This is a genomic window from Pradoshia sp. Z6_59 (genome assembly GCF_058267515.1).
Genome location: NZ_JBZCPP010000003.1, coordinates 1 through 57671, shown reverse-complemented (window position 1 = coordinate 57671; position 57671 = coordinate 1). Strand labels below are relative to the sequence as shown.

The following is a 57671-nucleotide window of genomic DNA, read 5'->3' as shown; positions in this document are numbered from 1 at the left end:
TTCAGATAATGCATCAGGATTTTGTTCAGTAGCCTCTTTTAATTTAGTGTATTCTTCATATAATTTCATATATTTCTTTACTAATTTCTCTTCGTTTTTAGAATAAGCTACTACTTTATCTTTTAAATCATTCACATTTTTTTCAATCGTTTCTACCGGAGCAGAATCAAACCCTGCTGATGCTGCTATAGTTGCTGTAGCTATTAACGTGCTACCAACAACCCCAAGTATTATACTAATCAAGACCTTGTTCATTTTTGCTCCCTATATCTCTAGATTTTAAAATAAGGACTAATAAAATTAGTCCTTATTTATAAAAAGTATCTATATATTATTTCACTTTTGTTATTGTTTTTACTTCATTATTATTTGTAGTTACCGTAATCATAACTTTAGCTACATTATCCTTATTTAGAGTCGTCGTATATGTGTTTCCAGCATATAATAGATTTGAATAATTAGCATTATTTTCAAGGCCTTTACCATATTTGTTACCTTGAGAGTCATTTAAATATCCAGCCCAAGTTTTATTTTTTGTTTGTATTGTATTGTCATTAGCATCCATAAATTTTACTACAATATTTCCTTTAGCTAAAGGCGCAATATTGATATCCTCTTTCAAGTTTATAGAAACTTGAGTATGCCCTTGATAGAAATGAGCTTCTGCTGTTGCTATTTTTTCTTCTGCAACTGTATCTCCATCTAATCCTGGTAAAGAATCTGCATCTGTTATTGTATGTGAGTTAGCTACCTTAACAGCATTATCTGACTGTATTTCTAAGCCTTCTATTGCTGCATTAGCTAAATTCAATTGATCTTCCAGTCTTTTTATCTCTGCTTGTAGCTCTGCTTTTTCCGAATCAGATGCTTCTCCATTATTTTTCAATTGTGCCTCTAAGTCAGCTATTTTAGTTTGTGCCTCTTTTCTTAAATCATTATATTTTTCAACTAATGATTTTTCATTTTGAGCAAATTCAACTATCTTCGATTTTAGAGCTTCAATATTATTCATTACCTTTTCTGCGGCACCGGAATTAAATACTAAAGTACCAGCTATAACGGTTGCACCTATTAACCCTGCACCTGTTAATTTACTCAATTTCATTTTATTATCTCCCTTTTTAAAATGTAATATTATTACTGTAGGAGATTATAACACCTGGAATACTAGTATACAATTTAACAATTTATTAAAAATTTAAGTGCAATATATAATTTTCATTTATATCAAAAAAACTAAAAATTTATATTGTTTTCTAATCATACTTATAAATTTTCATCAATATCCACTACTAAATGGATAAACAAAACTGTCCGTGATAAGCCTTGTTAGTAACACTAGCACATGGCATAACTTCAGCGTAATCGACAGTAAACTTAACTTTGCATAAAATAAAAAAACTCGGTAGAAACCGAGCTTTTTTCGTTAAACCATTATTGGTGCTATAATAATGAATGTCTAAATAAAATAAAAACCACCAAAATATGTATTTGGTGGAGACGGTGGGAGTCGAACCCACGTCCAAAGATAACGGCACTTATGCATCTACGAGTGTAGTCGATATATTGGCGATTCGCTGTGCCTTATGCCTATCGACAGGCGTCCGGACAGCTAGTCTGGTTATTCTCTTCCTTCTCCCTCAGACGGTGAGATCCGGCGTAGTCCACTAAAGTTGAGTCCCTTACCCTACCACATGGACGATGGAGGGAGGAACAGCTTATCGACTGTTATTAAGCAGCGAAAGCTAAGTTGTTGTTTTGTTTGCCAGTTATAGGCTGTGACGTTTTAACGAGGCCGATCCCCTCGACTCGCAACATAAGCTCGAACTACCCCTGTCGAATCCGTAACGTCCCCATGATAAGAATGTGGATCGCACGAAATGAAGAAGCGTACTTTGAGCGTTGCTTCTATTCAATTGTGGTACATAAGTAATTATAACATAATAAGTGTGAAATTCAATTGTAAGAACTTGGTGAGAGTACCAGCCAAAGCTTAACGCTGACGTTCTTTGAACGCTCTTTCGATTTCACGCTTTGCTTCTTTTCTCTTCAAGTCTTCACGTTTATCATAATTCTTTTTACCCTTACCTAAACCGATCAAAACTTTTGCAAAGCCGTTCTTTAAATACAGCTTCAATGGAACAAGTGCATATCCCTGCTCTTTTGTTGAACCAATTAATTTACTGATTTCCTTATTATGCAAAAGTAGCTTACGCACACGTAACGGGTCATGATTATAGCGGTTACCCTGCTCATATGGGCTAATGTGCATTCCCATTAAGAAGACTTCCCCATTAATAATCCTTGCATATGAATCCTTTAAGTTCACACGACCATTTCGAATCGATTTAATCTCAGTTCCCTGCAAAACAATTCCTGCTTCATAGGTTTCCTCGATAAAGTAATCATGGTACGCTTTTTTATTTTGGCCGATTACCTTTCCTGAACCTTTTGGCATATAATTGCCCCCTCTCTCTTTATATGGGTTAGGTGAATAAAAGAGCCTAATATCAGGCTCTCCTTTTATCATACTACAGCAATAGCTTCTATTTCTACAAGTCCGTCTTTTGGAAGCCGCGCTACTTCTACCGCACTCCTTGCCGGAAAGCTGCCGGTAAAGTAGGTTGCGTATACTTCATTAACTGCTGCAAAATCATTCATATCATTCAGGAAGACAGTTGTCTTCACAATTTGGTCCAAATTAAGACCTTCTTCGTTTAAAATAGCCTGAATATTTTTGAATGCTTGGTGAGTTTGTTCCTTCACACCTTCTTTTAATTCGCCCGTTTCAGGATCTAATCCTAGCTGACCTGATGTATAAATAAATCCATTCACTCGAATGGCTTGAGAATATGGCCCGATTGCGGCCGGCGCTTTAGCAGTTTGAATCGTAATCTTACTCACTTTAGTATTCCTCCATTTCGCTAAAATCCATACCTTTAGTATTCGATTGAAATGTCCTCTTATCCTTCCATCAGGAATGAGAATGCGGACTTAAAGAAAAAGGAAGGATGCAACAATTACGCATTCTTCCTTACTTTTTTATGCTTCAATTGAATTCATTTCAACCATTTTACCATTGTATACATCTTTGTTCAATTCACCCGTCATACGGCCGGTTACCAAACCTGCTGTTGCAGAACCGCTGACATTAAGAGCTGTTCTTCCCATATCAATTAATGGTTCTACAGAGATTAGTAAGGCTGCTATACCAATTGGCAGGTTCATACTGGATAATACGATTAATGCGGCAAAGGTAGCTCCTCCACCGACACCAGCTACACCAAATGAACTGATAGCTACAATGATGACTAATTGAATAAGGAAAACGGGATCTAGCGGATCCGGTGCAATCATTACAGCCAGCATAGCCGGATATATTCCTGCACATCCATTTTGACCAATAGACGCTCCTAATGAAGAAGCAAAGTTAGCAATTCCTTCAGAGTTACCAAATTGTTTGGTTTGAGTCTCTATATTAATAGGAATAGCCGCTGCACTGGAACGGGATGTAAAAGCAAACGTAAGTAATGGACCCATTTTCTTAACATATTGCATTGGATTTAAACCGCTAAAGAATAATATAACTAAATGGATCAGGAACATCACGATCAATGCTACATACGAAGCAATAACAAATGTAGATAATTCTATGATTCCCTGTACATTTGTATTGGCAATGGTTGTAGCCATTAATGCTAAAATACCATACGGTGTTAAACGAAGAATCAACGTAACGATTCGCATGACGATTTTATATAAGGCATTAATGATTTTCTCAAATGTTTCAAATTCTGCAGGTGCCTTTCTTCTAACACCGATTGCCGCTATTCCAACAAATGCTGCAAAAATAACGGTTGCGATTGTAGAAGTAGGTCGTTGGCCAGTCAAATCAAGAAACGGATTTGTTGGGATGACCTGCAAAATACGTTCCGGAAAGCTTTGGTTCTCTACTTGAACCATTGTTTCTTCTAATTGAGCAGAACGCGCTTCCTCTGCTTCACCAGATTCAAGATGATCCGCTGATAAGTCAAACGTTAGGGCACTGCCAATTCCAACAGCAGCTGCTATAGCTGTTGTTAAAACTAGAACTCCAATAATCGAGAAGCTGATTTTACCAACTCCAGCCTGCCCTTTTAAGCGAATGATAGCTGATATAATTGACACAACAATCAAAGGCATAACAATCATTTTCAAAAAGCTGACATACCCAGTTCCAACAATACTGTACCAGTTTTTCGTATCCGCTACTACAGCACTATCCGGATCAAACGCTAATTGAAGGAATACACCTAAAAGAATTCCTAATCCAAGACCTGTAAATACTCGTTTTGAAAAGGAAACATGTTTCTTTTGCATATAGAAAAGTACACCGACTAATGCTAACAAAATAAGTATATTTATAATAACTAAGGTCGTATCCATTTTCAATTTCTCCCCCTTTAATTCATACTAAATACATATGCATTATATAGATTGTACTGGTTAATGTACAGTATTATGACTAGACAAGCTGTTTTTCCTATAACCAACTATTCTTTTTTATCTATATACCTCGGCCTAGTAAATATAACCGCAAATCTTTCTCAAAGAAAAGAGAGCCAACATAAGTCAGCTCTCCTCTGCTTCTTATCGTTTTTTCTTCTTACCGGATTTACGCTTGGCAGCCGGTGCGTTTTCATAAAACTTCTTTTTCTTTCTCGGGCCTTTTTTATCGGAGCTTTCTCCAGGTTTACCTTTGCCCTGGCCTTTTGGACCGCGTTTGTCTCCATTTCCTCCCAGTGGTCTGGAAGAATCCTTGCGGCGGTTTTTACCCGGTTCTGCTTTAAATATACGTTTTTCACCGGAAACCCGTTCACGATTGTCTTTCATCCCAACAATTTCAAAGTCTATGGTACGCTCATCTTTATTTACATTAATGACCTTTACGGTGATCTCGTCTCCGATTCGGAAAACCTTAGCTGTACGTTCACCAATCATCGCATATTGACGGTCGTCAAAATGATAATAATCATCTGTCATATAGCTGACATGGACAAGTCCTTCGATTGTGTTGGATAGCTCAACAAACATACCGAAGTTTGTGACAGAGCTGATAATACCATCAAACTCCTCGCCCACTTTATCTTCCATGTACTCAGCTTTCTTCAGATCATCCGTTTCACGCTCAGCATCTACTGCCCGTCTTTCCATTGAGGAAGTATGCTGGGCGATCTCACCAAGTCTTTCATTCCATTTTTCCTGCGTCTCTTTGCTTAAATCTCCATTTATTAAATACGTACGAATTAAGCGGTGGACAATTAAGTCCGGATAACGGCGGATAGGTGATGTAAAGTGAGTATAATAATCTGTCGACAATCCAAAGTGTCCCAAGCTTTCAGGATCATATTTTGCTTGCTTCATGGAGCGAAGCATGACTGTCGATACAACCATTTCCTCCGGTTTGCCCTGCACCGCTTCAATAATCTCCTGTAAAGCACGAGGATGAATAGAATTGGCTGTACCACGAACGATATAACCAAAGTTCACGATAAAGTCGAAGAACTTTCTCAGCTTCTCTTCATTTGGATCTTCATGGATCCGGTAAAGGAAAGGCACGTCCATCCAATGGAAATGCTCAGCTACTGTTTCGTTGGCTGCAAGCATAAATTCTTCAATTAATTTTTCTGCAACAGATCGTGTACGAAGAACAACATCGGTTGGTTCTCCATTCTCATCAACAAGAATTTTTGCTTCTTTAAAATCAAAGTCAATGGCTCCTCTGCGCATCCGTTTTTCGCGAAGAATTTCAGCCAATTTCTCCATTTCCTCAAACATCGGAACAAGCGGTTCATAGCGCTCAATTAATTCTTCTTTCTTATCAACAAGAATCTCATTCACATCTGAATACGTCATACGCTCCGTTGTTTTAATTACACTCTGGAAAATCTCATGGGAAACAACAGTTCCTTCAGAATCAATTTCCATTTCACATGATAATGTTAAACGGTCAACGCGTGGATTCAATGAACAAATGCCGTTTGATAGACGATGCGGGATCATTGGGATAACTCGATCCACGAGATAGATACTTGTTGCACGCTCTGCCGCTTCCTTATCAATTGGCGATCCTTCGGTTACATAATGAGAAACATCGGCAATATGTACACCCAATTTATAATTTCCATTATCAAGTCTCGTTACTGTAACAGCATCATCAAGGTCCTTCGCATCCGCACCATCAATCGTGACAATCGTTTCATTTCTAAGGTCACGACGATTGGCCAGATCTTTTTCATCTATGACTTCAGGTGTTTGATTAGCTTGTTCGAGTGCATCTTCCGGGAATTCTCCTGGCAAACCAAACTTATGAATAATGGATAAAATATCAACACCCGGGTCATTTTTATGCCCTAAGATCGTGATAACTTCACCTTCTGCCGACATTCTGCCTTCTGGGTAATTTGTTATTTTAACAACTACTTTATGACCTTCAACGGCACCGTTCTTCGCCTCATTAGGGATAAAGATATCATTAGCCATCTTTTTATCATCCGGGATTACAAAACCAATCCCTCTTGTTTCCGTGTATGTTCCTACGACATTCTGGACACCGCGTTCAATGATTTTAACAATGGTACCTTCCCGTCTTTGGCCTGATGACTGCGAAGAGACACGGACCATAACAATATCTCCATGCATCGCATTATTTAACTCATGCGGAGGAATAAAAATATCATCCATGCCTTTCTCTTCAGGTAGCACAAAAGCAAATCCCTTAGCATGACCGGATACCTTTCCTTTTACAAGGTTCATACGTTCTGGCAGTCCATAACGATCAGAACGAGTTCTCACGATTTGGCCATGCTCCTCCATATACACAAGAGCCTTCACAAAATCCTTGAAATCCCCGGAGTCTTCTACCCCCATTGCTTCTTCTAATTCTTGTACGGTCATGGGTTTGTAAGCTTCTTCTTTCATATAAGAATACAGCTTTTCTACATGTTGACGAATCATGTCATCCATCACAAACCCCTCCTTTCTTTCCTTTATCATTGATCTATCTATTAATTTGCCCAATCAAGACTCTCTAAAAACGCAAAGACATCCTGATGAAGCTGATCACGTTCTTTATCCAGTGTTATCACATGGCCTGATTCCTCATACCATTTTAATGTTTTTTGTTCAGTATTTGCAGAATTATAGATAATATTAGCGCTGTCTGTATTGATCATATGATCGTGGCGTGCCTGAGCCACAAAAAGCGGAACATCCACTTGATTCACGTGATCTCTTACATTGCCAATCAATTCTTGCAAGGCTTGCAGGGTATTCATTGGACGAAAACGATTCATTTCTTCCTCAATTTGTTCCTGGCTTTTACCTTCACGCTTTTTATACTGACGGGCATACTCAAGTACCCCATCATACATAACTTTTTCACTTTTTATATACATAGGTGAACACATGGTTACGATACCCTTAACAGGTACAGTGTAACCTAATTTCAAGGAAAATACCCCTCCTAATGAAAGGCCTGCTACCGCAATTTCCTTATGGCCCATTGCCCGCAATCGATCATAGGCTTTCATACAGTCCTTCCACCAATCAGTTGGTCCGGATTCTACCAATTCCTCCGGAGGTACTCCGTGCCCTTTATATTGCGGTGCGTGGCATGTATATCCCCTGCTTTCAAGATATCGGCCTAGCATCCTCACATCAGCGCTATTCCCTGTAAAACCGTGAAGCAATAAGACTGCTCGGTTTCCTCCCTCAAATGTAAATGGTTTTGGCTGAGTCAATTTCATATAAAAAATCTCCCTTTGTTAAAACTTATACTATGTACTATTAGTTTACGATGTTAGAGGAACAAAACGCCATTAATAAGAACGATTTACACATCAAAAAAGCCTGGCAAAGCTGCCAGGCAATGTTTGTTTTCGCACTATTACTTTGCAAAGAAAGAAACCAAAATGGTTAAAACAAAAAATAATACTGATAAAACAATAGTAGCGCGGTGTAAATATAAATCAAGTCCTCTGGCCTTTTGTTTACCAAAAAGCTGTTCAGCACCACCGGAAATTGCGCCGGATAAACCTGCACTTTTACCGGATTGCAGTAAGACCACAACAATTAAACTAATACATGTAATAACCAATAATACCATGAGCGTAGTATGCAACACGAACAAATACCTCCTAATTACGGTCTTATCAATACTATCACTTTACCATAACCACCTTTTTTTCACAATAACTAACAAGGAGGTAATAGTTAAATTCACCGCAGGCAGGGTATAATCAAATAAGAGGATTCAAAAACCCGTGACAGAGGGGGACATGATTATGTTTACCGATTGGTTATATAAAGCAAATTACATAAATATGATCGGATTTATATTTGGCAGTTTAATGATGTTCTTCGTATGGAATGCCCCCTTAATGGGAGCTCTTTTACTCGCGGCCGGTGTACTATTAATCATTTCTAAACTTAATGGAAGGCCATTCATCTATTTTATGACCTATTTGGTACATCTATGTTTGATTGGTTTATTGATTTTTGAACTCTTATCTATAGAATGGTTGTCTATTAACCCCATCCTTTTTGTAGTTTGTATAGCAGCACTGATTAGCTTAATAGCAGTCATTATCCGCTCGAATACGAGCACTCTAAGCCTCTTTTGGTTGGCATTACATATCTTAATACTTGGCTACGGATTCATTGGCGAAGGCACTTTCTGGTTGACTGTTTGGAGTCCGGGATCTGTCCAGGCAGTATTTAAAACCTTCTATTCTATATTAATCGCATTTTTCCTGATTGGCGTATTTTTGGATCGCTTTCAAAACGAACTAAGGAGAGAGTACCGCGATAGAAATTAAATGAAAAGACGCTCACTTTTTAGACCTCAAGGTAGATATACAATCTAACTTGAGGATTAAATTAAAAATGGAGCGTCTTTTTTGTTGATTTATTTATACACTTTCACACGATCTTCAATTGGATTGAATTGTTTTTCACCAGCAGGAGCAACTGGTTTACCAAATGGCATTTGAGCAGACAATCTCCAGCTTGCAGGTATATTCCAGGTTGCCTTCACTTCATCATCAATCAATGGATTGTAATGCTGAAGTGTAGCCCCTAATCCTTCCGCTTCAAGAGCTGTCCAAACAACGAGCTGCAGCATTCCGGAGGCTTCATTAGACCAAACAGGGAATTTATCTGCATATAGATCAAATTGTGACTGCAGACCCTCTATGACCGATTGGTCTTCAAAGAAGAGAATAGTGCCATATCCAGCATTAAACATATCCATTTTTTCCTGAGTGCCAGCAAAATTTTCGGCAGGTACGACTTTTCGTAATGTTTCAGTTGTAATACTCCAAAACTTATTACTTTGTTCTCCGAATAAGACGACTACTTTTGCGCTTTGTGAGTTAAAGGCAGATGGTGTATGCTTGACTGCAAATTTAACAATCTCCTCTACTCTTTCTTCAGAAATTACCTTTTCATTACTAATCGCATAAAGTGAACGTCTTTTTTCAATTGCTGATAAAAATGCATTTGCATTTGTCATGATTTATTCCTCCCCAATGTTTTTTTCATATCAATTTATTTAGACAGATAACCGAATAGATAAACCAAACGGATCTGTTGTTACCCAATTTCCACTCTCTTCTTGAACTTCAACACCCATTTCTTTCAATCGCAAAATCACTTCTTCTCTTTGTTCATGATTAGGATAATGAATAGTGAATGTTTGGAGTCCCACGCTTTCTTTTGAAGCAGCCGTTATATTCCTGCCATTCCATACATTTAAACCAATATGATGGTGGTAGCCACCTGTGGACATAAACAATGCCTGCCCCCCATAACGTGTAACTACATCAAATCCTAAACCCTTGCAATAAAATTCCTCCGCCAGTTCAAGATTGCCAATATGCAAATGAATATGCCCCATTGCCGTATCAGGCGGAAGGCCTTTCCACATCTTGTCTTCCCCTGCTGCCAATACTTCTTCTGCCTTCAAAGGCTCCGTAACCATATGAACCTCTTTGTCTTTCCATATCCATGAGGAAGCTGGGCGATCTACGTAAATTTCAATTCCATTCCCATCAACATCCTGTAAATATAATGCTTCACTCACATGATGATCTGAGGCACCCAATGGGTAATTGATTTTTGCGATATGATGCAAAAAGCTTCCTAAATCCGCACGTGAGGGCAACAATAAAGCAAAATGGTACAGCCCGGCTTTATGAGCCTCTTTTGGTATAACATTTTCAGGTTGAATTAAAGTTAATAATGGTGTTTCCCCATCAGTAGTTAAAACTGTGCGATTACCCTCTCTCTCGAGCACTTTAAAACCAATGATATTTTCGTAAAAGGCGAGCGATCTTTCCATATTGAGTACCTTCAATTCAAGACTTTCCACAAACGTATTTGATTTCTGATGAAAGTTCATTTTACTCTCTCTCCCAATTGGCAATTTATTTTTTAACTCCATTAGTATATAACTTACTTTATGTAAGTAATTATACTTTAGTAATAAATTTATATCAAGTAAATTATTTCCTATAAATAATTATATGATTTATCAATAATGCGATATAATATAGACCATAGGGGTGATGTAATATGAATCAATCTCACATTTGTCCTAAATTTGAGAAAGCTATGGATATCCTCAGCCGCCGTTGGTCAGGATTAATTATTTATCAACTGCAATCTGGTCCTCAGCGTTTCTGTACGCTGGAATCCTCAATTGGTATCAGTGGACGAGTACTATCTGAACGCCTAAAGGACTTAGAAAAACAAGGGATTGTCAAACGAGAAGTTTACCCGGAAACGCCGGTCCGAATTGAATATTCCTTAACAGAAGCAGGAGAAGCCATGAAGCCGATGATGCAATCCATTGCAAATTGGGCTGATGAATGGATGAAAAAAGATTCTCCAGAAACTGATCAAAAATAAATGCCGATTGCGCTCGCCGCAATCGGCTTTTTCTTTTTTCATGATTGTCATTCTTATCAGCCTGCAATAAAAAAGAGAATAAGAGGTTTCCCCTATTCTCCCATCCCATCATTACTTTTTAATCTTTACTTGCTTTGCTTTACTCGTATTTTTTGCTTTGTCTTTTGCCGTAACTGATATGGTTATATTTTTCTTCTGAGCTTTTATATTTACTTTAAAGGCTCCTTTGCTGTTTGCCTTTGCACTACCAAGCGTTTTACTTTTCACTTTTACCGTAACCGTCGCATTTGCTTCAGTTTTACCGGTAACAGCTTTGGTCTTGGTGGTAATGGCGTTTACTGTTGGTGCAGAAGGCGCAGTCTTATCCAACACTGTAATCGTTCGTGCCGAGCTCACATTCTTGGCTGCATCACTAGCTGTAATGATTAATTTGGTGCCTGCCTTTTGTTTCGCTATTTTAATCGTGTACTGTCCCTTTGTATTTGCCTTTATGAACCAGGACTTCTTGCCTGCCTTTACGGTAACCGTACTTCCTTTTTCTGCTTTACCGCTTACCGATGTAGATTTATCTGAAACTGAATTGACACTTGGCTTAGAAGGAGGAATTGCATCTTTTACCGTAATATCCTTTATTTCATGAATGATTCCCTTCGAATCCTTTGCGATTACTTTCAGCCTTGTACCCGCTGTTTGAGCCTTAATCTTAATTTTATAGGAACCCGCCTTCGTCGATTTAAAGGTACCAAGTTCTTTTGCTCCTGCTTTTACAGAAAGAATATATCCTTTTTCGACATTCCCAGTAACTGCTGTCGATTTATTCGTCACCGTGCCCGTTGTCAGGACATACTTGGAAAGATAAGCGGATGCGATATATCCTTTTGTTCCATTTGAGGTTTTAACCGGATACCAGACGAACTGATTTTTGCTTGCTGGAGATTGATCATACACCATGCTCCCGTTAATTGTTAAAACCGTGCCTTTGGCAAGAGTTTTGATAACTTTAGAATCTTTGTTAGTGCTTGGTTTACCTCTTAATTTGACATTACTGCCAGTTACAATCACTTTATTCTTCGATTTATAAGCAGAGTGAGAGGTAATGATTGGATTCGTTAATGTATAACTCAATTTGTTGAATTTAATATTTTTTTTACTGTTAGTTTCATAGGTAAAGTCTTTAACTGCAAATGGATAATCTGCTAATGTTCTTCCCCAGATTATATTGTCTTTTATTTTTTTAAATACCTCTTCCTGATATGCGGCTGTATTCCTTTTCCCTGTCTTTTGATAGAGGGGACTATTTTCAGGTTTCGTACCATTATAGGCCATTACAGGAAAATACCAGTTCTCAATCACATTACGGTCGGCTCCTTTAATTTTCGGGAGGTCTTTACGGTTGTAATTAGCAGTGAGGATTTTAACACCTTCATCGATATTGTATTTAATATCAGTTTTTAACTTATTTTGTTCTGGGTGCTTTGGATTGGTGATCTGCATGATACCAATTCCGCCATCTTCGGTTATAAGAGGCTGCCCCTTATCCGTGAATTGCTTCCATCCACTTTCCTGATTAGCAACTGCTTTAACAACCTCTGGAGGAATATTATGTTTTATCGCAGCTTCAGTCAACAACCTATTAATCTCTTGGGATGATGGATTGGTAGCTGCATTTGCCGAGGTGCTGGTTATAAAAAACCCTAATACAATCGTCAATAACAGACTGATTTTAAGCATATATGCTTTCATTTTTTATTAAACCTATCCTTTCATTAGAAACTATGTAACCAGTATCTTATAAGTCTACCTTTTTATTCAATAATTTGGTATTTTTATACACTCAAATAATAAGTGAATTATTTTAACTTTTCTGATAAACTAAATCAAACGATTTTGCTTCTAAATGGTAAGTAGAAAGTGCAGGACAAACTAGACAAGAGATAAAGGGGGAACACAGATGGATTATGCATTATTAACATCAGTCGTTATTTATATGATTTTAATGCTCGGAATCGGATATTTTGCCTATAAAAGAACATCCAATTTATCTGATTATATGCTTGGCGGCAGAACACTCGGACCTGCCGTAACAGCTTTGAGTGCAGGAGCGGCTGATATGAGTGGCTGGCTGTTAATGGGATTACCCGGAGCTATGTATCTATCTGGTCTTAGCGCAGCATGGATTGCCATCGGTTTAACTATAGGAGCCTGGGCAAACTGGATTTATGTAGCTCCCAGACTGCGTACGTATACTCAAATAGCCAATGATTCGATTACAATACCTGGCTATTTAGAGAACCGCTTTGGCGATACATCAAAAATACTTCGCCTGATTTCTGGACTTGTTATTCTAGTATTCTTTACTTTTTATGTTTCATCAGGCATGGTTTCTGGCGGTGTACTTTTCCAAAGTACATTCGGACTTGATTATCATACTGGATTAATAGTTGTTACACTGGTAGTAGTCGCATACACCTTGTTCGGAGGATTTCTTGCCGTCAGCTGGACTGACTTTGTACAAGGAATCATCATGTTCGTGGCACTGATCCTTGTTCCAATCGTCACTCTCATTGAAGTGGGAGGATTAGGAGAGTCCATTGATACAGCACGATCCATTAATCCGGCCTTATTAGATATTTTCAGAGGAACAACGATACTAGGCATCCTTTCTTCCATTGCCTGGGGACTTGGTTACTTCGGCCAGCCTCATATCATTGTCCGCTTTATGGCTATTTCATCTGTTAAAGAAATTAAAAAGGCCCGCCGAATCGGGATGGGATGGATGATTTTCTCCATTATTGGTGCGATGCTGACTGGTTTTATCGGGATTACGTATTTTTCACAAACAGGCACTCCATTGGATAACCATGAAACAGTATTTATCGTTTTAGGCGAAGTATTATTCCATCCGATTATTACCGGATTTTTAATCTCAGCTATTTTAGCTGCCATCATGAGTACCATTTCTTCGCAGCTTCTCGTTACATCAAGCTCGCTAACAGAAGATATTTACAAAACATTCTTCAGACGATCAGCATCTGATAAAGAACTTGTTTTCTTAGGAAGATTGTCTGTTTTAATTGTCTCGATTGTCGCGTTATTTTTATCATGGGAAAAGAACTCCACGATCCTTGAACTGGTTGGTTATGCTTGGGCAGGCTTCGGATCATCATTCGGTCCGCTCATATTGTTAAGTCTCTTCTGGAAGCGTATGAATAAATGGGGAGCTTTGGCTGGTATCGTTGTGGGAGCCCTCACTGTTATTATATGGTCTAGCTTAGGTCTCTCTGATACACTCTATGAAATGATTCCTGGTTTTGGAGCAAGCACACTTGCTATCATCATTGTCAGCTTACTGACCGCTCCACCAAAGCAAGAAGTGAGTATCCAATACAAGCAATTTAATGAATTAATGAAACAATAGATAAAAAAGCATTGAGGAGAGCCTCAATGTTTTTTTATTGCCAACTAGCTCCATAATGACTGAAATCATCAACTTAAATCAACTACCACTTCTTATATCGTCATATTATCGCCATCTTTTTTTCTATGAAAGTGCTATAAATAATTTAACAATATGACTGTAATTAGAAGAAAGCTAAGCTCTGTAACCTCTATCAAATCCCTATATGCCGGGATGTATGACGATTACAGAGATGAAAACAGCATTGGAAGCTGGTGTTGATATTGTTAAACTATTCCCTGGCAATGCGTTTGGCCCAGGGTTTATAAAAGCCGTCAAAGCCCCTCTCCCTCAGATCAATATAATGCCGACCGGCGGGGTGAGTTTAGATAATATCGAAGAATGGATTTCAAATGGCTGTGTTGCTGTTGGAGTCGGCGGCAATCTGCTAGCACCGGCCAAAACGGGTGATTTCGATAAGATTACTGAAATCGCAAAGCTGTATATTGAAAAGGCTGAATCAGCAAGAAAAAATAGGAATTCATTCTATTAACTAAGTTGAACAGTCATCCTTTATAATAAAAGAATAGTTAGAAAAAACCAAATTAGACAGAGGAGGATTCAGATATGCCAACAAATCTCAAAGATACAGTCACCTTACATAATGGCGTAGAAATGCCATGGTTTGGATTGGGCGTTTTTAAAGTTCAAGAAGGTGAAGAGGTTATCCAATCTGTTAAAGCAGCCATCCGAAATGGATATATCAGCATTGATACAGCTGCCATTTATGGTAATGAAGAAGGCGTGGGCCAAGCAATCAAAGAATCAGGTGTGCCACGTGAGGATTTATTTATTACAACAAAGCTATGGAATAGCGAACAAGGATATGAATCTACCTTAAAAGCCTTCGATGAAAGCATGGAAAAGCTGGGCTTGGATTACTTAGACCTTTATCTAATCCATTGGCCTGGTAAGGATAAATATAAAGAAACGTGGAAAGCCTTTGAAAAACTCTACAAGGATGGACGCGTTCGTGCGATTGGCGTAAGTAACTTCCTGGTTCATCACCTTGAGGATTTAATCGCTACAGCTGAAATTAAGCCAATGGTGAATCAAGTGGAATTCCATCCTCATTTAACATTGGAAGACTTGCGTGCTTACTGTAAAAAAGAAGGAATCCAATTAGAAGCATGGTCTCCATTAAAACGAGGAGAGCTTTTGGACAATCCAGTTCTTAAAGAAATTGCTGAAAAGCATAATAAATCAGTTGCTCAAGTTATTTTACGATGGGATCTTCAACATGGCGTTGTAACGATTCCAAAATCGATCAAAGAACACCGTATCATTGAAAACTCTCAAGTGTTTGATTTTGAACTATCTCCTGAGGAAATGGACAGAATCGATCAGCTTAACGAGAATAGCCGTTCCGGATCTCATCCTGACACGATGAAAGCAGGATTTGAAGATTAATAATAATCAGGAGGCAGCTTATATATAGGCTGCCTCCTTTCTATTGTTACTCCGCGTATGCTCTCTCTTCTATTAATCTTGCATGAACCACCCTTCTTCCATCCTTTAAACCTTGACTGCACGTGGAGAGCGTTAAAATCTTATCCTTATCAGATAACGGTTCTCCCTTATAACTAAAATCTGACCTTGATCGTAGTTGGTTTATAAAAGAAAGATACTGTTCACTTGTTCCAAATTCTGTTTGGATATAATTAAAACGTGGATCTGTGTTATAAGTCGAGAAAACCTCCCACTTATAATAGCCAGTTTTCCCATAAGAGTTTATGTATCTATGCTCGTAAAGATAGTTTTCATCCTTGTATTTATTCAAATCATGAAACATCGTACCGTTCTTCATATTATGTCCATAAAGAATGATATGATTGTCTGCAAAACCTTCCTGATTGCGATAATCCATAAAAATACTTCCCTGAATGGATGAAGTATTGTTATAATCATTCGTTAAATAGTAACTGTTATCATCACCCTGTACAACCGGGTAGTCAATTGCTGTTCCATCAATGGTGATCCATCCAACAGTTTCATCATTCTTCTCTTCCAACTTAGAAAAATCAAACCTACCCGCATCAGGTATTGATATAGCCTCTTGTTTATCTAGATCCAATTGCTTCTCCAGCCTATACATTTGATATTCTTCCATCGCATATTGAAATAGATACACTCCAGACCAGCAAAAAATAATCAGAAGTCCTAAACCAAGTAACTTTGAAAAGATTGTACGACTGCGCTTCATGTTCTCAACACACCCACCAAAATTTTTTTAGTATAATTTAATTTTAATGAGTGATTTTTCAGAATACAAATTAATTGAGATAAAAACAAAAACCTCCTATTACGGATTACGTAACAGGAGGTTTTGTATGACATATCGTATTTTCTTCAATTCTCAAGCGTCCTTGGAATTTATGAAGAAAGGTCTGCCTATGTCAAATTATTTTTTCAAGTTGTAGAAAGATTGAAGACCTTTGTATTCAGCTAAATCGCCAAGCTCATCTTCGATACGAAGAAGTTGGTTGTATTTCGCGATACGGTCTGTACGGCTCATAGAACCAGTTTTGATTTGGCCAGCGTTTGTTGCTACTGCGATGTCAGCGATTGTAGAATCTTCTGTTTCACCGGAACGGTGGGATACAACTGCAGTGTAACCAGCGCGTTTAGCCATTTCGATTGCATCGAAAGTTTCAGTTAAAGTACCGATTTGGTTAACTTTAATTAGGATAGAGTTAGCGATACCTTTTTCGATACCTTCAGCAAGCTTTTTAGTGTTTGTAACGAACAAGTCATCACCAACAAGTTGTACACGATCGCCAATGCGCTCAGTTAACAATTTGTGGCCTTCCCAGTCGTTTTCATCTAAACCATCTTCAATAGAGATGATTGGGAATTCGTTGATTAATTCTTCATAGAAGTTAACCATTTCTTCAGAAGAAAGACCATTGCGGCCTTCGCCTGCTAGATCGTATTTCTTAGTTTCTTTGTTGAAGAACTCAGAAGAAGCTACGTCCATTGCAAGGTAGATATCTTTACCAGCTTCGTAGCCAGCTTTAGTGATTGCTTCAATGATTACTTCAAGAGCTTCACGGTTAGAACCAAGGTTTGGAGCGAATCCACCTTCGTCACCTACTGCAGTGTTTAAGCCTTTGTCATGAAGAACTTTTTTCAAGCTGTGGAATACTTCAGCACCCATACGGATTGCTTCTTTAAAAGTTGGAGCTCCAACAGGCATGATCATGAATTCTTGGAAGTCAACGTTGTTATCAGCGTGAGAACCACCGTTGATGATGTTCATCATTGGAGTTGGAAGCTGTTTCGTGTTGAATCCGCCAAGGTAACGGTATAAAGGAATGTTTAGGTAATCAGCAGCAGCGATTGCAGCAGCCATGGAAACACCAAGAATTGCGTTCGCACCTAATTTACCTTTGTTTTCAGTTCCATCAAGGTCGATCATCGCTTTATCGATTCCAGCTTGATCAAGAACATGCATACCGATGATTTGTTCAGCAATGATATTGTTTACGTTATCTACTGCTTTTTGAACACCTTTTCCAAGGTAACGGTCTTTATCGCCATCACGAAGTTCTACTGCTTCGTATTCACCAGTGGAAGCACCACTTGGTACCATAGCACGGCCGAATGCGCCAGATTCTGTTTCAATTTCTACTTCAACTGTTGGGTTACCACGGGAGTCTAATACTTCACGTGCATAAACGTCAATAATAATTGGCATTAAATTTCTCTCCTTTTATTTGGAAAATAAAGTACTTTTATAGTTTGTACAACTTACTTTTTAATTAAAGATTTTCCTGTCATTTCTTTCGGTTGCTCTACATGCAATAATTCAAGCATTGTTGGAGCTAAATCACCCAAAATTCCACCGTCACGAAGTTCTACCTCTTTATCAGTGACGATCACTGGAACAGGGTTTGTTGTATGTGCCGTCATCGGATCTCCATCTGGAGTGATTACCTCATCAGCATTACCATGGTCAGCTGTGATAATGGCTTTACCACCCATAGATAGGATTTTATCGACGATTTTTCCAAGGCATTCATCCACAGTTTCAATTGCTTTGATTGTTGGTTCAAGCATTCCGGAGTGCCCAACCATATCAGGGTTAGCAAAGTTTAGGATGATTGCATGATGATTATCTTCATCCAATTCCTTCATAAGGGCTTCAGTCACTTCATAAGCGCTCATTTCAGGTTTAAGGTCATACGTGGCAACCTTTGGAGAATTAATCAAAATACGTTTCTCACCTGGGAATTCAGCTTCACGTCCACCACTCATAAAGAAGGTAACGTGTGGATATTTTTCAGTTTCGGCAATGCGAAGCTGTTTTAAGTTGTTTTGTGATAAGACTTCACCGATTGTGTTATCCAGATTTGTTGGTTTAAATGCAACATATCCTTTAACAGTTTCACTAAAGTGAGTCAAGCAAACGAAATACAAATTCTGCGGGAATCCAGGACCTCTGTCAAAGCCTCGGAAATCATCATTTGTAAATACGTTTGAAATTTGGATAGCACGGTCAGGGCGGAAATTATAGAAAATAACAGAATCATTATCTTCAATTTTCGCCACGGGCTGTCCATCAGCTTTCGTGATAACAGATGGTAGAACGAATTCATCAAAAATCCCATTACGGTAGGAATCCTCTACTACTTCCATTGCGGAAGAATAAACAGGTCCTTCACCATACGTCATGGAACGATACGTTTTTTCTACACGATCCCAGCGTTTATCACGGTCCATGGAGTAATAACGTCCAGAAATAGTGGCGAACTGGCCGACACCAATTTCTTTAAACATATTTTCAGTTTGTTGAATGTATTTTTCAGCAGTTTGAGGACCAACATCACGTCCGTCTAAAATGCCGTGTACATAAACATTCGTAAAGTTTTCCTTAGCGCACAAGCGAAGTAAAGCAAATAAATGCTGAATATGGCTGTGTACTCCACCATCAGATAATAAACCCATTAAGTGAAGAGCCTTATTATTTTCTTTCGCATGTTGAATCGCGCCTAAGAAAGTTTCATTCTTTTCGAATTCACCCTCACGAATCGCAAGGTTTACACGAGTTAAGCTTTGATAAACAATCCGGCCAGCACCGATATTTAAATGGCCAACTTCTGAGTTACCCATTTGTCCTTCCGGCAAACCAACTGCTAAGCCACTCGCTGTCAGGTGATTATGTGGATACTCTGCCCAATAACGGTCAAAGTTAGGCTTTTTAGCCTGTGCCACAGCATTACCCTGTGTTACATCTCGAGATCCAAACCCATCGAGAATGATTAACGCTACTGGTTTCTTACTCATTTAGAAACAGCCTCCAATAATCCTAAGAAAGAAGTTGGTTCAAGGCTTGCTCCGCCAACTAAAGCACCATCGATATTATCTTCTGAAAGATATTCTTTGATGTTTTCAGGTTTAACAGAACCGCCATATTGAATCCTAATTGCTTCTGCCACATCAGTTGAAAAGCTATCAGCGATTGTTTGACGGATATGACCGCAAACTTCATCAGCATCAGCTGCTGTGGAAGACTTTCCTGTACCAATTGCCCAGATTGGTTCATAAGCAACAACTGTTTTCTTAGCTTGTTCTTCAGTTAGGCCCTGAAATGCCTTTTTAATTTGATCAGCTACAAGAGCTTTCGTTTCACCAGCTTCACGCTGCTCCAAAGTTTCCCCACAACACACAATAGGGATTAAATTGTGCTTAAAAGCAGCTAATGTTTTCTGGTTAACTGATTCATCTGTTTCATTGAACATTTCACGACGTTCGGAATGTCCAATGATAACATAGTCTACCCCTAAATCAGAAAGTGCTTCCGGGCTTACTTCACCCGTATATGCGCCACTTTCTTTAAAGTGCATATTTTGTCCACCAACTTTAAGATCCGTTCCTTTTGTTGCTTTTACAAGCGATTCAAGAAATAGCGGAGAAGAACACACAACCGCATCCACTTTTTCTGGAGAAGGAATGGAACCTTTAACTTCATCTACAAATTGTAAAGCTTCGCCAACCGTTTTATTCATCTTCCAGTTTCCTGCGATAATTGGTTTACGCACTTTTCTCATCCTCTCGTATGTGTCCGTATAATGTATTTATTTGTCGTTTAACGCTACCACACCAGGAAGCTCTTTACCTTCCATGAATTCTAAGGAAGCACCGCCTCCAGTAGAGATGTGGCTCATTTTATCCGCAAGGTCGAACTTTTCTACTGCCGCAGCTGAGTCCCCACCACCAATTACGGAGTATGTATTTTCCGCATTTGCAAGTGCTTCTGCTACTGCTTTTGTACCGCCAGCGAATTTATCAAATTCGAATACACCCATTGGTCCATTCCAGATCACGAGTTTGGAATTTTTAATAGTGTCTTCATATAATTTTGCAGTCTTTGGTCCGATATCAAGCGCTTGCCAATCAGCTGGAATCGCATCAATATCTACCACTTTAGACTCTGTATCAGGTGAAAATTCTTTTGCAATAACCGCATCCACCGGCATTAAGAAGTTAACACCTTTTTCTTTTGCTTTATCCATAAAGGATTTAGCCAATTCAATCTTATCTTCTTCTAAAAGAGATTGACCAATTTCATATCCTTGAGCCTTGATGAACGTATATGCTAGTCCACCGCCAATGATTAGGTTGTCCACTTTCTCAAGAAGATTATCAATTACACCAATTTTATCTTTTACTTTTGCTCCACCAATAATTGCTGTGAATGGACGTTCTGGATTAGAAAGAGCTTTTCCAAGCACTTCTAATTCTTTTTCCATAAGCAATCCGGCTACAGCAGGGATATGTTTTGCAATTCCTTCTGTGGAAGCATGCGCACGGTGAGCTGCACCGAATGCATCATTTACATACACATCTGCAAGATTAGCAAATGCTTTTGCCAATTCTGCATCGTTCTTTTCTTCACCAGGATAGAAACGTACGTTTTCTAGAAGAAGTACATCGCCATCTTTCATCTGCCCGATTTCAGCTTGTACAGCTTCTCCGTATGCTTCATCCGTTTTCTTAACATCTTTGCCAAGCAATTCGCCTAAACGCGCTGCAACAGGAGTTAAGCGTAACTCTTCTTTTACTGCACCTTTTGGACGGCCCAAATGGCTTGCAAGAATTACTTTTGCGCCTTTTTCAATTAAAAGTTGAATAGTCGGTAAAGCTGCACGAATTCTTGTGTCATCTGTTACTTTGCCATCTTGCATTGGTACGTTAAAATCAACGCGGCAAAATACTTTTTTTCCTTGTACATCAATGTCTTTAATCGATTTTTTGTTCACTTAAATGAACCTCCTTTAAAATAAGGGACCAGCTAAAGACTTAATCAGGTCTGCCCAAACTCTGATTAATTGCCGTTAAAATAAAACAGGGAGAAAGGGGAATTTTCCCCTCTCCCCCTTAAACAAATTCATTATACCTTTAATAAGGTTTTCTATCTACTACGTAAAGATTAAAGACCTTTTTTAGCAATGTAAGCTGCAAGGTCAACTACACGGTTGGAGTAACCAGTTTCGTTATCGTACCAAGAAAGTACTTTAACCATGTTGCCTTCCATAACCATTGTAGAAAGAGCATCAATAGTAGAAGATTGAGTAGTTCCATTGTAGTCACGAGATACTAATGGAAGTTCGCTGTACTCAAGAACTCCTTTTAATTCACCTTCAGCAGCTGCTTTCAATGCTGCATTGATTTCTTCTGCAGTTGCTTCTTTTTCTAATTCAGCAACAAGGTCAACAACAGAAACGTTTGGAGTTGGTACACGCATAGCCATACCGTTCAATTTACCTTTCAATTCAGGTAATACTAGAGCAACAGCTTTAGCAGCACCAGTAGTTGTAGGGATCATGCTTTCAGCAGCAGCACGAGCACGACGGTAGTCTTTGTGTGGCAAGTCTAAGATTTGTTGGTCATTTGTGTAAGAATGGATTGTAGTCATCATTCCGCGTTTGATACCGAAGTTATCGTTCAATACTTTTGCAAATGGAGCCAAGCAGTTTGTAGTACAAGATGCATTAGAGATTACATCATGGTTAGCTGCGTCATATTTATCTTCGTTAACACCCATAACGATTGTGATATCTTCATCAGATGCAGGTGCAGAAATGATAACTTTTTTAGCGCCAGCTTCAAGGTGTTTTGCAGCATCTGCGCGTTTAGTGAAACGTCCAGTAGATTCTACAACGATATCTACTCCAAGATCTCCCCAACCAAGTTGAGCTGGATCTCTTTCAGCAAGAACTTTTACACGTTGTCCAGCTACTACTAAGTAGTCTCCGTCAACTGTTACTTCTTGATCTAAAGTTCCATGAACGGAATCATATTTTAAAAGATGCGCAAGCATTTTTGCATCAGTTAAATCGTTAACTGCTACAACTTCTACTTCCGGATTATTTAACGCCGCACGGAATACGATACGTCCAATTCTACCAAAACCATTAATACCTAATTTTACTGCCATTAGAAGGTTCCTCCTTTTGGAATCTTAGAAATAGATTTTAAATTATATTCAAAAGGGTGTTATCCCTTAAGTAACTGTAGTGCCGCACCTTCATCCGTAATTAAAATCGGTTTTTTAGGTGCCATTTTGATATAGGCTTTTATTGCCTTAGCTTTTGAAGCTCCGCCAGCAACGGCGATTACATGTTCCGCGTTAACCAGATCATCTAATTGAAGGCCGATTGTATGGACTTTTTGTATTATGTTGCCATCTTCATCGTAATAATATCCAAACGCCTCTCCAATTGCCTTTTTATTCTCAAGCTCCTGGAGACTGTCATCGGATGATTTCCTTCTTTCAGCCATTGTTTTGGCTTCCCCTATACCATGAAGAACGATATTGGCTGATTTCAACAAATTCAATACCTCATGTATAGCAGGTTCACTGGTTAGCGTATTGTATGCAGCTTCACTTAGGTTGTCCGGTACATACAGGACACGATATCGTGAATGCATCTTTTCTGCCATTTGTTCGCAAACTGTATTGGCCTGGTATTGAACACCCTTGCCAAGACCGCCTCTTGCTGGTACAAACAAAATGTCATCTACATCTGGAAGCTCTGAGACATCAGGTAACATTCTGCCTATTGCTGCCATTGTTGTTCCACCTGTTACGGCAATGATATTTTTACCCGTTAAGAGACTTTTCATACGCGATGCACCGGCACGTCCGAGCTCATCTATTACCCATGGGGATTGGTCACTATCACCACTAACGATGATAATTTTCTCCAAATCAAGTTTTTCCTGTAAAAGGCGCTCCATATCATCTATACCCGATAATTGCCTTATTACACCACCCAGATGGTCGAGGACCTCTTTCCCTTCATTGGTAACAGTCATTCCAGAGCTTGCGATTTGTATGAGATTTTGGTTTTTCAAAAATTCCACTTCGCTTCGCAAAATCCGCTCCGTAATGTTCAAAGTCAGTGATAAGCTTCGTCTGCCTACCGGTTGCAGAGTACGAATCGTTCTTAAGATATTGTATCTTTTTTGCATGACCTCAAATATATCTGGAATTAATTTCTTCTGTAAATGGAGTATTCCGTCCATATCTTCAAACTCCTTTTATACTTTGGTCATTTTTTGTCCTAGCAAGACGTTTAGCGTCCCAGTTTATGTAAAAAAATAGCTCCTGATGTAATTCCATTCTAACAGGAGTTTCGAATAGTTGCAAGGTTCTAAATGTGAACATCACGTTAAATAGCGGCAAATCTCATCTAGATCTATACGTCCGTATTGAATAACCTGATCATTGATTTCGACTACAGGAATCATAAGCCCATATTGTTCCAGCAATTTATCATTGGAATATATATCGACTTCAAGGAGAGTAAACGTCATTTCTCTTTGCAAAATTTTCAAAAGATCCTTTGCCTCTTCGCATAATGGGCAATTCTTTTTTGTATAAAAATGAATGATTGGTGCAATCACTTTCTTTCCCCCTGCTCTTTCTTATTTTCTACATTTATAAATTAATTATTCACTAACCTCGTATCGTTTTCTTTTTGAAGAAGATGGTATATGAAGCTGAGTCCGATATTTCGCGATTGTCCTCCGTGATACAAGAATACCAAAATCATCCTGAAGTTGCTTTGCAATTGCCTGATCGGATAAAGGCAGTGTTTTCTGCTCTGTCTTTATCAACCGCATTATTTCTTGCTTTACTTGTTCTGATGAAGAGTCCTCCAATTGATTGGTCGGGATGCTGCTCGTAAAAAACATTTTCATTTCATAAGTCCCAAATGGCGTTTCTACCACTTTGTCCCTAATCGCCCTGCTTACTGTTGACTCATGCACATCGACCATTTTAGCGATTTCCTTCATAGTTAACGGCTTCAAGTTTACACTCTTCCCAGTATCAAAGAAGACAGATTGCTTATCCAAAATGGCATGGGTTACACGACTTAAAGTCTGCTCTCTTTGTTCAATTGCTTTTTTTAACCAGTTTAGCTCCATTTTCTTTTCGTACATATACTTTTTAGTTATGTCATCACTTCCATCCTTTATAGAGGAAGTAAATTCATTCGTTTTAAATCTTCTCATTGATAAAACCTTTACAGTGGGTACTCCTTTTGAAATAGAAACACTTACGTCTGGTATGAAATATTGGAATTCACCACTATAAAAAGCTGAACCAGGTTTGGGGTTATATGCCTGTATTAAATCAAAAATGGATTGAATATCTGCAATAGTTACACCAACCAGCTTGGCAAGCTCTTTCCACTTTCTATTCACAAGCATATCGAAATGATTAATCAAAACCTCTTCTAGTGGCAGATCATCGATATCATCACGTTTAGCCTGTATGAGCAAACACTCACTTAAATTCCTGGCCCCCACTCCGGCAGGTTCCAATGCCTGCAAAACAGATAAGGCAACATCCCATTCATCCTGACTAACGACCACTAAGGATTTAGCTTCCTCAAAGGTAATACGCAAATATCCATTTTCATCGATACAATCGATCAAAAATAATAAAACACACTCTTCCCTGTCCGTTAGGACTTTAAATGGAATTTGGGCTCGTAAATAAGATTTTAATGAAACAGTCTCCTCGCTGATTTGATTGATTGAGGATTCACTATATGATTTGCCTGAGATTATCGGATACTCTTCATCTATTTCAATCAACGGATTCTCCAGCGCTTTTCCATCGATATAGGCAGCCAATTCAATTGCTGGGTATTGAAGCAAGGTTATTGCCTGATTTAATTCCGGCGTCATCGTCAGCTTTAACCTTTGTTGCAGGTACAAACCAATCTCCACATTCAAATTTCCGCCCCCTTATAACATAAACCGCTTACATTAATAGTAGTAAATAGGAAGTCAGAGAGCAAGAAAAAGGAGGATATATTTACAAAATATTGAATTGTTATAAATAAAAAAATGTCTCAGTGCTGAACCACTTATAGCACTGAGACATTTTCAACAATATTATATACGCCCTCGGAGGGAATCGAACCCCCATCGTAAGAACCGGAATCTTATGTTCTATCCATTAAACTACGAGGGCAAAATATTAGCCTACAAAATTATATTATAAGGAAGAGAAAGTCTTTTTGCAAGAACTATTCCTTAGGTTTATAAGGCTTTATGTTGGGTAAGATGGATATCAGGGATTATTTTATTTCCATACATAGAATCAAACGCAAATTAAGTGCAGACTAATCAGATAAACAAGACATCAGTCCTTAACAAAAAACATATAGTAATGTAAGCGTCTTTTGTTTGACCTTTATTGACCATAAAGTGTATGATAAAGTCAAAGCCAAATGTATTATTTTTTTACATATAAGGAGGAGAAAATAAATGAATTTAATTCCTACAGTTATTGAACAAACAAATCGCGGGGAACGCGCATACGATATTTATTCCCGTTTATTAAAAGACCGGATTATCATGCTTGGAAGTGGAATTGATGACAATGTAGCCAACTCCATCGTTGCCCAATTACTGTTCCTTGAAACTGAAAACCCAGAGAAAGATATTTATCTTTACATCAATAGCCCAGGTGGAAGCATCACAGCAGGTATGGCAATCTACGATACAATGCAATATATTAAACCACAGGTTTCTACGATCTGTATCGGTATGGCTGCTTCAATGGGTGCATTCCTTCTTGCTGCCGGCGAAAAAGGAAAGCGTTTTGTGTTACCAAACAGTGAAGTGATGATTCACCAACCGCTTGGCGGAGCTCAGGGACAAGCGACTGAGATTGAAATTGCTGCTAAACGCATTCTCTTTATGCGTGAGCGCTTAAATAAAATATTGGCTGAACGCACTGGTCAATCTTATGAAACAATTGCTCGCGATACAGAACGTGATAACTTCATGACAGCTGAACGTGCGGTTGAGTACGGATTAGTTGATAAAATTATCACCCGCAATGTAGTAGAAGAAAATAAAAAATAAGAAACTGATTAAGAGCTGTCGAGATATTCGGCAGCTTTTTTGTTTTATCAAAAAAATAATGTAGATATCCCCCTTTACTCCCCTACCCCACAATCTTTTAGTTCTCTAATTGTTTATCACTTTACCAAATTAAAGTTTGGTGTTAATATGAAAGCACAATTTAATAATTAGTCATTCTGAAAGAGAGTTTATTGTGTTGAATTCATACTTACCATCTCAACCAATACAGCCACCGGAATGATCAAATTATAATTCGGGTATAGATTTATAACGATTTGGACCACTAGCAATAATTAATCTTATTATATTTTTCGCATATCTTGAAAACAGAAGGAGTCTTTCATCATGAATAATAAAAAATGGGGATTTTGGATCTTAACCATGTTTGTTGTCGGCAACATGGTTGGCGGAGGAATATTTATGCTGCCGGCAAACCTGGCTGGTGTCTCTAGTCCGTTTGGAGCATCAATGGCTTGGATCTTAACAGGAGCTGGAGTTTTAATGGTCGCTCTTGTATTCGGAAATTTGGCAATCAGAAAGCCCGAATTAAAAACGGGACCGCAAAGCTATGCTCAAGCTATGTTCAGTTCACCAAGAAAAGGGAAAATTGCTGGTTACAGCATTGCTTGGGGTTACTGGGCTGCTAACTGGGCAGCAACGGCATCAGTTATTATCTCGTTTGCCGGGTACTTATCTACCTTCTTCCCAATTATGCAAAGCCAGTACATCCTTTTTTCAAGCGGCAATTTTGATCTGGAATTAGGGAAATTCTTAAACTTTATGGTATGTACAGTTATGCTGTGGGGCATTCACTTTATTCTCTGCAAAAGCTTTAACAGCGCTGGAAAAATCAATTTGCTGGCAACCATCACAAAGGTAATTGGTTTCGCACTTTTTATCGTAGCAACCATTTTTATATTTGACTCTGCTAATATAATGAACGGTAAAGAATTTATCGATGCTTCTGGGGTTTCCCATACATTGGGTGGACAAGTAAATAACGCAGCTATTGCCACGCTATGGGCCTTTATTGGAGTAGAAGCAGCAGTGATGCTATCCAATCGGGCAAAGTCTCAGACTGATGTGAAAAAAGCGACTATCACCGGACTTATTATTGCCATTGCGATCTATATCGGAATAACATTATTAACAATGGGCGCATTATCCCAAGAGGCACTGCAACAGTCACATAAACCTTTGGTTGATGCTCTGCAGGCTGCAATCGGATCTAGCGGTGCTTATATTCTAGGATTCCTTGCCTTAATTTCATTATTCGGATCCACAGTCGGTTGGATTGTCGTTAGCTCCGAGGTACCTTATCAAGCTGCTAAATCCAACTTATTCCCGGCATTCTTCGGAAAAACGAATAAAAAAGGGAGTCCAGTCAATTCTTTGACTATCACGAACCTATTAACGCAATTCTTTTTATTCGCTACTGTTTCCGGAACGATTATGGAAGCTTATGAATTTGCAATGGTCGTTGCTACTCTAGCTTACCTAATTCCGTATTTTGTTAGTGTTCTTTATCAAGTGAAGTTGATTATTACCGGTGAAACTTACACAGGGATGAAGCGATCACGATTGATAGATGGCATAATTTCCATAGTGGCTCTTGTATATACACTATGGGTAATTAAAACCGGAACAGCCGACTTAAAAACATTCTCGCTCGGTATAGGATTATTCATCCTCGGACTTGTTCTCTATCCAATCCTTATGAAAAACAAGAAACCAAAAGAACTTTCTAGAAGTTTGACAGAAGATAGATAATCATAAGACGAAACCACTCTTTTAAAAAGAGTGGTTTTTTTATGCCTAATTACCTACTTCTTTTTCCCCAACCACTCCTATTCTACCATTTTCAACTATTAAAGAGGTTTTTAACAGAATAGTTAGAATATTATAGATTGTTAATTAAAATTAAGAGGAGGAAACCATTTGCGGGGAAAATCTATTTTGGCATCAGCCTTCGCTGCTGCTTTAACATTCAGTGCCTTTGCACCAGCCACTTCTGCTCACCAAGTTTCGACAACAAGTAACCATACAACCGAGACCAATCATAATCATTCAGTTACCTATACAGGAAGCACTTTTGATTTAAGCATTGCCAACGAAGAACGATTAATTAAAATGCTGAAAAAAGAAGGCACCATCAAGAAAAATGCAACAGATAAAGAAGCACAGGCACAGTTGAAAAAGTACTTAAAGAAAAAAGAAGAAAACGCTAAAAAGGACTCATCAAAAAAATTCGATAAGCAAATGAAAGAATTGCAAAAGAAATGGAATAAGAAGAAAAAAGGTAAAAAACCAGGCAAAGGCTCCAAACCTAATAATGGTGTTGTTCAACCAGTAAAGGAAGAAAAATATAAAGGGTCTGTCCAAAAGGATAAAGTTTTGGTACTGATGATTGAATTCCCTGATTACAATGGTGACAATGTCAGACCAGAGGATACAGACATGTACTACAAAGATTATACTAAGGATCATTATCAACAAATGATTTTTGGTAAAAAGGGATATACAGGTCCTAACGGCGAAAAGCTAATTTCCATGAAGCAATATTATGAACAGCAATCTGGCGGTAGCTATACCGTAGATGGTGAAGTAGCTGGTTGGTATATGGCTAAAAAACCTGCCGCTGACTATGGTGGAAATACTCCGACACCTGATGGAAATGACAAGGATGCACGCAGCCTTGTAAAGGAAGCACTTCAAGCAGCAGCAAACGATCCAAATGTTGACCTTTCTGAATATGACCAAGAAGATCGCTACGACTTGGATGGGGACGGAAATAAACGCGAACCAGATGGATTAGTCGATCACTTAATGATTGTCCACTCTGCTGTAGGTGAAGAAGCAGGTGGCGGTACACTGGCTGGAGACGCAATCTGGTCCCATCGTTCTAATTTGGGAGGGGTATTCCCGATCGATAACACGGAAACAGACCTTCCATACTGGAACGGACAAATGGCTGCTTTCGATTACACAATTGAACCAATTGACGGAGCTGCCGGGGTATTTGCCCATGAATACGGTCATGATTTAGGTCTACCGGATGAATATGATACGCAATACTCAGGATCTGGTGAAGCCATCGGCTATTGGTCAATTATGGCAAGCGGCAGCTGGGCAGGTAAAGTTCCAGGCGGAGAACCAACTGGATTCAGCCCATATGCAAAAGAATATCTTCAGGAGAGCCTTGGAGGGAACTGGCTAAATTACGCAGAGGTCGATTTGGATGATCTGAATAGACGGGGATCTGAATTCCTTCTCGATCAAGCTAACACAAAAGGAAGAAATCTGGATGCACTTAAAGTGAATTTGCCCCAAAAGAAAACAACAGTAAACACTCCTTATAGCGGGAAGTATGAATACCATAGCGGAAAAGGGAATAACCTAAATAACTCCTTGGTTACTTCTCTTGATTTAACAAATAAAACGGCGGCCCAATTATCTTTCAAGACTTGGTATCAAATAGAGCAGGATTGGGACTATGCATCTGTTCAAGTGCGTGAAGAAGGACAAACAAACTGGACAGGGTTAGCAGGGAACATAACTACTTCTACTAATCCACATGAACAAAATCCTGGAAACGGAATAACAGGAAACTCAAACGGATGGGTAGATGGTATCTTTGATTTAACAGCCTATGCTGGTAAGAAAATTGAATTGCGTTTTAATTACTGGACTGATGTAGCAGCTATTGAACCAGGCTTTTATGTGGATGATATTACAATTACTGCCGATGGACAGGAACTCGTAAAAGATAATGCAGATACTTCAACCTCTGTCTTTACATTAGATGGCTTCACAAAGAATGAAGGCTTCTATACAAGTGACCAATACTATTTGGCAGAATGGCGGAATCATCAGGGAGTCGATTTGGGACTTGCTCATATCAAACGCGGAGCCAGCCTAATGAAGTATGATGGCGGATTAGTGGTTTGGTATGTGGATGACAGCTATTCAGATAACTGGACAGGCACTCACCCGGGCGAAGGCTTCCTTGGAGTAGTCGATGCTGACCAAGGAACATTAAAATGGAGTGACAAATCCTTAGCTGCAACTCGTTATCAAATTCATGATGCTGCATTTAGATTAGATAAAACAGATAAAATGTATTTGGATTATAAGAGTGTAAATGGTTTAACATTGTCAGATTTTGATACGAAACCAGTTTCTGTGTTTGATGATAGCAAAAATTATTTAAACCCTGGCAAACCGGACGCGGGACGGAATGTTCCTGAGTTTGGCGTAAAAATCAAGTTAACGGGTCAAAGTAAAGACCGTACTGTCGGAAAAATTCTTATTAGTAAATAAAGCAGAAAAAGAGGCGGCTCATAGATAGCCACCTCTTTTCTGTTTGTATCCTAACGGTTCTGCATTTTACTACTCTTTTGTCATAAATGCTTCTAAAACCTGTATAGCCTCTTCTTCATCCTGACCATCTGCTGCAAGGGTCACTGTCTTACCTGATCCAATCGCCATACTCATTAATCCCATAATACTTTTTACATTGACCTTCTTTTCTCCATCTATAAAAAATATATCAGATGAAAAACGACTTGCCTCTTGAACAAATAGAGCAGCCGGGCGTGCCTGTAAGCCTGTTTTAAGCTGTACAGTGACTTCTTTTTCAATCACAGCGATTCCCCTCCATTAAATATTATTTATATCATAATGCTTGGAATACTTATTTAGATTCACCAGCTCGCAGCTTTTCGGCAATTTCATCTATTTTACGTAGACGATGATTAATACCCGACTTGCTTATTTTATCGCTTGAAACCATTTCCCCAAGTTCTTTTAGGGTTACATCTTGGTATTCGACACGCAGTCTTGCAATTTCACGTAGCTTATCAGGCAATATATCCAGACCAACAGTATTTTCAATATAACGTATATTTTCAACCTGGCGCAATGAAGCGCTGATAGTTTTATTCAAGTTTGCAGTTTCACAATTTACAAGTCGATTTACAGAATTTCGCATGTCTCTTACAATACGAATATCCTCAAATTTCAAGAGCGCATTATGCCCTCCAATAATATTCAGGAATTCAGAAATCTTTTCCGCTTCCTTCAAATAGGTGATAAATCCCTTTTTTCTTTCGAGTGTTTTGCTTTTTAATCCGAATGAGTTCATCAACTCACACAATGAATCATTATGCTCTTTATATAAAGACGATATTTCTAAGTGATAAGAGGAAGTCTCAGGATTATTAACTGATCCGCCTGCAAGGAATGCACCACGTAAATATGATCGTTTACAACATTTCTTGTGAATTAGTTCCTCGGATATATCATGGATAATCGTAAATCCATTTTCAATGATATTCAGGTCTGTAAGTACTTCCTTCGCTTTCTCAGAAAACCGTACAATATAGACATTATTCTTTTTCAGCTTCATCTTTTTACGAACAAGCAAATCAACCTGGAGATTATAAAGCTTCTTTAAAAACGTATAAATTCTCCGTGCAATGGCTGCATTTTCTGTTTGCACATCCACAATAAGATGACGATTGGAAAAGGATAAGGATCCGTTCATCCGGATTAGCGCAGATAGTTCTGACCTTGCGCAGCAATCTTTTACTTCTAAATTGGTTAATTCTTTTTTTGTTTCCGATGCAAACGACATCCCTTTTTTTACACCTCAATCCCTTTACAACTTACACTTTATTCTTTTCCTTTAATAAATTATAGATAATAGAGGCAACAACGACTGTATCATGTCTGACACGGTTATTTTGAATCGTTACAATATTATCCTTAATCACTTCCAGTCCCATTTGTTCAAGTCTGTTTATATCAAAGATAACCGGTTGGGCATATTCTTCTTTATATTTTAATTTCAAATGCGTAGGGATATCCTCTTTATTGACTAAGATTGTATCCATACACGACTCACCTAAATGCTCATTGATTACTTTCAAATGGTCACTTGCTGTATAATTCAGGGTTTCCCCAGCTTGAGTCATTAAGTTACAAATATATACTTTGGATGCTTTGGAATTTGCAATTTCAGCTGCAATTGTAGGCACAACCAAATTAGGCAATATACTTGTATAAAGACTACCGGGTCCCATTAAAATTAAATCGGCCTGTCTGATGGCCTGAATGGTTTCATGAGGAGGCTGAATATGCTCAGGACTGAGGAACACCCGCTTTATGCGTTTCCCGGAGTATGGAATTTTTGATTCACCGGAAACAACTGTCCCATCCTCGAGTTCTGCATGTAGGATTACGCTCTGATTCGCGGAGGGCAAAACCTGTCCTCTTACATTTAAAACCTTACTCATCTCCTGAATAGCATGTACAAAGTCACCTGTAATAGAGGTCATCGCAGCAAGAATTAAATTCCCTAGTGCATGACCTGATAATTGTTCTGAGCCTGTAAATCGATGCTGAAACATTTGCTCAATTAATGGCTCTACATCAGACATAGCTGCTAAAACATTCCGTATGTCGCCAGGAGAAGGGATATCCAATTCCTCTCTCAATCTGCCAGAACTGCCACCATCATCCGCAACGGTCACTATAGCGGTAATATCGAGGGGATATGACTTTAGCCCTCTTAATAGGACTGATAGGCCAGATCCACCACCTATGATCACCACTTTAGGTTGTGCTGATATGGATGTCATCGGTGCGTACCTTCCTTTTATCAATATCACGATGCGTTACACTCGTATGGTACTCATTGTTATAACGTTTACCCAGATATTCAGCTAAAGTAACGGAACGATGCTGACCTCCAGTACATCCCACAGCGATAATTAACTGGGCTTTTCCCTCACGTTTATATTGAGGAATCATAAAATCAAGTAAATCCGTCCATTTTTCAATAAACTTCTGGGTTTCACTCCATTTCATTACGTAAGAGGAAACCTCTTCATCCAGTCCAGTTTGCGGACGCATATTTTCTATATAAAATGGATTAGGCAGGAATCTCACATCAAAAACTAAATCTGCATCGATAGGAATGCCGTGTTTAAAACCAAATGACATGATATTAATCGTGAACTCCACCCGTTGATTTACGGAGAACTGTTTGGCAATTTTCTCACGCAGCTCTTTTGGCTTAAAATTTGATGTGTTGTAAATCGTTTGAGCCCGTCCTTTTAATTCCTCAAGCAAATCTCGTTCCAGTCTAATCCCTTCCAGCGGCGATCCTGATGGAGCCAATGGATGAGTACGTCTCGTTTCCTTATATCTTCTTACTAAAACGGAGTCATCCGCATCCAGGAATAAAATTTCAGGGACAAACTTAGAGGATTCGTTAAGATCATCCAAGGCTTTGAATAAGTGTTCAAAAAATTCCCTGCCTCGTAAATCCATTACTAATGCTACCTTATTCATCTTCTTTCCTGAATTGTTCATAAGCTCCATGAATTTAGGAAGAAGCGTAGGGGGAAGGTTATCCACACAGTAGAAGCCTAGATCCTCAAAGCTCTGTATCGCAACTGTCTTACCGGCACCCGACATACCCGTAATAATGACCAGCCGATTCTCCGATGCTGCAGTTTCTATTTTTTTCTCTTCCATTATTTATTCCCCGTTTCTTTCAAGCTTGTAATCGAGTAGTATGAAATCTTCTGTATATTTAAATGTACCTATTAGTATTCCTTGTCCATTCATCATATGATCCAATATTTTGCGATCTCCCTCTGCCATTGGCAATGCCTGAATATCGTTTAAAGGGTGCCATTTCAGAATTCCTTCCTCATTCTCCTGATATGCTTCTCCCTCAAATGCATAGGCACGGAAAGAAAAAAGCATCCATTCATGAACGATTTGGTCATCCTTCATATTAACCATGGTGAAAATGCCTTTTAACTCAGGACGCTCGATTTTCAAATTGGTTTCTTCATAGAATTCACGCATGACAGAGTCATGTATGGATTCTCCAGATTCCATTTTGCCGCCGGGCGCTACCCACCAATTTCTTCTTGGCTTTTGAAGCATAAGGGCCTTGCCATCTGCCATTAACATACAATTGGTTACTCTTTGCAAACTTTTTCACCTCAGTTGCTACAGCACAAATTAGATAGACTTCTCTTTATTATACTATTTTAGATGTGCATGAACAATGTACGTTAGTCATCATAATTTTTTCAGGCTACCCCTAAATTTTTCGACAAACACAAAAAAAAGCGGCATAGGTTTTATAACCTATGCCAAAAAAGTATATAAAAGGGGGTCAATTTCTTATTTTCATACTACCCCAAATGTATTGCACTTTGATTACAGCTACATTAAGTAATAATGACGTACATGTAAATTTTTTACTCAGCCTTCAAGCATTATTATTTAGCTTGTGCTTTTAATTGCTCCATCAACTCTTCTACATAATGCTGTGCGGATTGAGCGGCTATACTGCCATCACCTGTTGCTGTAACAATTTGTCGTAAATTCTTTTCACGAACATCTCCCGCAGCAAAAATACCAGGGATTTTTGTTTCCATACGGTCATTGGTTTCGATATAACCAGCTTGATTCGTAATACCGATAGTTTGGAATGGTTTTGTTAACGGAAGCATTCCAATATAAATGAATACGCCATCTGCCGGATACTCGCTCTCAGTACCATCTACAGTGGATATCAATGTTACGCTGCCAACCTTACCATCTTTCTCATTAATGCTTTTTAATGTTGTATTCCAAATGAAATCTACTTTTTCATTCTCAAAGGCACGCTGCTGCAGAATTTTTTGGGCACGAAGTTCATCCCTGCGGTGTACAATCGTTACTTTAGAAGCAAAGCGAGTTAAGTACACACCTTCTTCAACAGCAGAATCTCCTCCGCCAATCACGAAAAGCTCTTTGTTTTTAAAGAAAGCTCCGTCACAAACTGCACAATAGGAAACACCACGACCACCTAGCTCTTTTTCACCTGGTACGCCGATTTTCTTATATTCAGCACCAGTAGCAATAATAATAGTACGCGTTTTATATTGCTTGGAACCAGCATCAATGGTTTTATATTCTTTTCCATCAATAATTTGTTTTACTTCACCATAAGCATATTCTGCGCCAAATTTTTTCGCATGCTCGAACATTTTAGTTGATAGATCTGGACCAAGAATGGTTTCATATCCCGGATAGTTTTCAACCTCTTCCGTATTCGCCATTTGCCCGCCCGGAATTCCACGTTCAAGCATTAATGTCGAAAGATTGGCTCTTGAAGCATATACAGCTGCTGTCATACCCGCCGGTCCGGCTCCAATAATAATTACATCATAAATTTTTTCCTCAGACATTATGAATCACTCCTTCTTACGATAGGACTCGAAGCCTCTCTACATTCATTACATTTCTCGTCTTATCCTCGAACTAATCGTATTAAACTATACATATTAGGTCCAAAAATTTGCTCATTGCAACAATTCGGCTACAAGCTTTACATACTTAGAAAGTGTCGAGTTAGATATTCCATATCGTTCTGCCACTATTTTTTGAGATTCTTTTTCACCGCGCAGCTTGTGCCATTCGTAATCAATAGCAGCTGCCCATGCAAGTGGATTTCCGAACCGTATACCATTTTCTTTTCCTTCAGCATATACAGAAAACCATAGAAAATATAAGCCGGATTCAATCAATTTTACCGGCTGATAAAACCTGTATAATGTGTCAGCAACCTCTGCCGCAAAAAATGGACGTTTTTCGGATAGATCGATGCTATTTTTATATTCTCGTTCCATCGCTGTGAAACGTTTATTGTTCTCGTAAGAGGGGTGAGTTTTAATTTGATTGAATTCACCCGAATGACTCGCTAAAAAGAGACCAAACAATCTCTCCTCCAGATACTCACTTTCCAACTTTTTAATGATGGAAGGCGCATGCTCCTCAAATCCAGATTCCTCATCTTCTATCATTTCGCCCCATGGCTCAAGTCCCTCTTTATCCGGACTGTATTCAACCACTTTAGCCCAGGCATTTTCAGCAACTCTCTTTTGCCCGATTTGATGGGCTGATTTACTGAGCCAATAATAGAAGGTTCCGTCCCCTTCATATCCCTTTTTCTGTAGCTGGCGAAGCCAAATATATGCTTCCTCATAATAACCAGTCAGCGCAAAGGTCGCTCCTAATTTCAACCGGTGCTCATCAAGAATAGGTCTGACTTTTTTTAGGACTGCGAAAACCTCATCCAGCTTTTCCTGCTCCATCTGATAATGGTAAAAGACCATTCCATTGCACAAAGCATGCAAATTGCCGGGGTTCTTCTCAAGCACTCGATCGAGCGTCTCAAAAGCTTTCTCTGTTTTACCTACATAGAAATAAGCCAGTGCCAAATTATTATAAGCCGACCAAAATTCAGGATATAAATCGATTAATTCTTCAATTTTTTCAACGGCTTTCACAAAATTACCCGATTCAAGCAACTCACGCGCCGCCTCTTGACGCATCATTAAATCATCCTGAATCTCCAAGGTTTCTTCTGTTTCATCCGTCTCAAATGTGATTAAATCCAGCAAATCTTCTGCATCCTCACTGAATTCACCAAACTGATCTTTATTTAAATATTCGTTAGCATGCTTATAGGCCTCTTTAAATAAACCCATATGAGCAAAATTATTAGCCAGGAAATAATGGCACTCCGTCATAAACGGATCCAACTCCTGAAGAATATTCTCAAGCAGCTGATTCGAAAACTGATATTCACCTAATTCCGTACAAATCACAGCCAGCTGGCAAGCAATCATCGGCTCACCCGGTTCCAGCTGCAACGCACGGTTCATATATTTCTTAGCTCTATATAATTCCCTTCGCTGGAAAGCTTTTATTCCCTTTGTAAAATAGAACTCTCCCGTGGGGTTAAACGAAACAACTTTTGCCTTATTAGTCAAATTAAAATTATTCCCCATCTAGTCCTCCAAGCACATATACTTTAACCCTACAATTATACCATATTAAGAGAATTATAGAAAGAAAAGCGGAGGTGACTGGTCAGGCCCGACAAGCATAAGGAGAGGCACAGAGGGAGGTGCCCTACCCTCCCGTAGTGGCTATCCTTATGACTCGAGGGACTAGGAGCCGCAGCTGGATCATAAGAAAGCGGAAGGGCCTCGCCCAGGAGCGAGGAGCATAAGACAGAGGCTCGGAGGGGGACTATTAAGGAGCAAAGACTAAGAACGCCACATCGTGTGGCAACGTCTTTGTAACCTACATCCTGTAGGCCTCCGCAGAGGCTATGCTTATGTCCCGAACTCCTAGGCCCTGACGCTGGATCAGGAAGAAAAGCGGAGGCGACTGGTCAGCTGCGACAAGCATAAGTGGAGGTGCGCAGGGAAAGTGCTCTTTCTTTCCCGTAGCAGCTACACTTATGTCTCGAGCAGCTAGGAGCCGCAGTTGGATCGGATGAAAAGCGGAGGAGCCAAATTAAGGAGCAAAGACTAAAAACGCCACATCGTGTGGCAACGTCTTTGTAACCTACATCCTGCAGGCCTCCGACAAGCATCATATGGAGAGATTACATGTCAGTGGGGTTTCTGGGTCAGGAGGGGCTTAGCCCAGCCAGAGCTACTTTCCCCTCTGCCTTTTCACTCTCCTTACCCCACCTTTACCCAAGGATAGCCCGGGCATAGGTGGTCCATAGCCCCGTCAGAGATCCTTTCTCCTCTACCTTTCACCCGCCTTCGACCGACCTTTACCCGGGTATAGCCCGGGCATAGGTCGGTCATAGCCCTGGCATAGCTCCTTCGCCCTACCTTTCACCCACCCTTGACCCACCTTTACCCGGGTATAGGCAGGTTATAGGTCGGTCATAGTCCTGTCATAGCTCCTTTACCCTACCTTTCCCCTGGCTCTGACATACCTTTCACCCGGCTATGCCAGACCTTTATCCGGGTCATAGCCCTGTCATAACCACTACACACCAACACTCCCCCTGCCCCCTTCACTAAACAAAAAAACTCAAAAGGATATCATTCATCCTTTTGAGTCAGTTTCATCATCATTCTGTTTAGTAAGATGGCGGTCACGCAGGTTTTTTTGAATTTCAGAGAATGGGAGATTTTGTTCTTTTAAGAGGACAAGGACGTGAAAGAATAAATCGGATACTTCCCATTTTAATTCTTCCAGGTCGCGGTTTTTGGCAGCGATGATGACTTCGGCTGCTTCTTCTCCCACCTTTTTAAGAATCTTGTCTACCCCTTCTTCAAATAAATACGTTGTATAGGAGCCTTCGGGACGCTCTGCTTCCCGTTCAGCAATGATTTTCTCCAAATCATATAGAAAATCCTTTGCTTCATCTGCCGGCTGAATTAAATTAGCATTATCAGCCTGATACAGCGATTCCGTAAAGCAGCTTACCGTACCGTTATGACAGGCTGGGCCTGCAGGTTGAACCAATACTACTAATGCATCCTGGTCACAATCATAGCGGATTTCCCGCACGGCTTGAGTGTTGCCGCTTGTTTCCCCTTTATGCCAAAGCTCCTGGCGGGAACGGCTGTAAAACCAGGTTTCTCCCGTTTGAATCGTTTTCTCCAATGATTCCCTATTCATATATGCCAGCGTCAGGATTTCCTTCGTTTCTCCATCCTGAACAATGGCCGGCACTAATCCGTTCGCATCAAATCGTATTTTTTCTATATTCATCTCACAAGCACTCCTTGTTCTCGCAGTCTGCGTTTAACTTCCTGTACGCTTGTCTCTTTGTAGTGGAAAATGGAGGCAGCCAGTGCTGCATCTGCTTTTCCTTCTGTAAAAACCTCAGCAAAATCTTCCTTGCTTCCCGCTCCACCGGAAGCAATCACAGGGACTGTAACAGCCTCACTGATCGCTCTTGTCAGTTCAATATGGAATCCGCTTTTTTCCCCATCACGGTCCATACTCGTCAGTAATATTTCACCGGCACCGAGCGCAACGGCTTGCTTAGCCCAATCAATAGCATTTAATTCGGTTGCTTTACGGCCGCCATGTGTATAAACTCGAAAGCTTCCCATTTCCGCATCATACTTTGCATCAATAGCAAGAACGATACACTGATTTCCAAAATAGCTGGCTCCCTCAGCAATCAGCTCCGGCCGAAGCACCGCGGCCGTATTTACTGATACTTTATCCGCTCCAGCGCGTAAAATGGTCCTCATATCAGTGACCGAATTGATCCCTCCGCCAACTGTAAATGGGATACTCAGGACAGCGGCCGCTTCCCGAACCACTTCCACCATCGTCTTTCTTCCTTCATGGGAGGCCGAGATATCCAGGAAAACCAACTCATCTGCTCCTTGGTCATCGTACATTTTCGCCAATTCAACAGGATCACCTGCATCCTGAAGTCCAAGGAACTGAACCCCCTTCACAACGCGCCCCTCTTTTACATCCAAACAGGGAATAATTCGTTTCGTAATCATTAGGATTCAACCGCCTTTGCTAAGGCCTGCGCCAATGTAAAGCGATTTTCATAAAGCGCCTTCCCAATGATGACTCCTTCAATTCCATCCGCTTGATAGGCCTGTAACGCAGCGATATCCTCAAGCTGACTCATTCCTCCTGATGCGATGACATTCTTTCCGGTTGCGCGCGCAAGTTCAGCTGTTGCCTCTACATTGGGACCATTAAGCATTCCGTCATTGGCGATATCCGTAAAAATGAACCATTCTGCCCCTTTATCGGCAAAATACTTACCTAAGTCAACGACAGTCCAATCACTTGTTTTCAGCCAGCCGTCAGTAGCCACTTTGCCGCTTTTACCATCCAGACCTATAGCAACTTGCCCCGGATATTGCTGTATCATCCGTGTTGCAAATTCTGGCTCTCTTACAGCCACGCTGCCAAGAATGACACGCGATATACCATTCTCCAAGTAACGGGCTACCTGTTCCTCATTGCGAATCCCACCGCCGACTTGAATCGATACACCCTTTAATTCCCGAGCTGCCTTTAAGACGTATTCCTCATTAACCGGATTTCCCTCTTTGGCACCATCCAAATCAACCATATGAATCCATTTGGCTCCTAAAGTAGAGAAGGACTTGGCCATTTCAAATGGAGAGTCTCCATAAACTGTTTCCTGTCCATAATCCCCCTGCAGAAGACGGACACATTTACCGCCTCTCATATCAATTGCCGGATAGATTGTAAAATTCGTCCCCATCACTTATCCCCCGCCTTCTCTATTACCAGTTTCACAAAATTCCCAAGCAAACCTTTTCCCATCTGTCCACTTTTTTCAGGGTGAAATTGCATTCCCATCACATTCCCTTTTCCTACTATTCCGGGTACCTCGACATCATACATTGCTGAAGCAATCAATTCCGCTGAGTCCTTTATTTGGGCATAATATGAATGGACAAAGTAGACATAATCCTCTTCCAATCCGTCAATTAAAGGATGCACATTCCTAAATTGCAGTTTATTCCATCCCATGTGAGGAACTTTATAGGTTTTACCGGTTTGATCAATTCCCGTAAATTTAGCAATATGTCCATCCAAGAAACATAGCCCCTCGGAATAACCGTGTTCATCACTGCTCTCGAACAAAAGCTGCATTCCAAGGCAAATGCCGAGCAAGGGCTTACCACTTTCTACATACTCTTTTAAAAATACGTCCAATTTCTGCTCTTTTAATGCAGTTATTGCATCTCGAAAAGCACCCACACCGGGTAAAATTAACCCATCACAGCCGGCCAATACAGCTGGATCACCGCTTATCACAGGATCCGCTCCCTGCCTGTCCAGTGCATTATAAACACTGAATAAATTTCCCATCCCGTAATCAACGATTCCAATCAAAACTGCCACCCCTCTCCACTTAGAGCATTCCTTTTGTAGATGGAATTCCTTTCACCCTCGGATCGTGCGATGTCGCTTCATCAAGCGCACGGCCCAGTGCTTTAAAAATAGCTTCAACAATATGATGGGAATTACGGCCATAATGGACGATGACATGAAGATTCATCTTCGCCTCAATCGCAAGCTTCCATAGGAATTCATGTACTAGCTCTGTATCAAAGGTTCCAATCATCGGTGCCGGTATGTCTGCTCTAAATTCAAGATGCGGCCGATTGCTCAAATCAACAACGACCTGCGCCAGTGCTTCATCCATTGGAACAAAGGCATTTCCATATCGCTTAATCCCTCTTTTATCTCCAAGCGCCTGATTTAACGCCTGCCCTAAACAGATACCAATATCCTCTGTCGTGTGATGCCCATCCACTTCTATATCTCCATCCGCATCTACTCGTAAATCAAAATGGCCGTGTTTCGCAAATAGGTCCAGCATATGCGAGAGAAACGGCACACCTGTTGAAAGCTCAGTCTTCCCTTCACCATCAAGACCCAGAGCAAGCTTGATTTTCGTTTCATTCGTTCTTCTTTCTATTTCGGCAGTACGTTTCATTGACCTTCCTCCTTCGAAATAAATCGCGATTCCACGGCCCGCGCATGAGCCTCTAAACCTTCTAATCTAGCAAAAGCAGCGATTTTAGATGCATTAGCCTCAAAATCTTGTTGACTGTACATAATTAAGCTCGTTTTCTTTTGAAAGTCATCTACATTCAACGGACTTGAAAAACGGGCTGTACCATTTGTAGGCAGTACATGATTGGGACCTGCAAAATAATCGCCAACCGGCTCAGAACTATATTTACCGATAAAAATAGCACCTGCATGCCGAATTGCGCCCGCCACATTCATCGCATCCGCTGTTTGAATTTCCAAATGTTCAGGGGCCAGTTCATTTACAGCCTCAATCGCCTCTTCCAATGTGTTTGCTACGTAGATACCGCCAAAATTGTTCCAGGCAGCAAGTGCAATCTCTTTACGCGGTAACAAGGCTAATTGTCTCTCTACTTCTACTTTGACCTGGCTCGCCAATCTTCGGCTCGTCGTAATCAGCACACTGCATGCCCGTTCATCATGTTCAGCCTGCGATAGCAAATCCGCTGCAACATGCCGAGCCTCTGCCGTTTCATCAGCAAGTACCGTAATCTCACTGGGGCCGGCAATCATATCAATATCCACATCCCCATATACTTCCCTTTTGGCAAGAGCGACATAAATATTACCCGGTCCAGTAATTTTATCTACTTTTCCGATTGATTCCGTTCCATAAGCAAGAGCTCCGATTGCCTGGGCGCCGCCTACTTTATAAATTTCAGTGATACCTGCAATATGTGCAGCAGCCAGCACGGAGTCAGGTAATCTCCCGTCCATCCCAGGTGGCGATACCATGACGATCCGTTTTACACCGGCCACTTTAGCCGGGATGGCATTCATTAATACGGAGGATGGGTAGGCAGCCGTACCGCCTGGGACATAAATGCCAACTGAATCCAGCGGAGTACGCTTTAAACCAAGCATAGTTCCCGTCACGGACATATCAATCCATGAATTTTGCACTTGTTTTTCATGATAGCTTCGCAGATTTGAAGCAGCTTCAGTCATGATTGAAATCATCTCTTGCGGCATGCTGGCGATTGCCTTTTCCATTTCATCGTTTGTTACTTTAAGAGAATCCATCTCTGTTTGGTCAAACTTTTTTGTATAAAACAATAAAGCCTCATCTCCGCGTTCCTTTACATCCTGCAGGATTTGTTGGACAACTTTCCTTTGAGCATCAGATCCGCCATCTACCGTCCGTTTCAAGGATAAACCACTCGTTAACGATTTTATTTCCATGCCTTCTCCCTCCAATTATTCCTTCGGCTGCAAAACCTTCCCCAGTCGAGTTACCATTTCAGCGATTTCTTTTTCCTTCATTCGATAACTTACCGGATTTGCAATAAATCGTGATGTAACATTTTGGATTGCTGCATACTCGACCAGACCATTCTCACGTAAAGTTTGTCCGGTCGATACAATATCGACGATTCGATCAGCAAGGCCTATCATGGGAGCCAGCTCAATGGACCCGTTTAATTTAATAATTTCGACCTGTTCACCCTGCTCACGAAAATATTGGGAAGCGATATTTGGGTATTTACTGGCGATTTTCGGAGCAATCTTGTTCATTTCTGTATTTGGCATGCCTGCCACTGCTAAATGGCATTCACTTATTTCTAAATCCAACAATTCATACACATCACGTGCTTCTTCCATCAGAACGTCTTTACCGGCAATTCCTACATCAGCCACACCATGCTCGACATAGGTGGGAACATCCATCGGTTTAGCCAGGATAAAACGGAGATTTTCATTCTCTACATTAATGATTAATTTTCTCGTATCATCAAAATCAGGAGGAATCTGATAATCTGCTTTTCTTAATAATTCCACTGCCTCTTCCAAAATCCGTCCCTTTGGCATGGCAATCGTTAATTGATCCATTATCTCTCTCCCCCTGATCGATCTGTCATGTCAATCATAAATTCAATATTCGAAAAATTATTTGTAAATGTATTTACATCCTTTATCCCATTCACATTTTGTAAAACCACGCGCATGCCGGATTTTCGCAGCTCCTTTGCCCGATTTATTGCTTTCTGTTGCTGTACAGGATGATAAATGATGCAAAGGGGCGACTCTTCAACAGTCCTTGAATCGAGTGCCTCCAGTATGCGGTCTAATCGTAAACCAAATCCTGTGGCAGGAGCATCTGTCCCGAACTGTTTATATAGCTCGTTGTATCTTCCTCCATTTCCAAGCGGAAAGCCTACATTTTCCCCAGATACTTCAAACAAAATACCAGTATAGTAATCCATATGGCTGACAAGGGATAAATCGTACGTAATCATTTCTGTATGATCTGTTAAAAGAAGGATATCGGCCAATTTTTTCAATTCTTCGACCGCATGCTGACCAAGCTGTCCATTGGTCAGTTTTTCAGCCATTTCCAAAATCTCGCGGCCCCCTTTTAAATCAAGAAGCTGAAACAGAATCTCTTTATCCTTTAATGAAATTGGCAATTGATTCACATACTGTTTAAAACCAACATAGTTCTTTTCAAACAGGAATTTCCTCATAATCGCTGCAGTTTCTGCGCAGCCGCCAAAATGAAGTAGTAAATCCTGTACAAAGCCAATATGACCAAGCGTAATATGGAATCTTTCCAAACCTGCACATTTTAAAACATCAGACAGAAGACAAAGCACTTCAGCATCAGCAGACAGGGTACGATCCCCTATCAATTCAATCCCAAATTGCTCAAATTCTGCTGGACGTCCTCCCTCTTTTTCCTGTGCTCTGAACACATTTGCACTATAGGCGAGCCGCTCGGGATTCCCTTCCTTCAATAGATGGGAAGAAGCAACCCTGGCAATCGGCGAGGTCATATCGGGTCGCAACACCAAACTATGACCATCTTTATCTAATAACTTGAATAAATGAACATCACGAATAGCAGATACCTTACCGACCGTCTCATAATATTCGAGTGATGAAGTTTCCAAAAAATGATATCCGTATTGAACCGTTTCGTTCATCATCCTTTGTTTCATGGATTGTTTTATCTTATATAGATCCGGCAATGTATCACGCATGCCCAAGGGCTTTTCAAACATAAATAAATCCGGCATAATTAACAGTCCTTTTTTATAAGTTTTTAGAATACTTTAGTTCGCTAATATGCTAATACAATGAAGTTAAGTTAAAGTGTATCGTTCCTTCCAAATAACGTCAAGTGATATGGATATTCCTTTCCACCAATCTATCATTAGGCCTGCAAATTACACAATTAAAAACCCCGCTCTAATGAACGGGGTTACTCTCTTACCGGAAGAAGTCATCTTCCTTTTTTCTGATTTTCATTTCTTCCGCACTGTAGATGACTTTCATCGGGTTACCTCCTACAAAGGCCCCTGCAGGAACATCCTTATGAACGAGGGTACCTGCCGAAACAATCGCACCATCACCTATTTCAATTCCGGGCAGCAGAGTTGAGTTGGCACCAATCAACACTTCATCACCAATAATTACACTCCCTAAACGGTATTCGTTTATTAAGTATTCGTGCGCGAGAATTGTTGTATTATAGCCAATCACCGAGTTACGTCCAACGGTTATTTTTTCTGGAAACATAACGTCAAGCATAACCATTAAGGCGAAGGAGGTCTTCTGCCCAACCTTCATTCCTAAAAAAGTCCGATAAAGCCAATTCTTCATGCCTAAAAAAGGGGTATATCTCGCAATCTGTATAACGATAAAATTGCGGACAACCTTCCAAAAAGGAACGGTTTTATAAACATACCAAAGGGAATTGCCATCACCTTTTACCGGATAACGCTTAGTTCTTCTCATTGCTTTACAATCGTTAAGAGGTCGCGCATATTCTCAAGCATATAATCCGGCTTGAATTGCTCAAGATACTCTCTTCCCTTAATTGTCCAAGCCACCCCCGCTGTCTTCGTTCCAGCGTTTTTTCCAGCCAAAACATCATGGCTGTTATCTCCAACCATAATCGTTTCAGAAGGCTCAGATCCGATTAATTTTAACGCTAACTGGATCGGCTCTGGATCTGGCTTTGGCATTTGAACATCATCAAGTGTGACAACAACATCAAAGAAGGATTCAAGGCGGCCTTTAATCAAGCCCATCTTAACAGCATTGCGCATTTTAGTTGTTACAATACCGACTTTATATCCACTTTTTTTAAGTATTTCAATCGTCTCATATACACCTTCATATTCACGAACAAGCAAGTCATGATTGGCAAAATTATGTTCGCGGTAAAAAGCAATCATCTCATCCTTACGCTCTGAGTCCAAGCCTCCAAAGGTTTCAGCCAGGGATGGACCAATAAATTGGTAGACATCCTCACGTGAATATTGGCCCGGATAGTAATGATCAAATGTATGTAAAAATGAGGCAATAATTAATTCATTCGTATCAATTAATGTTCCATCCAAATCAAATAGTAATGTTGTGATTTTCTGCTTCACGCTGTTCTTCCTTCCTCTTTCTTAATTCTACCTTTTTCCATATAAATGCAATTGTTACGGCTAAAAGAATGGCTGTCACTAAACGGATGAGCAACAGGGGCAGAACTGGCACGCCAAGAGGGATAAAAATGACCGTATCCTCCACCACTGCATGGCAGGCGATTAGAAAGATAAAGGCGATCGTAATATCCTTTTTACTAACCCCATCTTCACGAACGGCATCAAGCATAACTCCCGCTCCATAAGCCAGACCAATGACCAAGCCCGCAACCAATGTCATGGATGTGTTTTCTTTCATCCCCAGCATCCTAGTGATAGGCTTCATCCAGTCCGAAAATTTATTTAGCCAATTAAGATCCTTCATAATTTGGATAACTAGCATCAATGGGATGACGATCAATGCCAACTTCAATGTTCCATAGGCTGCTTTTTCCATTGCCAGCAATAAAACAGGCATGATGCCTGATACCACTTCCTCAGTGCCGCCGATTCCATAATAGATTCTCTCTGATCCGCCCTGCCATACTAAATGAATGACAATGGCTGATAATAGCGCGAGCCCAATACGTGTGAGCAGGACAACCCATAGTTTAACTCCTACCTTTAACGCAACACCGGTTTCAATAAAGAGATTATGGGAAAAGGAAAGCATAACGGCAATAATAAATACTTCTTTAACAGTTAAAGAATCGAGTGCCAATATGCCCCCAATTCCGGCATAAAGATTCAAAAAGTTCCCGAGTACCAATGGAATCGCTGCGTCTCCCGGAAGTCCAATCAGTCCCATGGCAGGACTTATCAAATCAATGATCCAAGGTAATATCGGTGTATACTGAAGAATGGATATTAAAAATGTAACGGGAAAAATAATCTTCCCGAGCATCCACGTTGTTCTTAACCCAGCCATTATCCCTTTTGATATGGTATCTTTTTTCATAAATTCCACCCCTTTAGCTGTTCACGATGTACAACTTGCAAATCTGAAATTCTAAAGATGTGGTTATGAGCAATGGACATCATATGTCTAAATACTTTTTCTCTGAATACCCCATTTTCCGTCTTACAACAAGCAGGATTATTCCACCAATAATCAATGAAAGCGACAAGACCTGCGCCATTCGGAATTCACCAAACAGCATGAGGCTATCTGTTCGCATTCCCTCTATAAAGTAGCGGCCGATGGAATACCAAATAACGTATGTCAAGAACATTTCACCCTGACGCAGATTTACTCTTCTTAACAGAAGTAATAAACCAAAACCAAGGAAATTCCAAAGGGATTCGTACAAGAAAGTCGGGTGGTGATAAGCACCATTGATAAACATTTGATCAATGATGAAGTCAGGCAACATTAAATTCTCAAGAAATTGGCGGCTAACCACATCACCATATGCTTCCTGGTTAATGAAGTTACCCCATCTGCCAATACCCTGCGCGAGAATAAGAGATGGCGCTGCAATATCAGCAATTTTCCAGAAGGATATATTTCTGGAGCGGGCAAAGAAAATGGTTGTAATGACGGCCCCAATCAAAGCTCCATGAATGGCAATTCCGCCATTCCATATTTTATAAATATCGCCGAGGTGATCTTTATAATAAGACCACTCAAAAATAACATAGTAAATACGTGCACTGATAATAGAAATTGGAACCGCATAGATCAACAGGTCAACAAACAAATCTTTGTCCAACCCACGGCGTTTTGATTCACGCATGGCAAGCCAAAGCCCAATAAAGACACCCATTCCAATAATAATTCCATACCAGTAAATCTGGATGGAACCGATATGTATGGCAACACGGTCTATCGTATTCATCTACCCTAACACCTACTCTAATTATTTTTCTTTTTCAATTGCTTCATTCAATTTTTCGGTAAATTGCTGAGCTGCATTAACGCCCATTCGTTTCAGACGGAAATTCATAGCCGCCACTTCAATGATAACCGCAATATTTCGGCCCGGCCGAACTGGTATATTCATTCGGGTGATATCCGTATCAATAATTCGTACCTTTTCTTCTTCCAAACCAAGTCTATCGTAGTTCTTCTGCTGATCCCATAGCTCCAGATTGATGACAAGGGAGATTCTTTTATGGCTTCTGACTGCTCCCGCACCAAACAAAGTCATCACATTAATGATGCCTACGCCTCTAATTTCCAAAAGGTGCTCGATCAATTCAGGTGAATTTCCGACCAGTGTGTCGTCATCTTCCTGGCGAATTTCCACACAATCATCGGCAACTAAACGATGTCCTCTTTTTACAAGCTCAAGCGCAGTCTCACTTTTTCCGACTCCGCTCTTTCCTGTAATCATGACACCTACGCCATATATATCTACCAAAACGCCGTGAACAGCAGTCGTTGGAGCAAGCTTGCTTTCAAGGAAATTAGTCAGTCGGCTGGAAAAGCGGGTCGTTTTCATCGATGTTCGTAAAACCGGTACAGAAACGCTTTCAGAAGCCATCAATAACTCCTTCGGCACCTCTAAATCACGTGTGATAACGATACAAGGTGTAATATCACTGCATAGCATTTGCATTCTTGAAATTCTTTCTTCATCATTTAACTTAGAGAAAAACGATAATTCTGTCATCCCAAGGATTTGAATACGATCAGCAGGGTAATAATCGAAATAACCTGCAATTTCTAAACCAGGTCTGGAAAGATCGCTCGTAGTGATAGGTCTATTTACACCTTCTTCACCACAAACCAGTTCAAGCTGGAATTCATCAATGAGGTCGATTGTTTTAACTTTTGCCAAAAAATTCACTCCCTGATCTAGTGATTATTAAATTTGTGCTTTCATTTTATCATTATTTCCTACATAACCATACAATTACAATAATATAATTCTGGTTTTTCTAAAAAGTTAAAAGTACCATAAGGATAGGACAACTTACCTGGGGGTTTTAGAGAAATGACACTACTGATACAAAACGCAACGATTTATCAAGAGAACGTGATCCTGCAAAACGGATATATCTTAATTAAAGATAGTCAAATTATAGAAGTGGGTCTTATGGAAAACTCACCACAGCACGCTGATGAAATAATCACCCTTAAAGAGGGACAGCTGGTTCTGCCCGGTTTCATTGATATCCATATTCATGGCGCGGCCGGGGCTGATGCCATGGATGCCACAGAAGAAGCACATAGAGTCATGGCAAAAGAGCTGCCTAAAGAGGGAACCACATCTTTTCTGGCAACAACGATGACACAGGATCCTGCCAATATAAATAAAGCGTTACAAGCTATCAAAAGCTTTAAGATGAACGGCAATCCTGCCGGAGAAACTGAAATGCTGGGCGTACATTTAGAAGGTCCATTCATCAGTCCATCAAAAGCTGGAGCACAGCCATTGCATCATATCAAGAATGCAGACGTGGATTTATTTAAGGAGTGGAACGAATCATCAGGTAATGCAATCAAACTGGTCACTCTTGCTCCGGAACAGCCTGGTGCAAAGGAATTAATTAAACACCTCCGCAATTCAAATATCATTTGTTCCATGGGTCATACTAATGCTACATACCAACAGGCGTCAGAGGCGATTGAACACGGAATAACCAATGCTACACATTTATTTAATCAAATGACCGGCTTACACCATCGTGACATAGGTGCCGCTGGAGCAGCTTTGCTGCATGATCAAGTATTCGTGGAGATGATTGCGGATGGAATTCACATATCACCTGAAATGATAAAGCTTGCTCTTAAGGTTAAAGGTACAGAAAAGGCAATACTTATTACGGATGCCATGCGGGCAAAAGGAATGGCGGATGGACAATATGATCTTGGCGGGCAAGAAGTAACCGTTAAAGGCGACGAAGCGCGTCTTGCAGATGGTACTTTGGCAGGCAGTATTCTCAAAATGAACGATGCCATAAAAAATGTATGTCATTTTACCGGATATTCGCTGCAAGAAGTTGTCCAAATGGCATCAGTTAATCCAGCTAAACAGCTTAATATTTTTGATCAAAAAGGAAGTATTGCTGTTGGGAAAGACGCAGATCTTGTGATTATGGATACAAACTTTAATGTATTTACTACAATATGCCGTGGTAAAATAGCGTACAGAGGTGAAGAACAATGAATCAAACAACTATGAGAATTATCAAAGTAGACACTTATGAAGAAATGAGCCGCATTGCTGCAGAAATGTTTATCAGCAAAATTAAGCAAAAACCAGACGCAGTTCTTGGACTTGCTACCGGAAGCACCCCAATCGGTCTCTATAAAAATCTAATAGAGGATCACCAGAAAAATGGGACAAGCTATCAGCAAATCCATACCGTAAACCTGGATGAATATATAGGGCTTTCCAAAGATGATCCAAACAGCTATCACTCCTATATGATGAATAATCTATTCAAATACTTAGACATTCCACAAAATCATATTCATCTTCCACATGGGGATGCCGAGGACCTAATGCAGGAATGTGAGCGATATGAAACAGTTATAAATGACCTTGGCAATGTAGAGCTTCAGGTATTAGGAATCGGAAAGAATGGTCACATCGGCTTCAATGAACCAGGAACTCCATTTTCCAGTAAGACACATATCATTGATTTAAATGAAAGCACTCGACAAGCTAATGCCCGCTTCTTTAATCATCTTGATGAGGTTCCAAAACAAGCGATCACAATGGGCATTTCTACAATTATGAAAAGCAAAGAGATTATACTGCTCGCTTCTGGTGAAGCAAAGGCAGAAGCAACCTACAAATTGATTCACGGTGATCTAACAGAACAATTACCAGCAAGTATTCTAAAACAGCATCCGGCTGTAACCGTAATCGTAGATAAAGAGGCCGCTTCCATGCTCGATTAATCCCTTGCTTTCCACATCCTTGGTGGTATAGCACTGGCGCATTCTTACAACCATGAAGCCCGACTGATATATAGTCCACTGTAATAAAGAAATCCTGTCCTTTTTAATTTAAAACGCCACCATAGATGGTCCATTTAGATGGCTTGTCTCATATTATGGTAGTAAAAGGACAGGGGGCTTCCAAAGTTGAAGATTATGATTGATGCAGGCCATGGCTATAATACACCTGGAAAGTCATCACCGGATGGCATGAAGGAATATGAATTTAATCGAAGTGTTGCCGAATACTTAAAGGATTTATTAACCAACTATCAAGTTAATACTTTCTTTGCCCATTCGGACACAGTAGATGTTCCTTTACAGGAAAGAACGAATCGTGCAAATTCTCTCCATGTAGATTTATATGTATCCATTCATGCTAATGCCGCTGTAAATAGTGGTTGGCATAAAGCAGAAGGAATTGAAACGTATATTCATACATCAGGGCCCGCAGAAGCCCTCTCTCTTGCCACAAAAATCCAGAATAAATTGATTGCTACAACCGGTTTACAAAATCGGGGAGTTAAAACAGCTGATTTTCATGTGCTGAGCGCGACAAAGATGACAGCTGTGCTGGTTGAATGTGGGTTTATGACAAATGAAAAAGAAATAAAGCTGCTTAAAAGCGATTACTACCGAAAAAAATGTGCACAAGCAATTGCCGAATCTATCATTTCTCATTATTCATTGAAAAAGAAATTAAGCATTCCTGCCAAACAATCCGATCAAGATAAAATACTGTACAAGGTTCAGTTAGGTGCCTTTTCAGACAAGCAAAATGCAGCCAACTTAGCAAAACAGCTAAAACGTCTTGGTTTTGAAACCACTGTCATAATGGACAAGCAAGAACGCTAAAAGAACCTGAAGCCTAGTAAAAGGCTTCAGGTTCTTTATTTATCCTCCATTACACTTTCCATAATCGTACTAACCAATGAAAGAATAATCGATACCAGGAATGTCAGCCAGAAGCCGTTAATATCAAAGGCACTTCCCATTGCTGCATCCGTAATCATCAACACAATGGTATTAATGAAGAGCAGAAATATTCCCAGCGTAATAATCGTTATAGGTATCGTTAGGATAGTCACAATTGGTTTGACAATTACATTAAAGATGGATAATACAATGGCTGCAATAATGGCTGCACCAAACCCGGTTACATGAACACCTTCAAATATCTGTGTCAGCAATACGAAAACAACTGCATTAACAAGTATTTTGGCTATCCATTTCATATGTCCATCTCCTCCACTTCTTCTCTCGGCATAAAACAGCTAAGAATCGTATAGGGAATAATCAGCATAAAGCTAGTTGGAATGAGCGCGATTACAAATAGGATACGCAAAAGCTTTGAACTCATACCAAAATATTGTGAAATTCCTCCAAGGACACCCGAAACAATCTTATCTGACCTTGAACGGACAAAACGCTTTTTTTCCTTCAAAATACACTGCAGCTCCTTTAACCCATTAACTTATTGATTAATGTTTGATTTTAATATTACCGGCTCTTGATTCGGCCAAAATATGAATGGATTCCTCATAATTACCCTCTGATTTGAATCTGAGCATTTTTTGGACCACATCACTTTTTTCTTCAATGATGTGAATACCCTTCAGGTCAATATTAAAACTGCCGAGATTGGATTTTAACTCTCCATCACAACCAGTATTTGCAGGAATTTGCAGATTAATACTTCCTGCCGACGCCTTAGCTCGGATCGTTTCTCCATAACGGCCGGTTTGTTCACATTGAATGCTTCCATTAATCGTCTGGAAATCCCCTTTTCGGAAGCCTCCCTGTATTTGGATTGCACCATTCATCGTTTCGACTTCCAATTCGCCTACATCAAATCCTTTAAGATTGACAACACCATTGACTGTCTCAAATTCTGCTTCTCTTGCATTCAAATCCGTAAATTGTATTTGCCCATTACCCGTTTTGGTCATGACCGTATCGACTTTAACATTTTCACCGGTAATGGTTCCGTTAAATAGTCGAATTTTCAATTCCTCGTAGCGATTGTCTGGTACTCGAATAATTGCTTGTAATTTAATGGATTTATCATGTGCAGCAAATCGAAGTTTTCCTTCTTCAAGCGAATAAGTTACTTCTTTAAGCAGTTTTTCTCTCGCTTCGGTCGTATTTTCTGCCCTATACACCTTCGCCTGGCATTCAATCCTAATCTCGTCCTTATCCCACGGAAGGAACTGAACACTGCCGTTTGCCAGATCAACATCTATTTTTCGCAGAGATACATGGTCATGATGATAAATATGCTCGATATCAACTGCTGAGCCAAAATTAAGGTCAAAATCTACATCTTTTATCTTTTTAACCACATCGTCTACGATTCCCAATAGTTTATCCATTGTAGATGCAGACTTTTTAGATGGTGACCCCTTATATTCTGATTCACTTTGGTTTACAACCGTTGATAGTTCACTGGTCTCTGTCTTCTGCTCATCTTCTTTAATCAGTTTGTCTTTCTTTTCAATTTGCTCAAGCAATAATAACGCTTCATCTGCGTTAAGCAAGCCTTCCTTCACCATTTCCAAAATTCTTTTTTTCTCTTGATTCATTCTTACCAGCTCCCTTTTACATGGTATGTACCTATCAATCCTTTACTAGTTTAATACCCTGAATGACATTCCAAATCATCACAATAAAGCTAATCAAACCTAAAAGAAACATAGCCAGTATAGCTGTATAGGGCAAGGCCGTTATTTCCGAACTCGAAGCAAGCTGAGTTAGAAATACAAAGAACACGATAATGCCCATGACGAATGGAAATAGATGTGAGATTAAAGCTCGTTTAGCATGCCCTTTTAGCTCAAAATCATCTCCAGCTACGAAATAAATAACCGTAGGAAAGATGAATCCTAAAAAGAAGAAACTAAAATAACATAGAGCAGCCAGAAATCGATTAGTTGTTGTCATAGATACAAACACCTCTCCTAATTGTACGTATAAATTGAAAGAAAGTTTCTTCTATATCAACAATACCTTACAACAATTGGAAAATGTTAACTTTTCGATTATACTCTGGCCAGAAATCGTTAATATAAGAGGTTTCTAAGAGTGCACGGGCAAACGTATGTGTAAGTTCTCTAATGCAAATATGCCGGATATGGATAAAAAGCAAGCCGTTTTATCTGGCGGCTTGCTTTTCCTTGATTTTATTATTCATACGGTCCCGATCACGTTCTAGAACTGGCTTCAAATATTTCCCTGTATAAGATTCAGGTGTCTCCGCTATGACCTCTGGTGTACCGGTAGCCAAAATGGTTCCTCCTTTTTCTCCACCTTCAGGACCTAAATCAATTAAATAATCAGCTGCTTTAATGACATCTAAATTATGCTCAATGACAAGCACTGTGTCGCCATTATCAACCAGGCGCTGCAATACTTCCAAGAGACGCGAGATATCATCAACATGAAGTCCTGTTGTCGGCTCATCCAAAATATAGAGTGAGCGGCCATTGGAGCGACGGTGTAATTCACTCGCCAGCTTCACCCTCTGTGCTTCTCCACCGGATAGTGTTGTGGCAGGCTGCCCCATCTTAATATATCCAAGTCCAACATCATAAATGGTTTGGATCTTCCGTTTAATTTTGGGATGATTTTCAAAGAACTGAAGTGCTTCTTCTACTGTCATATCTAAAATATCAGAAATATTCTTCCCTTTATAGGTTACTTCCAATGTTTCCCGATTATACCGTTTTCCATGACAAACCTCACATGGAACATAGACATCCGGCAGGAAATGCATTTCTATTCGGATGATTCCATCTCCACGGCATGCTTCACAGCGACCACCTTTAATATTGAAGCTGAAACGGCCTTTCTTATATCCACGGACCTTCGCTTCATTTGTGGAAGCAAACACATCCCTGATATCATCAAATACACCTGTATAGGTTGCCGGATTGGAACGCGGCGTACGACCGATTGGTGATTGGTCAATATCAATCACTTTCTCCAGTTCCTCCACACCTTTTATCTCGCGGTGGTTTCCCGGTCTCGCTTTCGCCCTGTGCAGCTTTTGAGCTAAAGATTTATGGAGAATTTCATTCACTAATGTACTTTTACCTGATCCGGATACTCCTGTAACGGCTACAAATGTTCCAAGCGGAAAAGATACATTTACATTTTTGAGATTATTCTCTTTAGCACCTTTAATCTGGATTAATCGTCCATCGCCCTTTCTGCGTTCCTGTGGCAAAGGAATAAATTTTTTCCCCGATAAATATTGGCCCGTTAAAGAATTAGAATCTGCCATCACTTCCTCAGGCGTACCTGCTGAGACAATCTCACCGCCGTGCGCTCCTGCTCCAGGACCGACATCAATCAAATAATCCGCAGCCAGCATCGTATCCTCGTCGTGCTCCACTACAATAAGCGTGTTCCCGATGTCACGCATACTTTTCAGCGTCGCAATCAATCGGTCATTATCACGTTGATGAAGACCAATTGAAGGTTCATCCAAAATGTATAAAACACCTGTTAAGCGCGAGCCGATTTGAGTGGCCAATCTGATTCGCTGTGCTTCTCCTCCTGAAAGTGTTCCGGCTGCTCGGTTTAATGTCAGATACTCCAAGCCAACATTATTCAGAAAGCCCAGTCTTTCTTTGATTTCCCTAAATATCAGACGGCCGATACTCATATCTTTCTCGGATAGATTCAAATTTTCAAAGAAATCGTTAGCATCTTTAATAGAGAGGGCCGTAATCTCGCCAATATGCTGTCCTGCTATTAATACCGCCATCGTTTCCTTCTTCAGGCGATAGCCTTTACAGGTTGGACATGCCTGCTCGGCCATATATTTTTCCATTTGATCACGTGTATAATCTGAACTTGTTTCTTTAAACCGGCGTTCTACATTAGCCAATACGCCTTCAAATTCCACTCTGTTTTCCCGTATTTGCCCGAAATCATTCTCGTAACGGAAATAGATTTTCTCCCCATCCGAGCCATAAAGAATTTTATCAAGCTGGCTTTCCGGTAGTTGAGAGACTGGAACATCCATATCTATACCATAATGATTGCACACACACTCAAGCAATTTAGGATAATACTGAGAACTGGTAGGTTCCCATGGAGCGATTGCATGCTCCCTTAATGTTAATTCCGGGTCAGGAATGACCGCAGCCCGGTCAACTTTTACTTTAAAGCCCAGTCCATCACATGTTGGGCAGGCTCCAAACGGACTGTTGAACGAGAACATCCGAGGTTCCAATTCCCCAATTGAAAATCCACAATACGGACAGGCATGATGCTCACTGAAAAGCAACTCTTCCTCGCCTATTACATCAATGATAACTTTACCATCACCCAGACGGAGTGCAGACTCAAGGGAATCAGCTAGACGGGCGTTAATTCCTTCTTTCACGACAACCCGGTCAATGACCACTTCAATCGTATGCTTTTTATTTTTATCCAGATTAATATCATCATCCAAATCATACATTTCTCCGTTTACACGGACACGGACATACCCTTGCTTTTTAATATCTTCAAGCATTTTGACGTGGGTACCTTTTCTGCCTGTTACGACAGGAGACAGAATCTGCATTTTTGTGCGTTCTGGATAGGACATGATTCTGTCTACCATTTGCTCAATCGTTTGAGATGTAATTTCAATCCCATGCACAGGACAGACCGGTTTACCGACTCTGGCATACAATAAACGCATATAATCATAAATCTCTGTCACTGTCGCAACGGTTGAACGAGGATTGCGGCTTGTCGTCTTTTGGTCAATTGATATCGCTGGAGACAGTCCTTCAATCAAATCAACATCCGGTTTATCCATTTGGCCGAGGAACTGCCGGGCATATGCGGAAAGAGATTCCACATAGCGGCGCTGTCCCTCCGCATAGATTGTGTCAAAAGCCAGGGAGGACTTTCCGGAACCGGATAAACCCGTCAGTACAACCAGCTTATCCCGGGGGATTGTCACATCAATATCCTTAAGATTATTGGTCCTGGCCCCTTTAATTACAATTTTATCAAGTGCCATCCTATGTTCATCCTTCCACTTTTAACTCTAAAATTAAATCTCTAAGTTCGGCAGCACGTTCAAAATCAAGCGCTTTGGCTGCTTCCTTCATTTCTTTTTCCATATTTGCAATTACTTTTTGACGCTCTTTCTTGGAAAGCTTCTCGTATTTATTTGCTG

General features: G+C 40.0%; 56 protein-coding genes, 1 tRNA gene, 1 other RNA gene and 1 pseudogene (1 of these 59 running past the window's edge). 11 read left to right on the top strand and 48 right to left on the bottom strand.

The annotated features are described in order from the left end of the window. The 9 genes from AC4D4B_RS04365 to secG form a co-directional block, all read right to left on the bottom strand. On the bottom strand, nt 1-255 hold the 5' portion of the coding sequence (locus AC4D4B_RS04365) for a hypothetical protein (protein ID WP_490999245.1). Its footprint begins 249 nt before the window's first position; 255 of the gene's 504 nt are visible here — the first part of the coding sequence; the start codon lies at nt 253-255; its stop codon lies off the left edge, out of view. 76 nt (nt 256-331) lie between these two features. After that, the gene (locus AC4D4B_RS04360; RefSeq protein ID WP_490999244.1) at nt 332-1105 is read right to left on the bottom strand and encodes a hypothetical protein; all 774 of its coding nucleotides are present in this window, start codon (nt 1103-1105) and stop codon (nt 332-334) included. Nucleotides 1106-1492: 387 nt separating this feature from the next. Continuing rightward, nucleotides 1493-1855, bottom strand: a transfer-messenger RNA (tmRNA) gene (ssrA, locus tag AC4D4B_RS04355). 138 nt (nt 1856-1993) lie between these two features. Next, complete coding sequence (smpB, locus tag AC4D4B_RS04350; RefSeq protein ID WP_066106290.1) at nt 1994-2458, bottom strand: SsrA-binding protein SmpB; 465 nt, start codon at nt 2456-2458, stop codon at nt 1994-1996. A 68-nt stretch (nt 2459-2526) separates the two neighbouring features. Continuing rightward, nucleotides 2527-2904 (bottom strand): RidA family protein, encoded by a 378-nt coding sequence (locus AC4D4B_RS04345; protein ID WP_490999243.1) that lies wholly within the window; start codon nt 2902-2904, stop codon nt 2527-2529. A gap of 138 nt (nt 2905-3042) precedes the next feature. Next, on the bottom strand, nt 3043-4425 hold the full coding sequence (locus AC4D4B_RS04340) for an L-cystine transporter (protein ID WP_490994864.1): 1383 nt from the start codon (nt 4423-4425) through the stop codon (nt 3043-3045). A 204-nt stretch (nt 4426-4629) separates the two neighbouring features. Further along, nucleotides 4630-7005, bottom strand: a complete 2376-nt coding sequence (gene rnr / locus AC4D4B_RS04335; protein ID WP_490999242.1) for a ribonuclease R — start codon at nt 7003-7005, stop codon at nt 4630-4632. 41 nt (nt 7006-7046) lie between these two features. Further along, nucleotides 7047-7787, bottom strand: coding sequence for an alpha/beta hydrolase (locus AC4D4B_RS04330; RefSeq protein ID WP_490994866.1), 741 nt, complete (start codon nt 7785-7787; stop codon nt 7047-7049). Nucleotides 7788-7927: 140 nt separating this feature from the next. Further along, a complete protein-coding gene (gene secG / locus AC4D4B_RS04325) occupies nt 7928-8146 on the bottom strand; it encodes a preprotein translocase subunit SecG (protein WP_373925489.1) in 219 nt (72 codons plus the stop codon). Nucleotides 8147-8324: 178 nt separating this feature from the next. On the opposite strand from secG, the gene AC4D4B_RS04320 reads away from it, so the two are divergent. Beyond that, nucleotides 8325-8858, top strand: a complete 534-nt coding sequence (locus AC4D4B_RS04320; RefSeq protein WP_490994867.1) for a hypothetical protein — start codon at nt 8325-8327, stop codon at nt 8856-8858. A gap of 89 nt (nt 8859-8947) precedes the next feature. Here the strand turns inward: AC4D4B_RS04320 and AC4D4B_RS04315 are convergent, their stop codons facing one another. Continuing rightward, nucleotides 8948-9553: a nitroreductase family protein gene (locus tag AC4D4B_RS04315; RefSeq protein ID WP_490994868.1), complete on the bottom strand. Its 606-nt coding sequence runs from the start codon at nt 9551-9553 to the stop codon at nt 8948-8950. A 39-nt stretch (nt 9554-9592) separates the two neighbouring features. Continuing rightward, nucleotides 9593-10441 carry a VOC family protein gene (locus AC4D4B_RS04310; RefSeq protein WP_490994869.1) on the bottom strand — a complete coding sequence of 283 codons (849 nt, stop codon included), beginning with the start codon at nt 10439-10441 and terminating at the stop codon, nt 9593-9595. Between the two features lie 173 nt (nt 10442-10614). On the opposite strand from AC4D4B_RS04310, the gene AC4D4B_RS04305 reads away from it, so the two are divergent. Further along, nucleotides 10615-10950, top strand: a complete 336-nt coding sequence (locus AC4D4B_RS04305) for a winged helix-turn-helix transcriptional regulator (RefSeq protein WP_490994870.1) — start codon at nt 10615-10617, stop codon at nt 10948-10950. 111 nt (nt 10951-11061) lie between these two features. On the opposite strand, the gene AC4D4B_RS04300 is transcribed toward AC4D4B_RS04305, so the two are convergent. Continuing rightward, the gene (locus AC4D4B_RS04300; RefSeq protein ID WP_490999241.1) at nt 11062-12693 is read right to left on the bottom strand and encodes an Ig-like domain-containing protein; all 1632 of its coding nucleotides are present in this window, start codon (nt 12691-12693) and stop codon (nt 11062-11064) included. A 208-nt stretch (nt 12694-12901) separates the two neighbouring features. Between AC4D4B_RS04300 and putP the strand changes: the two genes are divergently transcribed. The 3 genes and pseudogenes from putP to AC4D4B_RS04285 all read left to right on the top strand — a co-directional run bounded on the left by putP (nt 12902) and on the right by AC4D4B_RS04285 (nt 15817). After that, nucleotides 12902-14368, top strand: coding sequence for a sodium/proline symporter PutP (gene putP / locus AC4D4B_RS04295; protein ID WP_490999240.1), 1467 nt, complete (start codon nt 12902-12904; stop codon nt 14366-14368). Between the two features lie 173 nt (nt 14369-14541). Continuing rightward, nucleotides 14542-14900: pseudogene (locus tag AC4D4B_RS04290) on the top strand (beta/alpha barrel domain-containing protein); the annotation flags it as partial. Between the two features lie 74 nt (nt 14901-14974). Then, on the top strand, nt 14975-15817 hold the full coding sequence (locus tag AC4D4B_RS04285) for an aldo/keto reductase (RefSeq protein ID WP_490999239.1): 843 nt from the start codon (nt 14975-14977) through the stop codon (nt 15815-15817). Between the two features lie 46 nt (nt 15818-15863). On the opposite strand, the gene srtB is transcribed toward AC4D4B_RS04285, so the two are convergent. The 10 genes from srtB to AC4D4B_RS04235 all read right to left on the bottom strand — a co-directional run bounded on the left by srtB (nt 15864) and on the right by AC4D4B_RS04235 (nt 25901). Then, complete coding sequence (srtB, locus tag AC4D4B_RS04280; protein WP_490999238.1) at nt 15864-16610, bottom strand: class B sortase; 747 nt, start codon at nt 16608-16610, stop codon at nt 15864-15866. A gap of 198 nt (nt 16611-16808) precedes the next feature. Continuing rightward, nucleotides 16809-18104 (bottom strand): phosphopyruvate hydratase, encoded by a 1296-nt coding sequence (eno, locus tag AC4D4B_RS04275; RefSeq protein ID WP_066106229.1) that lies wholly within the window; start codon nt 18102-18104, stop codon nt 16809-16811. Between the two features lie 53 nt (nt 18105-18157). Next, nucleotides 18158-19693 (bottom strand): 2,3-bisphosphoglycerate-independent phosphoglycerate mutase, encoded by a 1536-nt coding sequence (gpmI, locus tag AC4D4B_RS04270; RefSeq protein WP_490999237.1) that lies wholly within the window; start codon nt 19691-19693, stop codon nt 18158-18160. Continuing rightward, nucleotides 19690-20448, bottom strand: coding sequence for a triose-phosphate isomerase (gene tpiA / locus AC4D4B_RS04265; RefSeq protein ID WP_490994876.1), 759 nt, complete (start codon nt 20446-20448; stop codon nt 19690-19692). The genes gpmI and tpiA overlap by 4 nt, the downstream gene beginning before the upstream one ends. 36 nt (nt 20449-20484) lie before the next feature. After that, the gene (locus AC4D4B_RS04260; protein WP_490999236.1) at nt 20485-21669 is read right to left on the bottom strand and encodes a phosphoglycerate kinase; all 1185 of its coding nucleotides are present in this window, start codon (nt 21667-21669) and stop codon (nt 20485-20487) included. A gap of 170 nt (nt 21670-21839) precedes the next feature. Further along, nucleotides 21840-22847: a type I glyceraldehyde-3-phosphate dehydrogenase gene (gap, locus tag AC4D4B_RS04255; protein ID WP_490994878.1), complete on the bottom strand. Its 1008-nt coding sequence runs from the start codon at nt 22845-22847 to the stop codon at nt 21840-21842. A gap of 59 nt (nt 22848-22906) precedes the next feature. Continuing rightward, nucleotides 22907-23938, bottom strand: coding sequence for a sugar-binding transcriptional regulator (locus AC4D4B_RS04250; protein ID WP_490994879.1), 1032 nt, complete (start codon nt 23936-23938; stop codon nt 22907-22909). Nucleotides 23939-24079: 141 nt separating this feature from the next. Further along, a complete protein-coding gene (locus AC4D4B_RS04245) occupies nt 24080-24319 on the bottom strand; it encodes a glutaredoxin family protein (RefSeq protein WP_490999235.1) in 240 nt (79 codons plus the stop codon). Nucleotides 24320-24364: 45 nt separating this feature from the next. Then, entirely contained in the window at nt 24365-25654 is a 1290-nt protein-coding gene (gene rpoN, locus AC4D4B_RS04240; RefSeq protein ID WP_490995197.1) for an RNA polymerase factor sigma-54, read from the bottom strand. A gap of 175 nt (nt 25655-25829) precedes the next feature. Next, a tRNA-Arg gene (locus tag AC4D4B_RS04235) sits at nt 25830-25901 on the bottom strand. Between the two features lie 296 nt (nt 25902-26197). Between AC4D4B_RS04235 and clpP the strand changes: the two genes are divergently transcribed. The 3 genes from clpP (at nt 26198) to AC4D4B_RS04220 (ending at nt 31120) form a co-directional block, all read left to right on the top strand. Next, nucleotides 26198-26800, top strand: a complete 603-nt coding sequence (gene clpP / locus AC4D4B_RS04230) for an ATP-dependent Clp endopeptidase proteolytic subunit ClpP (protein WP_490994881.1) — start codon at nt 26198-26200, stop codon at nt 26798-26800. Nucleotides 26801-27145: 345 nt separating this feature from the next. Continuing rightward, a complete protein-coding gene (locus tag AC4D4B_RS04225) occupies nt 27146-28570 on the top strand; it encodes an amino acid permease (RefSeq protein WP_490999234.1) in 1425 nt (474 codons plus the stop codon). Nucleotides 28571-28738: 168 nt separating this feature from the next. Beyond that, nucleotides 28739-31120, top strand: coding sequence for an immune inhibitor A domain-containing protein (locus AC4D4B_RS04220; protein ID WP_490999233.1), 2382 nt, complete (start codon nt 28739-28741; stop codon nt 31118-31120). A gap of 69 nt (nt 31121-31189) precedes the next feature. Here the strand turns inward: AC4D4B_RS04220 and AC4D4B_RS04215 are convergent, their stop codons facing one another. From AC4D4B_RS04215 to hprK, 20 genes are all read right to left on the bottom strand, one after another. Next, nucleotides 31190-31444, bottom strand: coding sequence for an HPr family phosphocarrier protein (locus AC4D4B_RS04215; RefSeq protein ID WP_490994884.1), 255 nt, complete (start codon nt 31442-31444; stop codon nt 31190-31192). Nucleotides 31445-31493: 49 nt separating this feature from the next. Further along, nucleotides 31494-32435, bottom strand: a complete 942-nt coding sequence (gene whiA, locus AC4D4B_RS04210; protein WP_490999232.1) for a DNA-binding protein WhiA — start codon at nt 32433-32435, stop codon at nt 31494-31496. Between the two features lie 31 nt (nt 32436-32466). Continuing rightward, nucleotides 32467-33441: a gluconeogenesis factor YvcK family protein gene (locus AC4D4B_RS04205; RefSeq protein WP_490994886.1), complete on the bottom strand. Its 975-nt coding sequence runs from the start codon at nt 33439-33441 to the stop codon at nt 32467-32469. Then, the gene (gene rapZ, locus AC4D4B_RS04200; protein WP_490994887.1) at nt 33416-34342 is read right to left on the bottom strand and encodes an RNase adapter RapZ; all 927 of its coding nucleotides are present in this window, start codon (nt 34340-34342) and stop codon (nt 33416-33418) included. Before rapZ ends, AC4D4B_RS04205 begins: the two co-directional genes overlap by 26 nt. A gap of 3 nt (nt 34343-34345) precedes the next feature. Further along, nucleotides 34346-34810, bottom strand: coding sequence for an 8-oxo-dGTP diphosphatase (locus AC4D4B_RS04195; protein ID WP_490994888.1), 465 nt, complete (start codon nt 34808-34810; stop codon nt 34346-34348). 293 nt (nt 34811-35103) lie between these two features. Beyond that, nucleotides 35104-36057 (bottom strand): thioredoxin-disulfide reductase, encoded by a 954-nt coding sequence (trxB, locus tag AC4D4B_RS04190; RefSeq protein ID WP_490994889.1) that lies wholly within the window; start codon nt 36055-36057, stop codon nt 35104-35106. 114 nt (nt 36058-36171) lie between these two features. After that, nucleotides 36172-37662, bottom strand: a complete 1491-nt coding sequence (locus AC4D4B_RS04185; RefSeq protein ID WP_490999231.1) for a tetratricopeptide repeat protein — start codon at nt 37660-37662, stop codon at nt 36172-36174. A 1063-nt stretch (nt 37663-38725) separates the two neighbouring features. Continuing rightward, nucleotides 38726-39397 (bottom strand): bifunctional phosphoribosyl-AMP cyclohydrolase/phosphoribosyl-ATP diphosphatase HisIE, encoded by a 672-nt coding sequence (gene hisIE / locus AC4D4B_RS04180; RefSeq protein ID WP_490994891.1) that lies wholly within the window; start codon nt 39395-39397, stop codon nt 38726-38728. Beyond that, on the bottom strand, nt 39394-40152 hold the full coding sequence (hisF, locus tag AC4D4B_RS04175) for an imidazole glycerol phosphate synthase subunit HisF (RefSeq protein WP_490994892.1): 759 nt from the start codon (nt 40150-40152) through the stop codon (nt 39394-39396). The genes hisIE and hisF overlap by 4 nt, the downstream gene beginning before the upstream one ends. Then, a complete protein-coding gene (hisA, locus tag AC4D4B_RS04170; RefSeq protein WP_490994893.1) occupies nt 40152-40895 on the bottom strand; it encodes a 1-(5-phosphoribosyl)-5-[(5-phosphoribosylamino)methylideneamino]imidazole-4-carboxamide isomerase in 744 nt (247 codons plus the stop codon). The genes hisF and hisA overlap by 1 nt, the downstream gene beginning before the upstream one ends. After that, nucleotides 40895-41533 carry an imidazole glycerol phosphate synthase subunit HisH gene (hisH, locus tag AC4D4B_RS04165; RefSeq protein WP_490994894.1) on the bottom strand — a complete coding sequence of 213 codons (639 nt, stop codon included), beginning with the start codon at nt 41531-41533 and terminating at the stop codon, nt 40895-40897. Before hisH ends, hisA begins: the two co-directional genes overlap by 1 nt. A 19-nt stretch (nt 41534-41552) precedes the next feature. Then, entirely contained in the window at nt 41553-42140 is a 588-nt protein-coding gene (gene hisB / locus AC4D4B_RS04160) for an imidazoleglycerol-phosphate dehydratase HisB (RefSeq protein ID WP_490994895.1), read from the bottom strand. Beyond that, nucleotides 42137-43420 (bottom strand): histidinol dehydrogenase, encoded by a 1284-nt coding sequence (gene hisD / locus AC4D4B_RS04155; RefSeq protein WP_490999230.1) that lies wholly within the window; start codon nt 43418-43420, stop codon nt 42137-42139. Before hisD ends, hisB begins: the two co-directional genes overlap by 4 nt. Nucleotides 43421-43435: 15 nt before the next feature. Continuing rightward, nucleotides 43436-44071, bottom strand: a complete 636-nt coding sequence (gene hisG, locus AC4D4B_RS04150) for an ATP phosphoribosyltransferase (RefSeq protein ID WP_490995198.1) — start codon at nt 44069-44071, stop codon at nt 43436-43438. Continuing rightward, complete coding sequence (locus tag AC4D4B_RS04145) at nt 44068-45255, bottom strand: ATP phosphoribosyltransferase regulatory subunit (RefSeq protein WP_490999229.1); 1188 nt, start codon at nt 45253-45255, stop codon at nt 44068-44070. Before AC4D4B_RS04145 ends, hisG begins: the two co-directional genes overlap by 4 nt. A 193-nt stretch (nt 45256-45448) precedes the next feature. Continuing rightward, entirely contained in the window at nt 45449-45976 is a 528-nt protein-coding gene (locus tag AC4D4B_RS04140; protein WP_490994898.1) for an acyltransferase, read from the bottom strand. Continuing rightward, nucleotides 45973-46617, bottom strand: a complete 645-nt coding sequence (gene ppaX / locus AC4D4B_RS04135; protein ID WP_490994899.1) for a pyrophosphatase PpaX — start codon at nt 46615-46617, stop codon at nt 45973-45975. Before ppaX ends, AC4D4B_RS04140 begins: the two co-directional genes overlap by 4 nt. Beyond that, the gene (locus AC4D4B_RS04130) at nt 46586-47554 is read right to left on the bottom strand and encodes a nucleoside recognition domain-containing protein (protein ID WP_490999228.1); all 969 of its coding nucleotides are present in this window, start codon (nt 47552-47554) and stop codon (nt 46586-46588) included. The genes ppaX and AC4D4B_RS04130 overlap by 32 nt, the downstream gene beginning before the upstream one ends. Nucleotides 47555-47633: 79 nt before the next feature. Beyond that, nucleotides 47634-48434: a prolipoprotein diacylglyceryl transferase gene (lgt, locus tag AC4D4B_RS04125; RefSeq protein ID WP_139892202.1), complete on the bottom strand. Its 801-nt coding sequence runs from the start codon at nt 48432-48434 to the stop codon at nt 47634-47636. 21 nt (nt 48435-48455) lie between these two features. Continuing rightward, nucleotides 48456-49379 (bottom strand): HPr(Ser) kinase/phosphatase, encoded by a 924-nt coding sequence (gene hprK / locus AC4D4B_RS04120; RefSeq protein ID WP_490994902.1) that lies wholly within the window; start codon nt 49377-49379, stop codon nt 48456-48458. Nucleotides 49380-49535: 156 nt separating this feature from the next. Between hprK and nagA the strand changes: the two genes are divergently transcribed. The 3 genes from nagA to AC4D4B_RS04105 all read left to right on the top strand — a co-directional run bounded on the left by nagA (nt 49536) and on the right by AC4D4B_RS04105 (nt 52345). Then, nucleotides 49536-50711, top strand: coding sequence for an N-acetylglucosamine-6-phosphate deacetylase (nagA, locus tag AC4D4B_RS04115; protein WP_490999227.1), 1176 nt, complete (start codon nt 49536-49538; stop codon nt 50709-50711). 11 nt (nt 50712-50722) lie between these two features. Continuing rightward, nucleotides 50723-51451, top strand: coding sequence for a glucosamine-6-phosphate deaminase (gene nagB, locus AC4D4B_RS04110; protein ID WP_490999363.1), 729 nt, complete (start codon nt 50723-50725; stop codon nt 51449-51451). A 195-nt stretch (nt 51452-51646) separates the two neighbouring features. Then, the gene (locus tag AC4D4B_RS04105; protein WP_490999362.1) at nt 51647-52345 is read left to right on the top strand and encodes an N-acetylmuramoyl-L-alanine amidase; all 699 of its coding nucleotides are present in this window, start codon (nt 51647-51649) and stop codon (nt 52343-52345) included. 35 nt (nt 52346-52380) lie between these two features. On the opposite strand, the gene AC4D4B_RS04100 is transcribed toward AC4D4B_RS04105, so the two are convergent. The 6 genes from AC4D4B_RS04100 to AC4D4B_RS04075 form a co-directional block, all read right to left on the bottom strand. Continuing rightward, a complete protein-coding gene (locus AC4D4B_RS04100; RefSeq protein ID WP_490994904.1) occupies nt 52381-52725 on the bottom strand; it encodes a phage holin family protein in 345 nt (114 codons plus the stop codon). Then, nucleotides 52722-52934 (bottom strand): PspC domain-containing protein, encoded by a 213-nt coding sequence (locus tag AC4D4B_RS04095; RefSeq protein ID WP_490999226.1) that lies wholly within the window; start codon nt 52932-52934, stop codon nt 52722-52724. The genes AC4D4B_RS04100 and AC4D4B_RS04095 overlap by 4 nt, the downstream gene beginning before the upstream one ends. Before the next feature lie 37 nt (nt 52935-52971). Further along, nucleotides 52972-54072 (bottom strand): DUF4097 family beta strand repeat-containing protein, encoded by a 1101-nt coding sequence (locus tag AC4D4B_RS04090; RefSeq protein ID WP_490994906.1) that lies wholly within the window; start codon nt 54070-54072, stop codon nt 52972-52974. 34 nt (nt 54073-54106) lie between these two features. Then, nucleotides 54107-54430, bottom strand: coding sequence for a magnetosome magnetite crystal formation protein family (locus AC4D4B_RS04085; protein WP_490994907.1), 324 nt, complete (start codon nt 54428-54430; stop codon nt 54107-54109). Between the two features lie 211 nt (nt 54431-54641). Continuing rightward, nucleotides 54642-57512: an excinuclease ABC subunit UvrA gene (gene uvrA / locus AC4D4B_RS04080; RefSeq protein WP_490994908.1), complete on the bottom strand. Its 2871-nt coding sequence runs from the start codon at nt 57510-57512 to the stop codon at nt 54642-54644. 7 nt (nt 57513-57519) lie between these two features. Then, nucleotides 57520-57671 (bottom strand): UvrB/UvrC motif-containing protein (locus tag AC4D4B_RS04075; protein ID WP_490999361.1); only part of this gene is annotated, 152 nt, incomplete at its 5' end.

Coding starts and splice junctions, on each gene's coding strand:
- AC4D4B_RS04360 (WP_490999244.1), bottom strand. CDS start 1,105: ATGAAATTGAGTAAATTAACAGGTGCAGGGTTAATAGGTGCAACCGTT.
- smpB (WP_066106290.1), bottom strand. CDS start 2,458: ATGCCAAAAGGTTCAGGAAAGGTAATCGGCCAAAATAAAAAAGCGTAC.
- AC4D4B_RS04340 (WP_490994864.1), bottom strand. CDS start 4,425: ATGGATACGACCTTAGTTATTATAAATATACTTATTTTGTTAGCATTA.
- rnr (WP_490999242.1), bottom strand. CDS start 7,005: ATGGATGACATGATTCGTCAACATGTAGAAAAGCTGTATTCTTATATG.
- AC4D4B_RS04330 (WP_490994866.1), bottom strand. CDS start 7,787: ATGAAATTGACTCAGCCAAAACCATTTACATTTGAGGGAGGAAACCGA.
- secG (WP_373925489.1), bottom strand. CDS start 8,146: ATGGTATTATTGGTTATTACATGTATTAGTTTAATTGTTGTGGTCTTA.
- AC4D4B_RS04320 (WP_490994867.1), top strand. CDS start 8,325: ATGTTTACCGATTGGTTATATAAAGCAAATTACATAAATATGATCGGA.
- AC4D4B_RS04315 (WP_490994868.1), bottom strand. CDS start 9,553: ATGACAAATGCAAATGCATTTTTATCAGCAATTGAAAAAAGACGTTCA.
- AC4D4B_RS04310 (WP_490994869.1), bottom strand. CDS start 10,441: ATGAACTTTCATCAGAAATCAAATACGTTTGTGGAAAGTCTTGAATTG.
- AC4D4B_RS04305 (WP_490994870.1), top strand. CDS start 10,615: ATGAATCAATCTCACATTTGTCCTAAATTTGAGAAAGCTATGGATATC.
- AC4D4B_RS04300 (WP_490999241.1), bottom strand. CDS start 12,693: ATGAAAGCATATATGCTTAAAATCAGTCTGTTATTGACGATTGTATTA.
- putP (WP_490999240.1), top strand. CDS start 12,902: ATGGATTATGCATTATTAACATCAGTCGTTATTTATATGATTTTAATG.
- AC4D4B_RS04285 (WP_490999239.1), top strand. CDS start 14,975: ATGCCAACAAATCTCAAAGATACAGTCACCTTACATAATGGCGTAGAA.
- srtB (WP_490999238.1), bottom strand. CDS start 16,610: ATGAAGCGCAGTCGTACAATCTTTTCAAAGTTACTTGGTTTAGGACTT.
- eno (WP_066106229.1), bottom strand. CDS start 18,104: ATGCCAATTATTATTGACGTTTATGCACGTGAAGTATTAGACTCCCGT.
- gpmI (WP_490999237.1), bottom strand. CDS start 19,693: ATGAGTAAGAAACCAGTAGCGTTAATCATTCTCGATGGGTTTGGATCT.
- gap (WP_490994878.1), bottom strand. CDS start 22,847: ATGGCAGTAAAATTAGGTATTAATGGTTTTGGTAGAATTGGACGTATC.
- AC4D4B_RS04250 (WP_490994879.1), bottom strand. CDS start 23,938: ATGGACGGAATACTCCATTTACAGAAGAAATTAATTCCAGATATATTT.
- clpP (WP_490994881.1), top strand. CDS start 26,198: ATGAATTTAATTCCTACAGTTATTGAACAAACAAATCGCGGGGAACGC.
- AC4D4B_RS04225 (WP_490999234.1), top strand. CDS start 27,146: ATGAATAATAAAAAATGGGGATTTTGGATCTTAACCATGTTTGTTGTC.
- whiA (WP_490999232.1), bottom strand. CDS start 32,435: ATGTCGTTTGCATCGGAAACAAAAAAAGAATTAACCAATTTAGAAGTA.
- AC4D4B_RS04205 (WP_490994886.1), bottom strand. CDS start 33,441: ATGACATCCATATCAGCACAACCTAAAGTGGTGATCATAGGTGGTGGA.
- rapZ (WP_490994887.1), bottom strand. CDS start 34,342: ATGGAAGAGAAAAAAATAGAAACTGCAGCATCGGAGAATCGGCTGGTC.
- trxB (WP_490994889.1), bottom strand. CDS start 36,057: ATGTCTGAGGAAAAAATTTATGATGTAATTATTATTGGAGCCGGACCG.
- AC4D4B_RS04185 (WP_490999231.1), bottom strand. CDS start 37,662: ATGGGGAATAATTTTAATTTGACTAATAAGGCAAAAGTTGTTTCGTTT.
- hisIE (WP_490994891.1), bottom strand. CDS start 39,397: ATGAATATAGAAAAAATACGATTTGATGCGAACGGATTAGTGCCGGCC.
- hisF (WP_490994892.1), bottom strand. CDS start 40,152: ATGATTACGAAACGAATTATTCCCTGTTTGGATGTAAAAGAGGGGCGC.
- hisA (WP_490994893.1), bottom strand. CDS start 40,895: ATGGGGACGAATTTTACAATCTATCCGGCAATTGATATGAGAGGCGGT.
- hisB (WP_490994895.1), bottom strand. CDS start 42,140: ATGAAACGTACTGCCGAAATAGAAAGAAGAACGAATGAAACGAAAATC.
- hisD (WP_490999230.1), bottom strand. CDS start 43,420: ATGGAAATAAAATCGTTAACGAGTGGTTTATCCTTGAAACGGACGGTA.
- AC4D4B_RS04145 (WP_490999229.1), bottom strand. CDS start 45,255: ATGCCGGATTTATTTATGTTTGAAAAGCCCTTGGGCATGCGTGATACA.
- AC4D4B_RS04140 (WP_490994898.1), bottom strand. CDS start 45,976: ATGAGAAGAACTAAGCGTTATCCGGTAAAAGGTGATGGCAATTCCCTT.
- AC4D4B_RS04130 (WP_490999228.1), bottom strand. CDS start 47,554: ATGAAAAAAGATACCATATCAAAAGGGATAATGGCTGGGTTAAGAACA.
- lgt (WP_139892202.1), bottom strand. CDS start 48,434: ATGAATACGATAGACCGTGTTGCCATACATATCGGTTCCATCCAGATT.
- nagA (WP_490999227.1), top strand. CDS start 49,536: ATGACACTACTGATACAAAACGCAACGATTTATCAAGAGAACGTGATC.
- nagB (WP_490999363.1), top strand. CDS start 50,723: ATGAGAATTATCAAAGTAGACACTTATGAAGAAATGAGCCGCATTGCT.
- AC4D4B_RS04105 (WP_490999362.1), top strand. CDS start 51,647: ATGATTGATGCAGGCCATGGCTATAATACACCTGGAAAGTCATCACCG.
- AC4D4B_RS04100 (WP_490994904.1), bottom strand. CDS start 52,725: ATGAAATGGATAGCCAAAATACTTGTTAATGCAGTTGTTTTCGTATTG.
- AC4D4B_RS04090 (WP_490994906.1), bottom strand. CDS start 54,072: ATGAATCAAGAGAAAAAAAGAATTTTGGAAATGGTGAAGGAAGGCTTG.
- AC4D4B_RS04085 (WP_490994907.1), bottom strand. CDS start 54,430: ATGACAACAACTAATCGATTTCTGGCTGCTCTATGTTATTTTAGTTTC.
- uvrA (WP_490994908.1), bottom strand. CDS start 57,512: ATGGCACTTGATAAAATTGTAATTAAAGGGGCCAGGACCAATAATCTT.